The organism is Streptomyces sp. NPDC005820 (assembly GCF_040630255.1).
GTDB lineage: Bacteria > Actinomycetota > Actinomycetes > Streptomycetales > Streptomycetaceae > Streptomyces.
In genome coordinates, this window is sequence record NZ_JBEXXE010000020.1 from 110,574 (window position 1) to 165,925 (window position 55,352).

51 protein-coding genes and 6 pseudogenes (2 of these 57 cut by a window edge) are annotated in these 55,352 nt (G+C 70.4%); 25 read left to right on the forward strand and 32 right to left on the reverse strand.

The window, feature by feature from the left end; all coding sequences use genetic code 11:
- Nucleotides 1-13, forward strand: partial view of a succinic semialdehyde dehydrogenase gene (locus tag ABZ464_RS24950; protein ID WP_359279920.1) — the 3' end only. 1,598 nt of this gene lie to the left of the window's left edge; the window shows 13 of its 1,611 coding nt (coding positions 1,599-1,611); its start codon lies beyond the left edge, outside the window; the stop codon is at nucleotides 11-13.
- A 10-nt stretch (nucleotides 14-23) separates the two neighbouring features.
- On the opposite strand, the gene ABZ464_RS24955 is transcribed toward ABZ464_RS24950, so the two are convergent.
- A complete protein-coding gene (locus tag ABZ464_RS24955; protein ID WP_359279921.1) occupies nucleotides 24-638 on the reverse strand; it encodes a TetR family transcriptional regulator in 615 nt (204 codons plus the stop codon).
- Nucleotides 639-770: 132 nt separating this feature from the next.
- Between ABZ464_RS24955 and ABZ464_RS24960 the strand changes: the two genes are divergently transcribed.
- From ABZ464_RS24960 to ABZ464_RS24975, 4 genes are all read left to right on the forward strand, one after another.
- Nucleotides 771-1,871, forward strand: coding sequence for an alpha/beta hydrolase (locus tag ABZ464_RS24960; RefSeq protein WP_359279923.1), 1,101 nt, complete (start codon nucleotides 771-773; stop codon nucleotides 1,869-1,871).
- Nucleotides 1,868-3,175: a D-arabinono-1,4-lactone oxidase gene (locus ABZ464_RS24965; protein ID WP_359279924.1), complete on the forward strand. Its 1,308-nt coding sequence runs from the start codon at nucleotides 1,868-1,870 to the stop codon at nucleotides 3,173-3,175. Before ABZ464_RS24960 ends, ABZ464_RS24965 begins: the two co-directional genes overlap by 4 nt.
- On the forward strand, nucleotides 3,172-4,410 hold the full coding sequence (locus tag ABZ464_RS24970; RefSeq protein ID WP_359279926.1) for an alanine racemase: 1,239 nt from the start codon (nucleotides 3,172-3,174) through the stop codon (nucleotides 4,408-4,410). Before ABZ464_RS24965 ends, ABZ464_RS24970 begins: the two co-directional genes overlap by 4 nt.
- Before the next feature lie 344 nt (nucleotides 4,411-4,754).
- A complete protein-coding gene (locus ABZ464_RS24975) occupies nucleotides 4,755-4,958 on the forward strand; it encodes a hypothetical protein (protein WP_359279927.1) in 204 nt (67 codons plus the stop codon).
- Nucleotides 4,959-5,101: 143 nt separating this feature from the next.
- Here ABZ464_RS24975 and ABZ464_RS24980 read toward each other — a convergent pair whose 3' ends face one another.
- The 4 genes from ABZ464_RS24980 to ABZ464_RS24995 are packed head-to-tail and all read right to left on the reverse strand — an operon-like array spanning nucleotide 5,102 to nucleotide 9,526.
- Entirely contained in the window at nucleotides 5,102-5,704 is a 603-nt protein-coding gene (locus ABZ464_RS24980; RefSeq protein ID WP_359279929.1) for a hypothetical protein, read from the reverse strand.
- Nucleotides 5,691-7,274, reverse strand: a complete 1,584-nt coding sequence (locus tag ABZ464_RS24985; protein ID WP_359279930.1) for a VWA domain-containing protein — start codon at nucleotides 7,272-7,274, stop codon at nucleotides 5,691-5,693. Before ABZ464_RS24985 ends, ABZ464_RS24980 begins: the two co-directional genes overlap by 14 nt.
- Nucleotides 7,271-8,446: a toxic anion resistance protein gene (locus tag ABZ464_RS24990; protein ID WP_359279931.1), complete on the reverse strand. Its 1,176-nt coding sequence runs from the start codon at nucleotides 8,444-8,446 to the stop codon at nucleotides 7,271-7,273. The genes ABZ464_RS24985 and ABZ464_RS24990 overlap by 4 nt, the downstream gene beginning before the upstream one ends.
- Before the next feature lie 15 nt (nucleotides 8,447-8,461).
- Complete coding sequence (locus tag ABZ464_RS24995; protein ID WP_359279932.1) at nucleotides 8,462-9,526, reverse strand: hypothetical protein; 1,065 nt, start codon at nucleotides 9,524-9,526, stop codon at nucleotides 8,462-8,464.
- A 224-nt stretch (nucleotides 9,527-9,750) separates the two neighbouring features.
- On the opposite strand from ABZ464_RS24995, the gene ABZ464_RS25000 reads away from it, so the two are divergent.
- The 3 genes and pseudogenes from ABZ464_RS25000 to ABZ464_RS25010 all read left to right on the forward strand — a co-directional run.
- Complete coding sequence (locus tag ABZ464_RS25000; protein ID WP_359279934.1) at nucleotides 9,751-10,068, forward strand: hypothetical protein; 318 nt, start codon at nucleotides 9,751-9,753, stop codon at nucleotides 10,066-10,068.
- Nucleotides 10,035-10,199, forward strand: coding sequence for a hypothetical protein (locus ABZ464_RS25005; protein ID WP_359279935.1), 165 nt, complete (start codon nucleotides 10,035-10,037; stop codon nucleotides 10,197-10,199). Before ABZ464_RS25000 ends, ABZ464_RS25005 begins: the two co-directional genes overlap by 34 nt.
- A 109-nt stretch (nucleotides 10,200-10,308) precedes the next feature.
- Nucleotides 10,309-10,959 (forward strand): annotated as a pseudogene (locus ABZ464_RS25010) (transposase family protein); the annotation flags it as partial.
- On the opposite strand, the gene ABZ464_RS25015 reads toward ABZ464_RS25010, so the two are convergent.
- Both ABZ464_RS25015 and ABZ464_RS25020 read right to left on the reverse strand, forming a co-directional pair.
- The gene (locus ABZ464_RS25015; protein WP_359280034.1) at nucleotides 10,957-11,541 is read right to left on the reverse strand and encodes a transposase; all 585 of its coding nucleotides are present in this window, start codon (nucleotides 11,539-11,541) and stop codon (nucleotides 10,957-10,959) included. The pseudogene ABZ464_RS25010 and the gene ABZ464_RS25015 overlap by 3 nt on opposite strands.
- Before the next feature lie 362 nt (nucleotides 11,542-11,903).
- On the reverse strand, nucleotides 11,904-12,068 hold the full coding sequence (locus ABZ464_RS25020; protein ID WP_359279937.1) for a hypothetical protein: 165 nt from the start codon (nucleotides 12,066-12,068) through the stop codon (nucleotides 11,904-11,906).
- A 107-nt stretch (nucleotides 12,069-12,175) separates the two neighbouring features.
- On the opposite strand from ABZ464_RS25020, the pseudogene ABZ464_RS25025 reads away from it, so the two are divergent.
- Nucleotides 12,176-12,547 (forward strand): annotated as a pseudogene (locus tag ABZ464_RS25025) (transposase family protein); the annotation flags it as partial.
- A gap of 680 nt (nucleotides 12,548-13,227) precedes the next feature.
- Here ABZ464_RS25025 and ABZ464_RS25030 read toward each other — a convergent pair.
- Nucleotides 13,228-13,917 (reverse strand): transposase, encoded by a 690-nt coding sequence (locus ABZ464_RS25030; protein ID WP_359279939.1) that lies wholly within the window; start codon nucleotides 13,915-13,917, stop codon nucleotides 13,228-13,230.
- A 239-nt stretch (nucleotides 13,918-14,156) separates the two neighbouring features.
- Nucleotides 14,157-14,635, reverse strand: a pseudogene (locus ABZ464_RS25035) (dihydrofolate reductase family protein).
- Between the two features lie 222 nt (nucleotides 14,636-14,857).
- Here ABZ464_RS25035 and ABZ464_RS25040 point away from each other — a divergent pair.
- Nucleotides 14,858-15,073 carry a hypothetical protein gene (locus ABZ464_RS25040; RefSeq protein ID WP_359279940.1) on the forward strand — a complete coding sequence of 72 codons (216 nt, stop codon included), beginning with the start codon at nucleotides 14,858-14,860 and terminating at the stop codon, nucleotides 15,071-15,073.
- Here the strand turns inward: ABZ464_RS25040 and ABZ464_RS25045 are convergent.
- The 7 genes and pseudogenes from ABZ464_RS25045 to ABZ464_RS25075 form a co-directional block, all read right to left on the reverse strand.
- Nucleotides 15,052-15,360, reverse strand: a complete 309-nt coding sequence (locus tag ABZ464_RS25045) for a hypothetical protein (protein WP_359279942.1) — start codon at nucleotides 15,358-15,360, stop codon at nucleotides 15,052-15,054. The genes ABZ464_RS25040 and ABZ464_RS25045 overlap by 22 nt on opposite strands.
- 295 nt (nucleotides 15,361-15,655) lie before the next feature.
- Nucleotides 15,656-15,925, reverse strand: a pseudogene (locus ABZ464_RS25050) (ABC transporter permease); the annotation flags it as partial.
- Nucleotides 15,926-16,363: 438 nt separating this feature from the next.
- The gene (locus ABZ464_RS25055; RefSeq protein ID WP_359279943.1) at nucleotides 16,364-17,155 is read right to left on the reverse strand and encodes an MBL fold metallo-hydrolase; all 792 of its coding nucleotides are present in this window, start codon (nucleotides 17,153-17,155) and stop codon (nucleotides 16,364-16,366) included.
- A 63-nt stretch (nucleotides 17,156-17,218) separates the two neighbouring features.
- Nucleotides 17,219-18,016 carry an alpha/beta hydrolase gene (locus tag ABZ464_RS25060; protein ID WP_359279945.1) on the reverse strand — a complete coding sequence of 266 codons (798 nt, stop codon included), beginning with the start codon at nucleotides 18,014-18,016 and terminating at the stop codon, nucleotides 17,219-17,221.
- 19 nt (nucleotides 18,017-18,035) lie between these two features.
- Nucleotides 18,036-18,860, reverse strand: a complete 825-nt coding sequence (locus ABZ464_RS25065; RefSeq protein ID WP_359279946.1) for an alpha/beta hydrolase — start codon at nucleotides 18,858-18,860, stop codon at nucleotides 18,036-18,038.
- Nucleotides 18,861-18,880: 20 nt separating this feature from the next.
- Nucleotides 18,881-19,705 (reverse strand): alpha/beta hydrolase, encoded by an 825-nt coding sequence (locus ABZ464_RS25070; protein WP_359279948.1) that lies wholly within the window; start codon nucleotides 19,703-19,705, stop codon nucleotides 18,881-18,883.
- A gap of 98 nt (nucleotides 19,706-19,803) precedes the next feature.
- Complete coding sequence (locus ABZ464_RS25075) at nucleotides 19,804-22,551, reverse strand: AAA family ATPase (RefSeq protein ID WP_359279949.1); 2,748 nt, start codon at nucleotides 22,549-22,551, stop codon at nucleotides 19,804-19,806.
- A gap of 863 nt (nucleotides 22,552-23,414) precedes the next feature.
- Here ABZ464_RS25075 and ABZ464_RS25080 point away from each other — a divergent pair.
- A complete protein-coding gene (locus tag ABZ464_RS25080) occupies nucleotides 23,415-23,891 on the forward strand; it encodes a CocE/NonD family hydrolase (protein WP_359280035.1) in 477 nt (158 codons plus the stop codon).
- 450 nt (nucleotides 23,892-24,341) lie between these two features.
- Here the strand turns inward: ABZ464_RS25080 and ABZ464_RS25085 are convergent, their stop codons facing one another.
- The 3 genes from ABZ464_RS25085 to ABZ464_RS25095 are packed head-to-tail and all read right to left on the reverse strand — an operon-like array spanning nucleotide 24,342 to nucleotide 26,883.
- Nucleotides 24,342-24,989, reverse strand: coding sequence for a 3-oxoacid CoA-transferase subunit B (locus ABZ464_RS25085; protein ID WP_359279950.1), 648 nt, complete (start codon nucleotides 24,987-24,989; stop codon nucleotides 24,342-24,344).
- Nucleotides 24,986-25,681, reverse strand: a complete 696-nt coding sequence (locus ABZ464_RS25090; protein ID WP_359279952.1) for a 3-oxoacid CoA-transferase subunit A — start codon at nucleotides 25,679-25,681, stop codon at nucleotides 24,986-24,988. Before ABZ464_RS25090 ends, ABZ464_RS25085 begins: the two co-directional genes overlap by 4 nt.
- Nucleotides 25,678-26,883: a thiolase family protein gene (locus tag ABZ464_RS25095; protein WP_359279954.1), complete on the reverse strand. Its 1,206-nt coding sequence runs from the start codon at nucleotides 26,881-26,883 to the stop codon at nucleotides 25,678-25,680. Before ABZ464_RS25095 ends, ABZ464_RS25090 begins: the two co-directional genes overlap by 4 nt.
- A 71-nt stretch (nucleotides 26,884-26,954) precedes the next feature.
- On the opposite strand from ABZ464_RS25095, the gene ABZ464_RS25100 reads away from it, so the two are divergent.
- Nucleotides 26,955-27,836, forward strand: a complete 882-nt coding sequence (locus tag ABZ464_RS25100) for a LysR substrate-binding domain-containing protein (protein ID WP_359279955.1) — start codon at nucleotides 26,955-26,957, stop codon at nucleotides 27,834-27,836.
- A gap of 688 nt (nucleotides 27,837-28,524) precedes the next feature.
- Here ABZ464_RS25100 and ABZ464_RS25105 read toward each other — a convergent pair.
- Entirely contained in the window at nucleotides 28,525-29,796 is a 1,272-nt protein-coding gene (locus ABZ464_RS25105) for an aldehyde dehydrogenase family protein (RefSeq protein ID WP_359279956.1), read from the reverse strand.
- 638 nt (nucleotides 29,797-30,434) lie between these two features.
- Entirely contained in the window at nucleotides 30,435-31,370 is a 936-nt protein-coding gene (locus tag ABZ464_RS25110; protein WP_359279958.1) for an AraC family transcriptional regulator, read from the reverse strand.
- 88 nt (nucleotides 31,371-31,458) lie between these two features.
- On the opposite strand from ABZ464_RS25110, the gene ABZ464_RS25115 reads away from it, so the two are divergent.
- Nucleotides 31,459-32,388 carry an NADP-dependent oxidoreductase gene (locus ABZ464_RS25115; RefSeq protein ID WP_359279960.1) on the forward strand — a complete coding sequence of 310 codons (930 nt, stop codon included), beginning with the start codon at nucleotides 31,459-31,461 and terminating at the stop codon, nucleotides 32,386-32,388.
- Between the two features lie 54 nt (nucleotides 32,389-32,442).
- Here the strand turns inward: ABZ464_RS25115 and ABZ464_RS25120 are convergent, their stop codons facing one another.
- Both ABZ464_RS25120 and ABZ464_RS25125 read right to left on the reverse strand, forming a co-directional pair.
- Complete coding sequence (locus ABZ464_RS25120; RefSeq protein ID WP_359280037.1) at nucleotides 32,443-32,598, reverse strand: hypothetical protein; 156 nt, start codon at nucleotides 32,596-32,598, stop codon at nucleotides 32,443-32,445.
- A gap of 34 nt (nucleotides 32,599-32,632) precedes the next feature.
- Nucleotides 32,633-32,833: pseudogene (locus ABZ464_RS25125) on the reverse strand (hypothetical protein); the annotation flags it as partial.
- A gap of 190 nt (nucleotides 32,834-33,023) precedes the next feature.
- Here ABZ464_RS25125 and ABZ464_RS25130 point away from each other — a divergent pair.
- Nucleotides 33,024-33,932 carry a class I SAM-dependent methyltransferase gene (locus ABZ464_RS25130; RefSeq protein ID WP_359279962.1) on the forward strand — a complete coding sequence of 303 codons (909 nt, stop codon included), beginning with the start codon at nucleotides 33,024-33,026 and terminating at the stop codon, nucleotides 33,930-33,932.
- Between the two features lie 679 nt (nucleotides 33,933-34,611).
- On the opposite strand, the gene ABZ464_RS25135 is transcribed toward ABZ464_RS25130, so the two are convergent.
- The 3 genes from ABZ464_RS25135 to ABZ464_RS25145 form a co-directional block, all read right to left on the reverse strand.
- Entirely contained in the window at nucleotides 34,612-35,301 is a 690-nt protein-coding gene (locus tag ABZ464_RS25135; protein WP_359279963.1) for a polysaccharide deacetylase family protein, read from the reverse strand.
- On the reverse strand, nucleotides 35,298-35,972 hold the full coding sequence (locus tag ABZ464_RS25140; protein WP_359279965.1) for a glycoside hydrolase family 11 protein: 675 nt from the start codon (nucleotides 35,970-35,972) through the stop codon (nucleotides 35,298-35,300). Before ABZ464_RS25140 ends, ABZ464_RS25135 begins: the two co-directional genes overlap by 4 nt.
- Before the next feature lie 450 nt (nucleotides 35,973-36,422).
- Nucleotides 36,423-37,280 carry an MBL fold metallo-hydrolase gene (locus ABZ464_RS25145; protein ID WP_359279967.1) on the reverse strand — a complete coding sequence of 286 codons (858 nt, stop codon included), beginning with the start codon at nucleotides 37,278-37,280 and terminating at the stop codon, nucleotides 36,423-36,425.
- Between the two features lie 48 nt (nucleotides 37,281-37,328).
- Between ABZ464_RS25145 and ABZ464_RS25150 the strand changes: the two genes are divergently transcribed.
- Nucleotides 37,329-37,790 (forward strand): MerR family transcriptional regulator, encoded by a 462-nt coding sequence (locus ABZ464_RS25150; protein ID WP_359279969.1) that lies wholly within the window; start codon nucleotides 37,329-37,331, stop codon nucleotides 37,788-37,790.
- Between the two features lie 150 nt (nucleotides 37,791-37,940).
- Here ABZ464_RS25150 and ABZ464_RS25155 read toward each other — a convergent pair whose 3' ends face one another.
- Entirely contained in the window at nucleotides 37,941-38,291 is a 351-nt protein-coding gene (locus ABZ464_RS25155; protein WP_359279971.1) for a VOC family protein, read from the reverse strand.
- 930 nt (nucleotides 38,292-39,221) lie between these two features.
- Between ABZ464_RS25155 and ABZ464_RS25160 the strand changes: the two genes are divergently transcribed.
- Nucleotides 39,222-39,644: an ATP-binding protein gene (locus ABZ464_RS25160; protein WP_359279973.1), complete on the forward strand. Its 423-nt coding sequence runs from the start codon at nucleotides 39,222-39,224 to the stop codon at nucleotides 39,642-39,644.
- Nucleotides 39,641-39,976 (forward strand): STAS domain-containing protein, encoded by a 336-nt coding sequence (locus ABZ464_RS25165; RefSeq protein WP_359279975.1) that lies wholly within the window; start codon nucleotides 39,641-39,643, stop codon nucleotides 39,974-39,976. The genes ABZ464_RS25160 and ABZ464_RS25165 overlap by 4 nt, the downstream gene beginning before the upstream one ends.
- A gap of 165 nt (nucleotides 39,977-40,141) precedes the next feature.
- Here the strand turns inward: ABZ464_RS25165 and ABZ464_RS25170 are convergent.
- Nucleotides 40,142-40,681, reverse strand: a pseudogene (locus tag ABZ464_RS25170) (IS5 family transposase); the annotation flags it as partial.
- A gap of 363 nt (nucleotides 40,682-41,044) precedes the next feature.
- Here ABZ464_RS25170 and ABZ464_RS25175 point away from each other — a divergent pair.
- From ABZ464_RS25175 to ABZ464_RS25185, 3 genes are all read left to right on the forward strand, one after another.
- Complete coding sequence (locus tag ABZ464_RS25175; protein WP_359279977.1) at nucleotides 41,045-41,758, forward strand: GntR family transcriptional regulator; 714 nt, start codon at nucleotides 41,045-41,047, stop codon at nucleotides 41,756-41,758.
- A 38-nt stretch (nucleotides 41,759-41,796) separates the two neighbouring features.
- Nucleotides 41,797-42,966, forward strand: coding sequence for an FAD-dependent oxidoreductase (locus tag ABZ464_RS25180; RefSeq protein ID WP_359279979.1), 1,170 nt, complete (start codon nucleotides 41,797-41,799; stop codon nucleotides 42,964-42,966).
- A gap of 450 nt (nucleotides 42,967-43,416) precedes the next feature.
- Nucleotides 43,417-44,985: a hypothetical protein gene (locus tag ABZ464_RS25185; protein WP_359279981.1), complete on the forward strand. Its 1,569-nt coding sequence runs from the start codon at nucleotides 43,417-43,419 to the stop codon at nucleotides 44,983-44,985.
- 13 nt (nucleotides 44,986-44,998) lie between these two features.
- Here ABZ464_RS25185 and ABZ464_RS25190 read toward each other — a convergent pair whose 3' ends face one another.
- The 4 genes from ABZ464_RS25190 to ABZ464_RS25205 all read right to left on the reverse strand — a co-directional run bounded on the left by ABZ464_RS25190 (nucleotide 44,999) and on the right by ABZ464_RS25205 (nucleotide 49,025).
- Complete coding sequence (locus tag ABZ464_RS25190; protein ID WP_359279982.1) at nucleotides 44,999-45,931, reverse strand: aldo/keto reductase; 933 nt, start codon at nucleotides 45,929-45,931, stop codon at nucleotides 44,999-45,001.
- Nucleotides 45,932-45,975: 44 nt separating this feature from the next.
- A complete protein-coding gene (locus ABZ464_RS25195; RefSeq protein ID WP_359279984.1) occupies nucleotides 45,976-46,566 on the reverse strand; it encodes a carboxymuconolactone decarboxylase family protein in 591 nt (196 codons plus the stop codon).
- Nucleotides 46,567-46,601: 35 nt separating this feature from the next.
- Entirely contained in the window at nucleotides 46,602-48,137 is a 1,536-nt protein-coding gene (locus tag ABZ464_RS25200) for a carboxylesterase family protein (protein WP_359279986.1), read from the reverse strand.
- A gap of 63 nt (nucleotides 48,138-48,200) precedes the next feature.
- A complete protein-coding gene (locus tag ABZ464_RS25205; protein ID WP_359279988.1) occupies nucleotides 48,201-49,025 on the reverse strand; it encodes an alpha/beta hydrolase-fold protein in 825 nt (274 codons plus the stop codon).
- A 200-nt stretch (nucleotides 49,026-49,225) separates the two neighbouring features.
- Between ABZ464_RS25205 and ABZ464_RS25210 the strand changes: the two genes are divergently transcribed.
- From ABZ464_RS25210 to ABZ464_RS25230, 5 genes are all read left to right on the forward strand, one after another.
- On the forward strand, nucleotides 49,226-50,029 hold the full coding sequence (locus tag ABZ464_RS25210; RefSeq protein ID WP_359279990.1) for an IclR family transcriptional regulator: 804 nt from the start codon (nucleotides 49,226-49,228) through the stop codon (nucleotides 50,027-50,029).
- A gap of 430 nt (nucleotides 50,030-50,459) precedes the next feature.
- Nucleotides 50,460-52,061: an ABC transporter substrate-binding protein gene (locus ABZ464_RS25215; protein ID WP_359279992.1), complete on the forward strand. Its 1,602-nt coding sequence runs from the start codon at nucleotides 50,460-50,462 to the stop codon at nucleotides 52,059-52,061.
- 32 nt (nucleotides 52,062-52,093) lie between these two features.
- Entirely contained in the window at nucleotides 52,094-53,032 is a 939-nt protein-coding gene (locus tag ABZ464_RS25220; RefSeq protein ID WP_359279993.1) for an ABC transporter permease, read from the forward strand.
- Nucleotides 53,029-54,924, forward strand: coding sequence for a dipeptide/oligopeptide/nickel ABC transporter permease/ATP-binding protein (locus tag ABZ464_RS25225; RefSeq protein WP_359279994.1), 1,896 nt, complete (start codon nucleotides 53,029-53,031; stop codon nucleotides 54,922-54,924). Before ABZ464_RS25220 ends, ABZ464_RS25225 begins: the two co-directional genes overlap by 4 nt.
- Nucleotides 54,917-55,352: the start of an ABC transporter ATP-binding protein gene (locus ABZ464_RS25230; protein ID WP_359279996.1), read on the forward strand. The gene runs 578 nt beyond the window's last position; 436 of the gene's 1,014 nt are visible here — the first part of the coding sequence; it begins with the start codon at nucleotides 54,917-54,919; its stop codon lies off the right edge, out of view. Before ABZ464_RS25225 ends, ABZ464_RS25230 begins: the two co-directional genes overlap by 8 nt.

The window sequence follows — 55,352 nt, forward strand, 5'->3', positions numbered from 1 at the left end:
CGGCAAGGGGTGAGGGCGCCCCTTCAGGCCGACGCGGACGCCCTGCCAAGGTGGGTCACGGTCAGTCGGCGCAGGGCGTCGCGCAGCACCGCGCGGTCGTCGGGGCGCGGATGCGCGAGCCGTTGCAGGGCGAACCCGTCGACCATGGCGACGAGTTCACGGCCGGCGAGACGCGCGTCCGGGGCTTCCAGGGCTACGAACATGGACTCGGCCGCGTCTTCGAGGGCCTGCACGATGCGCTGGACCGGTTCCACCAGTTCCGGCCGCCGCGAGGTCGCGAGATACGCCTCGAACTGGGCCCTGATCAGCGTCTCCTTGGACGCGATCAGAATGTCGATCAGCTGGTCGACGTACGGGAGGGCGGGGATGCCGCCGTCGACCGCGGGTACGTCGGCCACCAGGTCTCGTGTCGCCTCCAGGATGCCGTCGGCGATCCGGGTGACGGCCGCGCCGATCAGCTCGTCCATGGAGGCGAAGAAGTACGACGTCGTGGACGGCGGCAGTCCGGCCGCCGCGGCCACCGCCCGGTGGGTGACCCCCTCGAGGCCGCGGGCGGCGATGACCTCCGCGGTGGCGTCGAGGAGCCGTTCCCGGCGTGCCTGTCCCCGTGCGTAGTGCGACTGCGGCCTGATCCCCATGCCTCGAAGTTACCCGACGGCGTTCCGGCCGCCCAAGCGCCGGGGGGGGAAGAGGCAGCTCCATGAACTCTGGACAAACGTCCAGAGTTCAGCCTAGCCTGACGCCATTCCAACCCCGAGGAGCGTGACGCGATGACCGACGTACATCCGCTGTCCGAGCGACTGGCGCGCCGCGCGGCACGCGGGCTCGGCCGCCTCCCGACCGCCGTGAAGCGGGCCATCGCCGGCCGGCCCATCTCCGTCGACGGGCAGGTGATGGACCTGGACGCGCAGGTAGGCAAGCGCGTCCTCGGCCTGACGGTCTCGAAGACCTTCGAGTCGCTGCCGCTGGCCGAGGGGCGTGCGCAGATCGCCTCCGAAGCCTGGATCTTCGGCGACGCGCTTCCCGTCGAGGAGATCCGGGACATCACGATCCCGACGCCCGAGGGCGGCATCCCGGCCCGCCTGTACCGGTCGGCGGGTGTTCCGCGTCCTTCGGCCGCGCTCGTCTACTTCCACGGCGGCGGGTGGGTGCTCGGAGACCTGAGCGCCAGTGACTCCGTGGCCCGGTTCCTGGCCCGTCACGCGTCGCTCACCGTCATCGCGGTCGACTACCGGCTGGCACCGGAGAACCCGTTCCCGGCGGCGGTGGACGACGCGCTCGCGGCCTTCACGCACGTCGTGGAACACGCCGAGGAGTACGACGTCGACCCGGCGGCCGTCGCGGTAGGCGGGGAGAGCGCGGGCGGTAACCTCTCGGCCGTGGTGGCCCTGGAGACGGCCCGGCGAGCACGCGGGACGGACTCTCCCGCACCCGCGATGCAGCTCCTGCTGATGCCGGTCACGGACCTCTCGCGCAAGCACCGCTCCTACGAGCTGTTCGGGGAGGGCTTCTTCCTCACCGAGGCCCAGATGGACTGGTACAAGGCCCACTACCTTCCCGATCCCGCGCAGGCCACGGACTCACGGGTCTCGCCCCTGCTGGCCGACGACCTCCACGACGTGGCCCCGGCCTATGTGGCCGTCGCGGGATTCGACGTCCTGCGGGACGAGGGCGAGGCGTATGCGCACAAGCTGCGTGACGCCGGAGTGCCGACCGTCCTGCGACGCCACAGCGGCATCACGCACAGCATGGTCAACGCGACCGGATCGGGCGCCGCCCCCCGGGAGGTGCTGCTCGAAGTCGCGGGCGCCCTCCGCATGGGGCTCACCTCCCGGGCCGGCCTGAAGACTCCCGGGACGGGGGCCCGATGACCTGGACCAACTGGTCGGGCGAGCAGACCGGTCACCCGATGTCCGTCGTACGGCCACACGACGAGGAAGACGTCGTACGCGCCGTACGGACCGCGACCGAGCGGGGGCTCACCGTGCGCGCGGTGGGCAGCGGCCACTCGTTCAGCGACCTGGTCTGCACCGACGGCGTCATGATCGACCTGTCCCGCATGAACCGTGTGCTGTCCGTCGAGGAGCACCGGGTCACCCTGCAGGCCGGCATCACCCTGCGTGAGCTGGGCCCGAGGAACGCCGAGCACGGCCTGTCGCTGGAGAACCAGGGGGACATCGACGCGCAGACGGTGGCCGGGGCCCTCGCGACCGCCACGCACGGCACGGGCCGCACGTTCGGCAACCTGTCGTCGCGGGTGGCGGGCATGCGACTGGTGACCGCGGACGGCACCGTACGGCAGCTGGACCGGACCACCACACCGGAACTGCTGCGCGCGGCCAGAGTGTCGATGGGGGCGCTCGGCATCGTCACCGAGGTGACCGTCGAATGCGTCCCGCTGTTCGCGCTGCGCCGCGTCGACCGGCCCCGGCCGCTCGACGACGTGCTGGCCGAGCTGGACCAACTGGTCGACACCAACGACCACTTCGAGTTCTTCGTCTGGCCGTACACGCGTACGGCCATGACCAGGACGTCGACCCGCACCGACGACACCCCGCGTCCGACACCGCGCTGGAAGCGGCGACTTCGTGAGGAGTTCGCCGAGAACACGGTCCTGGGCGCACTGTGCCGAGTCGGCAGGCGGTTCCCGTCCCTTGTGCCGGCCGTCAACGCCACCGTCGCCCGGTCGATGTCCGAGTCCCTGGTCGAGGACGTGGCCCACCGCGTCTACGCCACCGCCAGGAAGGTGAAGTTCACCGAGAGCGAGTACGCCATCCCGCGAAGCCACTGCGCCGAGGCGCTGACCGCATGCCTGCGACTCGTCGAGCGGCAGCGGCTGCCGATCCTGTTCCCGTTCGAGGTGCGCTTCACCGCCGCGGACGACGCGTATCTGTCCACCGCAGAGGGGCGCGAGACCTGCTACATCGCGGCCCACCAGTACCAGGGCATGGACGCCGACCCCTTCTTCCGGGCGTTCGAGGACGTCATGGCGACATACGGAGGCCGGCCCCACTGGGGCAAACGGCACACCCTGACGGGGCGCACCCTGCGCCCCCTCTACCCGCACTGGGACGACTTCGCCGAGAAGCGGGCCGAGCTCGATCCGACCGGGACGTTCGGCAACGCCCACACCCGCAGGGTCCTCGGCACGCACGGAGAGGTGGTGACCCGATGAAGGCGCACGGTGACGCCGGGGACTACTACGGCAAGGTGTTCGCCCGTACGGAACCGCCCTTCGCGTTCGTCGACCTGGACGCGCTGACCGCCAACGCGCATGACCTCCTGCGCCGGGCGCAGGGCAAGCCCGTGCGTATCGCGTCCAAGTCGCTCCGAGCCCGCAAGATCATCGAATACGTCCTCGGGCTGGACTCCGGCTTCCAGGGCATCATGGCGTTCACTCTCGACGAGGCGCTGTGGCTGCACGGCCTCGGCGCCCGGGGCGTCCTGGTCGCCTATCCGACCACCGATACCGAGCTGCTCGGCGCCCTGGCGGAACGCACCGCCGAGGACCCCGAGGGCGCCCCCGTCGTGATGATCGACTCGCCGGACCATGTGGAGCTGATCGAACACGCCGCCCGCCGTTCCGGTACCGGTACCGGTACCGATACCGGTACCGGTACCGGTGTGAAGACCTGCCTGGACTTCGACGCGTCCTTCTGGCTGGCGGGCGGCCGGATACGGATCGGGGCGAAGCGCACTCCGATCCACACACCGGAGCAGGCCGCCGCGGCGGCCCGACGCGTCGAGCGCAGCGCGTCCGCCCGGCTGGTCGGCGTGATGTCGTACGAGGCGCAGATCGCCGGAACAGGAGACGCGGTGCCGAAGCGGCCGGTCGCCAACCGCGTGATCCGGCTGATGCAGGACCGGTCCCATCGCGAGCTGCGGGAGCGGCGCGCGCTCGCGGTCGAGGCGATCTCGCGCATCACGCCACTGGACTTCGTCAACGCCGGCGGAACGGGTGACCTGGAGCTCGTCGCGAGTGAACCCGTCGTCACGGAGGTCACCGCGGGATCCGGGCTCTACGCACCCGCCCTGTTCGACAGATACTCGCGGTTCGCTCCGCAGGCCGCGGCGTTCTTCGCGCTGCCCGTCGTGCGTCGGCCCGGCCCGCGGACGGTGACCGTGCTCGGCGGTGGCTACGTCGCCTCCGGCGTCCCCCGCTGGGACCGGGCGCCCGTACCGGCCTTCCCGCCGGGACTGCGGTACGACGGCAACGAGGGTGCGGGCGAGGTCCAGACGCCACTGATCGGTCCCGCCGCCGAGCACCTCACCGTCGGATCACCGGTCTTCTTCCGGCACGCCAAGGCGGGCGAGCTGTGCGAGCGCTTCAACGAGCTGCACCTGCTCCAGGACGGGGAGATCGTGGACATCGTCCCGACCTATCGAGGAGAGGGCCGTTGTTTTCTCTGAGGCGTCGTCAGAGAACGCACAGCGTATGGGCCGCTGCCGACGCATTGACAGCCGGTGATCGATCCGGCCCGGTGCAAGCGTGGGGGCCCCGCGCTGCATCCCCCGGGCCGGGCTCGTGCCCTCAACGTGCCCATAAGACCGGTCAACCACGGTTAACAGCGGTGCCATACGCCCCCTCGGAGCCACGCCTCAGACGACGTACCCGCAGGTCAGAAGTCATTCCGCCGTCACGTCCACTACCGCGAGGCGATCCCGCCACAGCACATCGCGTCCATCGCCTTCCCCGGCGATCCCGCTTACGACTGGCTTCCGGGACTCCCCACCACCTGATGGATCACTCCCATGTGAACCCTTTCGACGGGTTCGACGCCCTGCGGGCGGCCCGCAGCGAGGACGTCAAGTGGCTCGACCCGGGCGGCTACAAGCGGTGGCTGGACATAGGGAGTGGGCCAGCGTGGCGCTGCCCGAGCTGCCGCTGTTCGAACGGCACCGCGGCTACTACACCCTGGCCCCGGCGGACGCCTGCGCTGGTGCAGCGGCTGGGCTGACGGGCCCGCACCGTGATCGGCGAGGCCGCGTACAACGGCGTATGCGGCTCTGGGCCTGTCGTCGTGTTCCCCGTCTGCCCCGACGGGGAACACAACGACGGACGCTCGCCCGTGATCGATACGGACCCGCGCCCCCGAGGCGGCTACTGCGAGCGGTCCTCCAGGTAACGCGTGTGGGTTTCCTGGCGTCTGGCCTCTGTTTCGCGCAGCGCGCCCGCCAGTTGCTCCGCCTCCTCCTGGAGCAGGGTCAACTGGCGTTCCAGGTGGCGCTCCGGGGGATCCTGGCCCGGTGCCAGCCGTGTCCACCACCTCGTTCGTACGAAGGTGTCGACCGCCTCGGGAACGTCGTGCCGCACCGCCCTCGACAGGGTGTGGACGCCCTCTGGGTCCTGGGCCAGGATCTCCGCGACCCAGCCGGGTTCGAGGAGGGCGGTCAGCAGGCCGGTGAGTTCGGTGAGGCGGCCCGCGGCGGCCGGGGGCAGGTCGACCTCCGCGAGGTAGGCGCCGAGGCGTTCGAAGTCGCCGCGCACTTCGTCGAGCTGGGCGGACGGGTCGGGGAAGTCGGGCAGCGGGGGCCGCTCCGGCGGGGCGATCAGCGCGCCCGCGCCATAGAGACCGACGACCACGACCGGCCAGTACGGGCCCGCGACGCCCGTGAAGGTCAGGACCAGGCCGGCCAGTCCCGCCGCGCTGCCGGCGATGTTCTTGCGGGACTCCAGGTATCCGACGAACCTACTGGTAGCCACGGATCTCCTCGAAGGCGCCGTCCAGCGAGCCCTTCTGGGCGTCGAAGAGGCGGCCGCCGGTCAGTTCGGCGATGTGCTCCAGCTCCCCCCGGTCGGAGTCGCCGAAGAGGATGGGGAAGACGGGGATGTCCTGCCGTTCGGCGCTGAGGCTCTTGTAGAAGCCGTCGAAGTCGCCGGCCTTCGCGCCCGCCGTGTTCTCGCCGTCCGTCATCAGCACGATCGACGTGAACGCGTCCCGGTCGGCGCCGAGGTGGTCGTACGCCTTCTCCAGCGACGTGTAGAGGGCCGTGTCCCCGTCGGCCGACAGCTCCTTGGTGTCCTTGCGGATCGCGGCGAGCCCGGCGTCGGGGTCGGCGGGGCTGACGACATGCGTCCGCACGCTCTTCACGTCCGACCCGAACGGCATCAGCGTCACCTCCTCGCGGTCCCGGAAGTCGCCGGTCAGGTCGGTGAGGGCGGTCTTGAGGCGGCGCAGCCGGTCGCCCTGCATCGAGCCGGAGGTGTCGAGGACGTACACCGTCCGGGAGGGGCGGCGCAGGTCATTCTCGTAGGCGTCGAGGAGACCGTCGGCGACGGACCGGGTGCTGGGGAAGGGCAGTTCGCGCCGGCGGGCGGTGTCGAGTCCGGCCGCGGGCGGCACCGAGGCGACGACCGGGCGGCGGTGCGTCTTGGCGGTGATCAGCCGCTGGAGGGCCTCCGTCCGCAGCGCGTCGGTCACCCGCTTGACGTTGTCGCGGGTCGTCGCGTCGGTCGCGGCGAGGGAGGAGAGCGGGTAGTCGGCGGTGACGACGCCGTCGGTGGGGCGGATCACGGTCAGCCCGGGGATGCCCTTGAGCACGGACTCGTAGTTGAGGAGCGCGTCGACGTCGCCGCGCCGGGCGTACGCGCTCGCCAGCCAGCCGGACGAACCCGAGGTCAGCTGCTGCCCCTTGAAGAACTCCTTCAGTCTAGGGGTCGCCTTCGCGACATCCGCGTCGGTGAGCGCGGACTGGGCTCCGGAGAGCGCCGAGGCGACCGAGACGAGCGTGGAGAAACCGGAGTTGGAGCGCGCCGGGTCGGTCATGCCGTAGGTGAGTTCGCCGTCCTGGACCGCCTGTTCGATCTGCGACCAGGTGACGTGCTCGGGCTTCCAACCGAGGGAGGCGACGGTCGCCGTCCGCACGCCGATGGCCACCGGGCTGGACATGATCGGAGTCTCCGACACGATCTTCTTCGCCGCGTCGGGGCGCAGCCGCAGATAGTCGTCGGAGGACAGCCAGACGGCGTCGTACCTGCCGTCCGTGCCGGGCTTCGCCAGCAGGTTCACGGCGTCGAGCGTGCCCATGTAGGTGGGTCGGATCGTGATGCCGGTGTCCTCGCGGACCTGCTCCAGCACGGGGGCCATGTCGCTCAGCTCGCTGGAGGCGAGGACGCGGAGGGTGCCGGGCCGGGGCGCGGCGGGGTCCTTCTCGTCCCCGTCGGCCACCGCCGAGCAGGCGGTGAGCAGCACGGCGAGGGCGGTCAGCGCGAGGAGGGGCCGAAGGGGCCGGAGGGGACCAAGGGGCCGAGGGGGCCTGGGGGGTCGTCTCATGAGAGGCCGCCTTCCAGCGCGCTGCGGGAGCGGCTGCGGTCCAGGTAGGTGCCGGCCTGCTGGAGTTCGGCCGTCAGGTTCTCGACGGTTACCGCCATGGCCTCGGTCGCCTGCACCTTGTAGGTGTCGATGGCGTCGAGGGTGCGGTAGATCTGCTGGAAGGCGGAGCGCAGGGTCTCGGCGCCGACGGCCGGGTCGGCGGCGATGCGCTGGATCTCCCCGCTCTGTGTCGCCAGCATCTCCGCGTTGCCCCGGATGAGGTCCTCGGTGGTGCCGCGCAGGGCGTTGACCTGCTCGATGACCTTCTTCTGGGTGTCGAGCGCGGAGGCCAGCATGACCGAGATGCGCAGCGCCGAGACGGTGGTCGTGGCGGCCCGGTCGACGCCCTTGATCAGCTCGTCGTTGTTGCGGCGGACGACGTCCATGGCGAGGTAGCCCTGTGCGCACACCGCGAGCTGGGTGAGCAGGTCCTGGTGCTTCTGCCGGACCGGGAAGAGGACGTCGGCGCGCAGGCTGTCGGCCCGCTCGGGGTCGGCGAGCTCGGTGCCGGAGATCTGCTGCTCGACGGCGGAGTCCAGGGCGTCGGTCAGGACGATGTACTCCTGGAGCTTGCCCATGGTCTCCCAGAGCCGGACCCGCTCGGTCTGCAACGCGGCGTTGTCGCGCCGCAGTTCGTCCTGGCCGCCGCGCAGCGAGCCCACGATCTTGTGCAACGTGCCCTGCGCGGAGGCGTACTTGGCGACGTGGTCGCGGAGCTTGTTGCCGCCGGGGAGCTTGGAGAGGAACTTGCGGCCCTTGCTCGCCGACAGGTCCCGCGGGTCCAGGTCCTCGACCACGCGCCGGAGTTCGACCAGCGAGCCGGCCACCTTCGACTGGGCGTCGCCGCCCTTGTCGGGCAGGCTGCGGACGGTCCGCTCCAGCATGCGGTTGGACTGTGCGGCGGCCGTGCGCATCTCGCCCGCGCCGAGCGCGGTGATCTCGCCGACCTTGCCGACGAACTCGGGCGAGCGGGCATCGAGGGCGGCGAGTCCGTCGACGTAGGCGGCTGCCTTGGCCGCCATGTCGGTGCGGACGCCGTCGTCCACGGGGACGAGTCCGCCGGCCCGCTCGCGCGGAACGGCGGCGACGGCCTCGGGCGGGGTGAGGGTGAAGTCGTTGTCGGTGCTGCTCATCTGCTGCTGTCCCCCTTATCCGCGCGCCCGTCGCGCCAGCTCGTGCAGCACCGCGGAGGTGGGCACGGGCGCCTGGCGGACGCCGGTCAGTTGCTGCTTGAGGTAGGTGCCGGCCGAGGCGAACTCGGCGGCGACGCCCTGCGGGCGGAACCCGTGCCGGATCTCCAGCTTGCGCAACCCCGGGTCGGTGGACAGGAGTTGGGCGAGTCCGGAGCCGTTCTCGGTGAGCGGCACGGCGGTGTGGTCGCTGTTGACGGTGGTGTCCGGGTAGAGGACCACCAGGTCGTCGGGCTGCTGCCCGTCCGCGAGGAGGGAGGCGACCTGCGACTCGTAGACCAGGACGAGCGGGTTGCCGGCGCCGCTGACGAAGTCGCGGAAAGCCGCGTCCGTGCTGGACTGCTGGGCGCCCTGGACGCTGACCAGCTTGTGCAGCAGCGGCGCGGTCCTGTCGACTTCGGCGGTGCTCGCGACGACCTTGCCGCCGTTGGCGACGTAGGAGGCGGCGGCGAGATAGAGCGCACCGGAGTTGGAGGTCTCCGGGTCGGTGCTGGAGAGGTAGAGGGTGCCGGTCAGCTCCCCGTACTTCTCGGCGCCCTTGAGCTGCTGCCAGGTCCGGTCGGCGCGGGCCGCGTCCAGATAGGCGGCCATCTTCAGGGTGCCGCGGTGCGCCGCGTCCAGGGTGGCCAGGCCGTTGGCCGCGAGCACCCCGGCGGCGCTCTTGTGCGCCACGACGACAAGGGGCGAGTAGAAGGGGCGGGGGAGGGTCCCCTGCACCTTGTACGTGGCCGCGAGCTCGACGGCGGGCGCCTGGCTGCTGGGGAACGCGAGGTCGTAGCCCTTGAGGTTCAACCCTTCCATGGCCCAGGACCCGGAGGTCTCGGCCTTGACGGTGTAGCCCTTGGCGGCGAGGGCCTTCACCACGTCCGGATCCGCGAAGAACTCCGCCTTCTCCGACCCGATCACCATCCGCACGGTCTTCGTTGCCGTGCCCTTGTCCTCATCGCTGCGACCCGCGACGACGGCGACCACCACACCCGCCATCAGCAGTACCGCGAGGACGATTCCCATGATTCGTCTCACAGGTGGAGACTGCTCCCGGAACCCCACATTCCGGGGTGTCCCTGGTGAACGGACGGTGACACACCAGCCCCGGCCCTGCAACGCCCCTGCCGGGCGCGAAGCCGACGCGGTGCATGGCGCCCGGTCCGCGCGTCGCTGCGGGTGCACGCGGACCGGGGCCGTTCGGGGGGTCCCCAGGAAGGTCAAGGACCTGGCCACTCTCGCGTTCGTCGAGGCCAGGGCCCATGTTGATGGTGCTCATGGCCGCGGCCCCGCTGGTCACGCATGCCACCACCGTGAGGTCTCTCGCGCTGCCGCTGTGGGCCCAGGTTCCGTGCGGGATGTCGGCCGGGTTCGGCATCGGGGTGGTCGCGGCGATCATGGGAGTGGCCGGCGGTGAGCTGCTGATCCCGACGATCGTGCTGTTGTTCGCGGTGGACATCAAGACTGCGGGGAGCCTGTCTCTGCTGGTGTCGCTGCCAACCATGCTGGTGGCCTTCGCCGCTACAGCCGGGACGGCAGTTTCGCGGTGCTTGGCACGAACCGCCGCTTCACCGCGGTGATGGCCGCGGGCTCGGTCGCCGGCACGGTACTGGGCGGTCTGCTTCTCGGGGTGTTCTCGGACCTGGTCCTCATCCCAGCGCTGGCCGTGATCCTGCTGATCTCCGCCGTCAAGCTCGCCCGGCACGACTGAACCGGCCGCAGTCGGACTTCCTGCGGGTTCGAGGTGGCCCGTCGGTCTCGGCGCCCGTGCCGGCGCGGCCGGTTGAATTCGCGCTCGGCCTCGTGCACCCACCTTGCGGGGCCGGCCGTGGTCGCTGCCGCTGGCCGAGCGGGTGCTGATGGTCGCGGTCAGCTACCGGTCTACTACTGGACGAACCTCACGATGCGGCAGCTCGGCCCGCTGTTCGGTGTCTCCTCCTCCACGGTCTGCCGGGTCATCCAACGGCTGGGTCCCCTGCTCGCGATCGAGCCCGCCGACCGCCCGTCGGAGGCCGCAGACCGGTTGCGGATCGTGGACGGCACGCTGATTCCGCTGCGGGACCGGAGTGTGGCGGCCTCCAGCCGCAACTACCGGTTTTCGGTGAACGCGCAGGTCATCGTGGATGCGGACACCCCGGCTGGTGATCGCGGCCGCGCGGCCGGTGCCGGGCACCACCGCGGACGCCCATGCCTGGCGGGCGTCCGGGCTGAGTCGGCACTGCCAGGGTGTGACGGTGCTGGGCGACGGCGCCTATCTGAATTGCGGGATGGCGGTACCCCACCGCAAACGCCCAGGAAGGGCTCTGCTCCAGGCAGAGGAGGAATACAACGGCGAGCAGCGCAAGGTCGGTGCGCGTGTGGCACACGTCATCGGGCGGATGAAGAACTACAAGATCCTCCGCGACTGCCGCCAGCGGGGCGACGGTCTTCATCACGCGGTCCAGGCCGTTGCCCGCCATGCCGTTGCTTTATGCATTCGTGGGTTGGGGTCGTTGGATGCGGACTGCTCGGGTGCCGGTGTGGGTGGGTTGGGGCCAGGTGTGGTGTTCGGCCCGTTTGAGCCAATAGTTGGACATCTTGCGTTTGACGACGCGGGGCTGGCTGCGCAGGCGTCTGTGCGGCAGGAGGCGTTCGAGCAAGTCGTGCTGGAGCAGGACAAGGGCTCTGACCAGCAGCTCAGGGGAAAGACTGCCCGGTGTGACGGTCACGCTGCGCCGGGCGGAGCGCAGGGTTTCGGTGAAGGAGATCCGGTCGGCATCCAGGCCCCGGGTGGCGGCGGTTCCGATCATCAGCTCACACAGTGCGTGGTGGACGAGCAGATGGGCCCAGACCTGCTGCACGACACCGTCGGGGGTCTTGCTGCTCAGCACAGAGCGGGCTCCGCATTGATAGGTCTTGAGCTCGGCGAAGACGGCTTCCGCCTCCCAGCGCTCTTGGTAGAGCGCGGCCAGCTGGCGGGCGGGACAGCGGCGGGCATCGCTCAGTGTGGTCACCAGCCGGTACTCCTCGGCCGCCCGACCGGTGCCGTGCAGCTGGCAGGCCACCACCCGCATCGTGACCGGATCGGTGTGAGTGCGGTCGCCGACGGCGTGGATGCGCGAGAGCCAGGATCCTGGCCGTCACCGAAGAGCAGATGCTGGCATGATGATGCTCATGACCTTGTACCGAAAGGCCGATGCCGCGTAGACGGCCCGGCGCGCTACGCGCCGAACAGTCTCCTCGTGTCCCTTGGAGCTTGCCCCCAGAGCGGATCCACGGCCTCTCGTCCCGAACGAGCGTTGCGATAGACCGGGTAGAGAGACTCTCGAACGACTACTACCTCTACCCCGGCGCTGCCGACCGCGCGCTGCGGCGATATAGAGCGTTCCTGCAACCACCGGGCAGACGACCTCTTTATCCGCAGGAGACGGGGTGTTCATGCCGTGGCTGTTCCTTCGAGGACGTCCGACACGCCCGCGACGTGCTTGAGGAAGTCTTGCGGCAGTTGCCACCCAGGCCACTGGCCGAGCTCAAGGACCGAGTGCATGCCCTGGACGTCAGGTATGTCGAGCGCCCACTGCCGGATCAGTTCGCGGCTCATCGTCAGTGGCGTTCCGACCGCTGGTGGCGGCGCCGCCTGGCCGACGGTCCGGAAGGCCGGTGAGGAGTTCTGCCCTGGCATTGAAGCAGCAATGGAATGATCAACGCGTGGCTAGGGTGATCACGGCGTTGCAGCCGTCCTGGATAGGGCCGTTCACCGGGCTGAGCCCGCGCTGCTTCAGCAAGCTCGTGACCGCCATGCGCCGCGAGGGAGCGGACGTCGCCCGCCGAGGCCGGCCGTGGAGCCTTCCCCTGGAGGACCGTGTCCTGCTTGTCGCGGCGTACTGGCGCATCAACTTGACGCTGCGCCAGCTCGCCCCGCCATTCGGAACCTCGAAGTCCGCAGTCGGTCGCATCGTTGATCATCTCGGGCCGTCGATGGCGCTGCGACCGCGCAAGCGGTTCCCCAAAGACACCGTGCTGATCGTGGACGGCACTCTGGTCCCCACCCGCGACCACACCATCGCGGAGCAGTCGAAGACATCTCATGTCGCCGGCGGGTCAAGTTGAGCTGGCCGGCCGACTCCGGCTGAGCATTGCTCCCGCCCGGTCACCTGTCCGTGCCGGCTGTAGCGTCCTGAGCATGGTGGATGGCCCTGATGTGTCAGTGGCACTGAGGGGCGGGGTGACCGACCCCTCGCAGGCCTGGGACGTCGTGCGCTGGTTCAGTGGTGAGTGGATCGGCCGTCCTCCGCGGTCCGAGGACGGTTGTGCTGTGGCCGAGCTGGCTGCCGCAGAGAACGATCTCGGCTTCGAACTTCCCGTCACCCTGCGAGAGGGATATGCGCTCTTGGGCCGACGAGACGCCCTGGCCCGGCAGCAGGATCCCTTGGTCCCGCCGGCCGGGCTTTACGTCGCCGAAGCCCTGACGGTGTCCTGGTCTTCCGCCGCGAGAACCAGGACTGTGCGTCGTGGGCGATCCCTCTCACCCATATCGAGCAGGACGACCCTCCGGGAGTGGTGGAGTCGCACCAGGGCTGGATTCCCTTCCTCGACCGGATGTCCCTGGCGTGGGTCGAGCTGGTGCTGAGTGAAACGCTTCTTGCAGCCGGCACCGGTACGACGCCTGCGAGCTGCCAGACGCACTGGTGCCTGACCTCCAGGCTCGCTACTCCCCCATCGACCTGCCTGACCATCCGATGTGGGCGAGCGAAAGGGACTCACCCGTGCGCTGGTACGCGGCTCCTGGCCGATTGCTGCGCCGGGACGGCTTGCAGGATCACTGCTGGATCCATGTACGCGGTCACACAGCCGCCTCTCTTGAGGTCGTCCGCGCAGACCTCCCCGGCTCTTGGGTCGGCTGATCTCTTGACCGTGGCTCCGGCTATGCCGTGGACGGTCATGCGGCCGGCATGACGGGGCTGGCGAAAGGCGCGTCCGGGGTTGCAGAACGTGTCGGTTCGCAGGCAGTGGTAGAGGCAGCCGAGGAGCTTGTTGAACAGGTTCCGAAGAGCGGCGGTATGTCGTTCGCCGCCGTCATGCCGGCGGTCGTAGTGGGCCCTCGGCTCTGCTGATCGGAGAGCGGCAAAGGTCCACATGTGACCGGCTGCGGCCAGGCGTTGATTTTCCACCGTACGGGCCACGACGACGTGGCTGCGGCCGGAAGCTCGTGTCACCGGGGCGGCACCGGCGTATGCCTTCATCGCTCTGGCGTCCGCAAAGCGATCGCGATCGTCACCGATCTCTGCGAGGACGCACGCTCCGGACAGCACCGACAGGCCCGGGAAACTGGTGATGATGTCGGGGTCTGGGTGAGCGAGGAATGCATCCTCCGTTGCCGCCGCGAGTTCGTCGACGCTGTTGCAGGCGGCGTCGAGCTGTTGGATGAGAGCCAGTGTCTGGTGCCCCATGGCCTGCTCGACCTGGGGCGGGTGGTGCAGGTCAGTCGGCGTGGAAGATGTCCCGAAGCCGCTCGACCTCGGCCTCGATGCCGCACCGCGGGCGGGGGGCACGCTTGAGGCAACGAGGGCGGCCGGGTAGTACTCACGAAGGTCAGGGCGCGTTCAAGTTCCTGATGGGTGCGGCATGTCGGACCCAGAACTGCAGGGGCAGGTTCAGCTGCTGGACCTGGTGCAGTGCGTGGTTGTGTTCAGGTATGCAGGGTGGGTCGGTAGATGAGCTCTTGAGTGTGGCCGTCGAACGTCCGGCTCTCGATCAGCTCGAGGTCGAAGTCGGCCGTGCCCTCGAAGATCGGGGCGGTCCCGGTCCGACCGCTGATCACAGGGAAGATCGTCACCTGGATGCGGTCGACGAGCCCTGCGGCCATCAGCGCCCTGTTCAACAACAGGCTGCCGTGTGAGCGCAACGGCACCTCGGACTCCTTCTTGAGCCGGGCGACGACGCCGACGGCGTCGGCGGCCACGACGGTCACGTCCGGCCATGCGAAGGGTCCTGCGAGCGTCGTCGACACCACCGTTGTCGGCAGGCTTCGCATCCGGGAGTTCACCGGGTCGAGGTCGGCATCTCAGGGCCCTGTTTGCCCCAGTAGCCGCCCCAGTCGCCGTCGGGACCGTAGGAGCCGTAGCCGTCGAGGGTGGAAAAGACGTCCCAGGTGTAGATCGCGGTCATGATGCTCTCCTCGAGTGCGGTGGATGGCGTGTTGTGGATACAGACGAGGAACCATGACGAAACTCATCGCACTTGGACTCCTTGATTCGGGTCGCCTTCAGGTCCCCCGTCGTGTGGGCTGCGTAGCTGCGGCTGCTTGGGGCGCATGGCGGGGCGGGCACGGACTTCGTGATCATCGTGGGAAGGACGGCGCTGTCAGTGGTGCGCCGTAGGGTGCCGGGCATGACGACAGACGGCATGTCCGCAGCTCTGGATCCCATCTACAACCGGCTCGTTGCGGAGCGCGGAGATGTCCTTGCGCAGGCCCGTGAGGAGGCGGATCGGGTGGGCCGTGTGCTGGAGCAGCTCTACCACCCCTCCGGCATCGCTGAGGTCCAGGACGTCGAGCCAGGCTTCTTCTCTCGTCCTGCCGTACGTCAGGGCCGCCCCCGCAGGTGAAGCAGGGTCCTTGACCGGCAGACGACCGCCTGCGGGTCGCATGTGCGGCCCCGCGCCGGGCCGGTGTCTCGCACGCGAGACGTCTCGGTGCTGTCGGCGACGGCACCGCTGATCGCGGACAGGGCGCGGGCGCCGTCCAGGAGCCGGTACGCCTGCGCGCGGCTGATGCCGAACTCCACGGCGGCGTGCGCGTCACGGACCCGGGCGGAGAGCACCGCCACGAAGCGCCGGACGTCGTCCATCGCCTGGCGCAGCGGCCCTTGACGGAACCAAACCAGCTCAGCCACCCGGTGTGGGTACGGCTGAGCCGGGCGGGAGCTTCTGCCCCTCTTCAGTCAGGCATCGCGACATGCCGCCGTGGGCGCCGTACTTCGACACCGCCGAGCACGCCGGCACCCGCGCGGAATCCGCCCGCGACCTGCACCAGATCGGCGGCCGGCGCCGCCGCGCGAGTGTGATACGGACGGCTCGGTGCCGGTTCGGGTGGGCTGGGGCCAGGCAAGGTGTTCAGCTCGTTCGAGTAAGTAGTCGGACATCTTGCGTTGCACGACACGGGGGCTGGCTGCGCAAGCAGGGCTGCTGTCAGCCGACCCGCTGCATTGCCTTCCGGCGCCGTTCCGCCACTGCCGAACCGGACTCGCGGCGGGCCGTTCTGCGCAGTACGGACGGGGCCAGCAGCAGCCCTGCGACCGCCCGGACACTCAGCACCCCGGCCGTCTCCAGATGCCGCCAGGGCTCCCCGATCTCGGCGGCGACAGCTTCGGCCGGGCGCAGCGCAGAGCGGAGGCCGAGCCCGAGCCAGTACACGGGGAAGACCTGCCCGACGGTCTGCAACCACTCGGGCAGCTTCGTCGGCGGGACCTCTGAACGTCCCTCAACCGGATGGAACAGTCCCGATTCTGGCGACGTCGCCGCCACACCACGCTCGTCCAGCCCCTCTGCCCCATACAGGTCATCGCCCACCGTCCAAAAGCCACGAGAGCGCGCTCACGGCGACTGATCTCAACTCGCGCGCCCTTTTCGAGCACGTGTACGGCAACGCGGCCGATCATCCGGACCGGGTGCGCCTGTATCCGTCGGACATGACGGACGCGGAATGGGCGGTCCGCTCGGCGGTTGCAGGTATCGGCCAGGCACCGAGGGCGGGGGCGGGGGCGGGCAGCCGAGGGTACCGACACCGCCAGATGCCGAACGCGATCAGTTGCCTCGTCGCGTGCGGAATCTCCCGGCGGGCGACGCCCACGGACCCTTGCCGTCGCGGCCCAGGAGCGTCTGAGTGGACTGGTGTCTTCATACGGTGATGTCAACGCCCGTTCCGGCGGGCAGCCAGCGGAAGCTGCGCCGGATCTCGGCCGGGGCGGAGGCCAGGTGCCGTTCGATGGCTTCACGGTTCTCGCGGAAGTGGTGCCAGCCCTCGTAGTGGACGGGCAGGGCGGTTCGCGGGGTGAGCAGACGGCACAGTTCCACGGCCTGAGCAGTCGTCATGGTGTAGCGGATCGGGCCCGTCAGCGGGAAGCGCACGCCGCCCATGTGCAACAGCGCGGTGCCCACGTTCAGGCGACGGGCCAGGTGTCGTACGCCGTCGTAGAGGACGGTGTCTCCGGAGATCCACAGCACGCCGTGCCGTTGGCCCTTCCAGTGGAGCGCGAAACCTGTGACGTCACCGGTGATCGGCCGGGACAGCGGCGGTCCGTGGCGGGCGGGGGTCGCGGTGACGTCGATCGTCATGCGTCCCGGGGCCTCAAGGCGTGTGGTCGTCCAGGGTGCCAGTCCACGGGTGTCGCCGCTGAGTCGTCGTGCTCCGGACACTGTGGTGAGCACCGCGCCTGCGGTCGGCAGCAGGGCGCGCCCGGCCGTGTCGAGGTTGTCACCGTGGTGGTCGTGGGTGAGTAGGACGGCGTCGACCGGTGGCAGGTCGGCGGCGGCGAGGGCGGGGCCGGACGTCTTGCGGGAGGAGGTGCCCCAGCCGAACGAATAGCGACGCCCTGGGGGATCGAATGTGGGGTCGGTCAGCAGCCGCCAGCCGCCGACCTCGATCAGTGTGGTCGGGCCGCCGATGTGGGTGACGCAGACGTCGGTCATGCGGTGATCCCTTCCGGTGGCCCGGGACGGCGGGCAGGGCGGCCGTCCCGGGCGTGTTGGTGGCTACCTGGCGTGGGACAGGGCCCACGCCAGCGCGTGGTCCGCGACCTCTTCCCAGCCTGGCGAGGCCGGCATCAGGTGCGGCTGCCCCGGATACACCTTGACCTCGGTGACGGTGTTCGACTTGTAGTGCTGGGCGTTGGACTGCTGAACCGCGGGCGGCATGAGGTGGTCCAGCTCGCCGGAGAGGAACAGCAGCGGTGCACGGTCGTCGTTGTGATAGTTCACCCAGATGTCCTGGTGGCCGGGCTGGAAGTTGGCCAGCACGCTGTTCCACAGGATGTGGCCCGACGCGGGGATCGCGTAACGCTCGTAGAGCGCCCGGGACTCCTCCTCGGAGAAGGTGTTGGTGAAGGCGTAGTGCCACTGCTCATGGGTGAGGCCGACCGCCTTGTGCCGGTTGGCAGGGTTCTTCAGCACGGGGAACGTGGACTTCACCTGGCTCAGCGGGACCACCCGCACGCCTTCGGTGGGTGCGGAGTTGATGGCCACTCCTGCCGCGCCGAAGCCGTGGTCGAGCAGTACCTGGGTGAACGCCCCGCCGGCGGAGTGACCGATCAGTACGGGCGGCTTGTCGAGGCCGCGGACCACGTTCGCCAGGTTCTCGATGATCTGCGGTGCGGTCACCTTCTCGATCGGGGTCGGGTCGGCGTTCAGGGACTCGACCTCGACGTCGAAGCCGGGGTAGGCGGGCGCGAGTACGCGGTAGCCCTGTTTCTCGTAGTGGTGGATCCAGTGCTCCCAGCTGCGAGGGGTCACCCAGAAGCCGTGGATCAGGACGATGGTGTCCGGTGCGGTCATCGGTGTTCCTTCCCGGGCGTCAACGGGTGGCTCGGTGGGCGGCCAGGATCTGGCGGACGACGGTGTCGGGATGGGACATCATCACGACATGGGAGGAGCCCTTCACCTCGACGGTCGTGCTCCCGGCGCGCTTGGCCATGAAGCGTTGCGCCGCGGCCGGGATGACGTTGTCCGCGGTGGGGATCACGTACCAGGACGGCAGGCTCTTCCAAGCCGGCACGCCGCTGGCCGACGCCAGTCCGCCCACGCTGCCGGGGCGTTGGGTGGCCGCCATCAGCCGTGTGACGGAGGCCGGCAGGTCTCCTGCGAAGACTTCGTGGAACTTCTCCAGGTCGATGTAGCCATCCGTGCCGGTGGTGCCGTCGGGCAGCGGAAACTGGCGTGTCACCAGCGCGTCAGCCAGTTTGCTGCCCGGGAACATGCCGGCCAGTTGCAGCGCGCTCTCGCCCTCGTCGGGCGCGAACGCGGCGACGTACACCAATGCCTTGATGTTGGAGTGACCGCGCCCGGCGTTGGTGATGACCTCGCCGCCGTAGGAGTGGCCGACCAGGATGACGGGGCCGGGGATGGTGTCGATGACGCTGGAGACGTACGCGGAGTCGCCCGCCAGGTCGCGCAGGGGGTTCGCGGGGGCGAGGACCGGGAATCCGGCCTTGAGCAGGCGCGTGATGACGTCGTTCCAGCCGGATGAGTCGGCGAACACGCCGTGCACGAGCACGACGGTCGGTCTCCCGCCGCGCCCCGAGCGGGCGGAGGCCGAGGCGGGGGCGGCTCCGAGCGTGACCGCCCCAGCCGCGAGCAGGCCGCCGAGGACGCGGCGGCGGGGCTGATCTTCGGGAATCATGCGGTGGTTCCCTTCCGGAGTCAGGAGTTGAGGAAGTCCAGCAGGTCGGCGCCGAGCTGTTCCTTGTGCGTGTCCGTGATGCCGTGCGGCGCTCCCGGATAGATCTTCAGCGTCGCGTTCTTGATGCGGTCCGCCGATGCCTTGCCGCCCACTTCGAAGGGCACGACCTGGTCGTCGTCGCCGTGGATGACCAGCGTGGGTACATCGACAGCGTCCAGGTCGGCGCGGAAGTCGGTGGCCGAGAAGGCCGCGATGCATTCGTAGGCGTTTCGGTGTCCGGCCTGCAGGCTCTGGCGCCAGAACGCGTCCCGGATGCCCTGCGAGACGTCGGCACCGGGTCGGTTGTGGCCGAAGAACGGTCCGTCGGCCAGGTCCCGGTACAGCTGCGAGCGGTCGGCGAGGGACCCGGCGCGAATCGCGTCGAACGCCTCGATCGGTACGCCCCCGGGATTGTCGTCGGTCTTGAGCATGAAGGGCGGTACGGCGGAGACCAGCACGAGCTGCGCGACACGGTCGGTGCCGTGCCGCCCGATGTAGCGGGCGACTTCGCCGCCGCCGGTGGAGAAGCCGACGAGCGTCACGTCGCGCAGGTCGAGCGTGTCGATGAGGGTGGCGAGGTCGTCGGCGTAGGTGTTCATCTCGTTGCCGTGCCAGGTCTGGGCGGACCGGCCGTGGCCACGGCGGTCGTGGGCGATGGCGCGGAAGCCGCTCGATGCGAGGAACAGCTGCTGCGCCTCCCAGCTGTCCGAGTTGAGCGGCCAGCCGTGGCTGAGCACGACCGGCCGGCCCGTGCCCCAGTCCTTGTAGTAGATCTGCGCTCCGTCGCTTGCGGTGACGTATGGCATGGATTGCTCCCGTCTGCGGGACCTGCTGTCCGGTCACCTCAGCGTGTGCCAGGACGGACGATGCTCGAATCCCGTGGAGCACGTAGTCGTGACGGGACTCAGTCGTCCAAGGCCTGGTTGAGCTGACGCCGAGACGTCACGTCGAGCTTCCGGAAGATCTTCCGCAGGTGGTAATCGACTGTGCTGGCGCTGATGTACAGCTGGGCGGCGATCTCGGCGTTGGTCGCACCGCCCTTGGCGAGGCGGGCGATCTTTTGTTCCTGCGAGGTGAGCGTGTTCGTCGGTCCGGCCGTCCCGCGCTGGGGGTGGGCCCCTGTGGCTGCGAGTTCCTGGGCAGCGCGCGCCGCGTATGCCGTGGCCCGCATGGCGTCGAACATCGCGACGGCTGTGTGCAGGTGCTCGCGGGCGTCCTTGCGGCGCTTGCGGCGACGCAGCCACTCGCCGTACAGCAGGTGGGCGAGGGCGAGATCGGAGCGCGCTCTGGTGTCCGACAACAGGGCGATCGCCTCACGGTACAGCGGCTCCGCGTCGCTGACGGCTGCGAGCAACGCGCTTGAGCGAGCCAGCAGGCCCGAGGCCCAGGGCGTGCCGGAGGCCTTCGCCCGGGATGCCAATGCTCTCAGCGCGGCCGTGGCCAGAACCCGGTCGCCGCAGCGTACGGCTGCCTCGACAAGGTGAGGGAGCACTCGGGAATGCACCCCGAGCACGTCGTGCTCGATCAGCTCGTGCCCGATGGTGCGTGCCTCGGCGTAGTCGCCGCGGCTGAGGGCCAGCACCATCATGCCGATGCGGGCGATGGACTCGACCGCGCCGCTGCCCAGCCAGGTACCAGCCTCCATCGATCCACGTAGAACGGCGTCCAGGTCCTCACGCTCACCGTGCCAGGCGAGCAGTTCGGGATGCCGGTATATGGCCCACACGTCGTCATTGGCGCCGATAGCCGCCCGAATCTGATGCCCCTCGGCCAGCAGGTCGTCGGCAGCGGCCAACTCGCCGAGATTGGTCTCGGACATCGTGGCGCAGTACAGGGCGGTGTCCAGCTGCCACAGGGCTCCGGCCCCCCGGGCGACGTCAGCGGCCCGCCCGATGACAGCGGTGTGCGTCTGCTCGTCCCACAGGATCATCGACATGGTGATGGCAGGCAGATAGCCGCGCAGTACCGCTTCCTCGGGGGTGTCCGGGTCCAGCACCACGGCGCAGGCCCGCCGCAGGTGGGGGACGGCGCTTTCGTAGCCGTCGATGGCCAGGGCCGCGAAGCCGCGCAGCACAAGGTCGACGCCGGTCGCCTCGCCGGTGGGCGGCACCAGCGTCTCCACAGCCCGGGCGATCTCAGCCGGCGTCGTGTCCTGCATCAGATGCTCGGCGGTGATGGCGCGGTCGATCGCCCTGAGGAGCGCCTCACGGGCCAGGTCCGGAGCACCGTCGGAGAGGAACTGCGCGGCGCGCACGCACAGCGCCGGCGCCTGCGCGAACGAGTCCGCTCGGCCCAGCGCGATGGCCGTGGTCGCCCGGACCAGCAGCGCCCGGCCTTGGCCGACATCGCCGAGCAGCTCCGCGTCGATGCCGTCCAGCAGCGACTCCGCCTGAAGCGGCGCCCCGGACCGCAACGCCGCCTCGGCGGCTGCCAGCAGCCGCCCCGCTCGCACCTCGCCCTGCGGCGTCAGCTCGGCTGCCCGGGTCAGGAAGGTGGCGCGGGCGGCGTAGCCACCCCGCGCGCCCGCCCGGTCGGCCACCCGTTCCACTTCCGCGGCGACGGCGGCATCTGTCCCGATCGCGGCGGCGGCGAGGTGCCAGGCCCGCCGGTCGGTGTCGGCCGGGCGGTCGGTCACCTCCGCGAGCGCGCGATGTGCGCGCCTTCGCTCGACGCTGGTGGCGCCGCTGTACACAGCCGACCGAACCAGCGGATGGCGGAACTCCGCAGCGGCGCGCAGCACCAGCAGACGCGCGGCTTCCGCCGGTCCTGAAGCCTCCGTACCGATCCCGAGCCGACGCGCCGCGCTCATGAGGTAGCCGAGGTCGCCCCCCGGCTCGGCGGCGGCGAGAAGCAGCCAGGTCTGCGTCGGCTCCGGCAGCTCGCGGACCTGTTGCAGGTAGTGCGCCTCCAACCTTCCGCCCACCGGCAGCGGTTCGGGTAGCACGAGCCCTCCGGAAAGCTGGTCTGCGGACAGCTCCTGCCCCAGGTCGGCCAGCGCCAGCGGGTTCCCGGCCGTGGCGGCCACGATGCGCGCCGCGACACGGGTGTCGAGCTGTCCGGGGACGGTCTCCCGCAGCAGTTCCAGAGCGAACTCGTCCTCCAGACCTACGACCTCGGTGCATGAAAGGCCCGCAGGCGCGTCGAAACCGGTTCGCGCGGCGAACAGCAGGCCGACGCCCTCGGCGTGCACCCGCCGGCTCACGAAGGCGAGCACGCCGAAGGACTCCTCGTCGAGCCACTGAGCGTCATCGACGCAGGCCAGAACAGGCCGCTGCTTCGCGGCCTCCGCCAGCAGCGTGAGTGTCGCGAGCCCCACCAGGAACGGGTCGGCGGGCGGACCGTCGGCCAGCCCGCACGCCACCCGCAGCGCCGCGCGCTGGGTCTCAGGTAACGCGCCGGGCTCCTTGAGACCGTCGAGGAACGACACGAGCAGACGGTGCAGCGCCGCGAAAGGGAACCGGGACTCCGCCTCCACCCCTGCCACCCGCAGCACACGAAGGTCGGCCGCCTCCGCGGTCGCATGATTCAGCAGGACGGTCTTGCCGATGCCTGCGTCACCTCGAAGAAGGACGGCACCACTCAATCCCTCACGCAGATCTGCGACAAACCGGTCGAGGGCTTCACGTTCCCTGACCCGCCCCTTGAGCAGCACACGGACGCCTTTCAGAAGGGTGGGGTGACAAGCTCAACGGCAACGCGGTCCCCCACACACATCCACTGCGTCGCAACCTCCCCTGATGCCGCCCATACTGCATATGCTCGCCGGGACTTGCATGAGCATTGCACAAGTCATATGCCTCCCTCCGCTTTCTCGCTGCTCCTCCATCGACCGGACCCACCAGGCGGCACCGCCCATCGCCCACCACCTCCGGCAAGGCGGCCCCCCATCCTCAGTGAAGGGCCAACGCGCGAATCCGACCGGTATCTGTGGCGTCCCGAGGGGGCTGAACCCACCGTCCCCGGGGCGGTCCTCCCTCCATATACCGCCAACTCGGGCCTGCCAGGACGAGCCAGCAGCAATAACCGCAGCACTTGTGACTGTGCTTCAACGCACCGCAGGTGACCACCCAGCCAACCGACGAGGTGGTACCGAGCGGCCCCGTGCCGGAGCCGGTCACCAGTCAGCCTGTTCGCCCAGACCTCGTCATCCCCGAGGCGGGGCCGGGTGGGGAGCCGGTGGAGCGGCAGGTGCCGCCGGTGGTCCCGGCTTACGAACCTGCAGCTGCCGTGGCGCAGCCGAGCGAGCCCGCTGCGCGACACGGCCTGTCCCACATCACCTCCGCGGTTCCCGATGTGGCCCCTGCCGCCGAGGTGGCGGTTCGTCCGGCAGCTTCTCCGGCCGCCGGCGGTACCGCGTTCCCGGTGAGGACCGATAGTCCGGGGTCTCACCAGGAGCAGTACGGGCGGCCGGAGAGGGAACGCCGTGGGCTCACGGCCCCGGCCGCCTCAAGGACATCCCCGAGCCGGCCGTGATCCTCAACCAGCGCATCATCACGCGCGAGCGGGGCGCTTCTGCTGACGGACGACTTCCGGCCCGGTCCGCTCGACCAGACGGCCGTGGAGGCGCGCGAGGACGTCCTCGTCTTCACCACCGAACCGCTCACCAAGGACGTCGAGGTGACCGGCCGTGTGCGGGCGGTGCTCTTCGCCTCCACCGACGGATCGTCGACCGACTGGGTGGCCCGCCTGTGCGACGTCGACGAGCACGGCGTCTCGCGCAATGTGACCGACGGCATCGTGCGGGTCCGGGAAGCGACACCGGGTGAGTCCGCCGAGCACGTCGTGGACCTGTGGTCGACCAGCATCGTCTTCCGGGCAGGGCACCGCATACGCCTCCAGGTCACCTCCAGCAACTTCCCGCGCGGGGACCGCAACCTCAACACCGGCAAGTCAGAGGAGAGCGCGACTACGGCCCGAGCGGCCCGCCAGCAGATCTTCCACGACCCCGCCCGGCCCTCCCGCATCGTCCTGCCCGTGGTGACTGCGGACTGACAAGAAGCGGACGGCGAGTCAACCGATCCGTTGCACCGGTAGACAATGCGGCCGAAGTCGTGGAGCCGGGCACGGTGGTGTCAGGCGTCGAGGCGATGGCGGGCCACGCGTTCGCCGGCCGCCTCGGTGTGTCCCCGGCGACGACCCGGACGTGGTCGCGGACGCGGACGGTCTTGCATGCGGTGCGGGTCCATTCCCAAAGCGGACTGTCTGCCTGCTCGCCCTCGACCAGAAGACCTTCGAGCGCAATCCGAAGCCGAGCCTCGGCACAGCCGTCGAGCTCGCTCGACCAGGACGTCCCTGAGGCCGACCGGCGGCGCCCCGTCGTCGTCCATGAGGGGGCGGCCGAAGGCGCGTGCCGTGTCGGTGGGTAGCCCGGATCAGTCGGCGGCCTTGGTCCCCCCTGGGGGCGCCAAGGCCGCCGGCATGTACGAGGCTGCGCGGAAAGCACTAGGGCAGCGTGATGCCGAGTCGCTCGGCGAGCTCGTCTGCGCTGCTGCCGTACGTCTCGCGGATGCGGATGCCCTCGGGGCCGACGTCGAAGACGCCGTGATCCGTGTACACGCGGCTGACGCAGCCGAGGCCGGTGAGCGGGTACGTGCAGTGCGGCACGAGCTTGGGCTCGCCGGAGCGGGTGAAGAGGGTCATCATCACGTAGACGTCCTTGGCGCCGATGGCGAGGTCCATGGCGCCGCCGACGGCGGGGATGTCGTCGGGTTTTCCGGTGTGCCAGTTGGCGAGGTCGCCGTTGAAGGCGACCTGGTACGCACCCAGGACGCAGACGTCGAGGTGTCCGCCGCGCATCATGGCGAAGGAGTCGGCGTGATGGAAATAGGCCGCCCCCGGCAGCTCGGTCACCGGGACCTTGCCCGCGTTGGTCAGGTCGGGGTCGACCGCGTCGCCCTCGGCCTTCGGTCCCATGTTGAGCATGCCGTTCTCGGTGTGCAGCACCACTCCGGAATCGGCCGGAAGATGGTCGGCGATCTTGGTGGGCTGCCCGATGCCTAGGTTGACGAAAGAGCCTGCCGGGATGTCGCGTGCGATGACGGCGGCCAGTTCGTCCATCGAGAGCTGGGGGTCGGTGGACGTGGTGGTCATCGTGCCCCCTGCACGGTGTAGTGACGGGCCGTCACCTGGACGATCCGGTCGACGTAGATGGACGGGGTGACGACCGCCTCCGGATCGAGCGTCCCGGGCTCGACGACCTGGTCGACCTGGACGATCGTCGTCGTCGCGGCCGTGGCCATGACCGGGCCGAAATTGCGCGCCGTCTTGCGGTAGACCAGGTTGCCCATGGTGTCCGCGGCATGCGCGGCGATCAGCGCGTAGTCGCCTCTGATCGGGAACTCCAGCAGATAGGTGCGGCCGTCGATCTCCCGCACCTCCTTGCCCTCGGCCAACGGCGTACCGACCGCGGTCGGGCAATAGAAGGCGCCGATCCCGGCCCCGGCCGCGCGCATCCGTTCGGCGAGGTTGCCCTGCGGCACCACCTCCAGTTCGATCTTCCCCGCACGGTAGAGGTCGTCGAACACCCAGGAGTCGGCCTGGCGCGGAAAGGAGCAGACCACCTTGCGCACCTGGCCGGCGGCCAGCAGTGCGGCCAGTCCCACGTCGCCGTTGCCCGCGTTGTTGGACACGATGGTGAGGTCCTTCGCGCCCTGCCGGATGAGCGCCTCGATCAGATCGAACGGCATACCGGCCAGGCCGAAGCCACCGACCAGGACGGTCGCCCCGTCCTCGATACCGGCGATCGCCGCGTCCGTGCTCTGGACGATCTCCGCCCGGCTCACCGGTCCGCCCCCGTTGCGTCGCAGTTCTCCAGGACGACGGCCAGGCCCTGGCCGACCCCGATGCAGATCGCGGCGACGCCGTAGCGCCGGCCGGTCTCCCGCAGCACCTTGGCGAGGGTGGCGAGGATGCGGCCGCCCGAGGCCCCCAGCGGGTGGCCGATCGCGATGGCTCCGCCCTTCTGGTTGACGAGGGCGGGGTCGATCTTCCACGCGTCGACGCAGGCGAGCGACTGCACGGCGAAAGCCTCGTTCAGCTCGACCGCGCCGACCTGGTCCCAGCCGATCCCGGCCCGGGCCAGCGCACGGTTCGCGGCCTCGACCGGGGCGTAGCCGAAGGACTGCGGCTCCAGCGCCATCACCCCGCGGCCGGCGATGCGGGCGAGCGGGTCGGCCCCGATCGTGGCCGCGGCCTTCTCGCTGCCCAGCAGCACCGCGGAGGCGCCGTCGTTGAGCGGGCTGGCGTTGCCCGCGGTGATGGTCCCGCCCTGCTCCGGTGTACGGAAGGAGGGCTTGAGCCCCGCCAGCACCTCGGGTGTGGATCCGGGCCGGATGCCCTCGTCGCGGGTCAGGTCGACGCCGTCGACCGGCACCACCAGGTCGTCGTAGAAGCCCGACTCCCAGGCAGCGTGCGCGAGTTGGTGGGAGCGGGCGGCGAACTCGTCCTGCCGCTCGCGGGAGATCCCGAAGCGTTCGTGGAGTTGCTCGTTGGACTCGCCGAGGCTGACCGTCCACTCCTTCGGCATCCGCGGGTTGACCAGCCGCCAGCCGAGCGTGGTCGACACGGCGGTGACATCACCTGCGGGGAAGGGCTTCGCCGGCTTGGGCAGGACCCACGGCGCACGCGTCATCGATTCCACGCCGCCGGTGAGCACCACCTCGGCGTCGCCGGACTCGATGGTGCGGCTGGCCGTCATCGCCGCGTCGAGGCTGGAGCCGCACAGGCGGTTGACCGTGGTGCCGGGGACGCTCACCGGGAGGCCGGCGAGGAGCGCCGCCATGCGGCCGACGTTGCGGTTCTCCTCACCGGCGCCGTTGGCGTTGCCCCACACCACGTCGTCGATCGCGGCGGGGTCGAGACCCGGCACCCGGGCGAGCGTCGAGGTGATGGCAGCGGCGGCCAGGTCGTCGGGGCGGACAGCGGCCAAGGCGCCGTTGAACCGGCCGAACGGCGTCCGGGTCGCGGAATAGATGAAAGCACTCATGAGACCGAAGTTAGGCTGCTTCGGCGATATTCTGAAGTATGTATATCCGCACTGATTGATATGGATGATATATGGATCTGCGGCACCTTCGGTATTTCGTGGCGGTGGCCGAGGAGCGTCACTTCGGCCGCGCCGCCGAACGGCTCCACATGGCCCAGCCACCGCTCTCCCAGCAGATCCGCCAACTCGAGGCCGAGCTCGGCGTCGAGCTGCTCCACCGCACCACACGCCGCGTCGACCTCACCGAGGCCGGCCGGGCCTACCTCGGCAGGGCGCGGGCGATCCTCGCCGACGTCGACGAGGCCACCCATCACGCACGGCTCGTCGCCGCCGGCTCGGTGGGCCACCTCACGATCGGCTGCGTGGGCTCGGCGACATACAGCCTCCTGCCCGCGCTATCGCGCCGACTCACCGAGGAACTGCCCGGCGTCGACTTCTCCTTCCGCGGCGAGATGCTCGCGCCCGACCAGGCCGAGGCGCTGCGCGTCGGCGCGATCGACGTCGCGCTGCTGCGCCCCGTGGCGGCCGATCTCTCCCTCACCGTGCACACCCTGCGCCGGGACCGGCTCGTCGTCGCCGTACCGGCCGACCACGCCCTGGCCCGCCGGAAACGGCTGCGCGTCACCGACCTCGCCGGCGCCGACCTGATCGTGCACTCCGCCGACCGCCGCTCCGTGATGTACGACGTCGTGCTGAGCCTGCTGCGCGACGCCGGCATCGAGCCGCACATCCGCCACGAAGTCGGCGAGACCTCCACGCTCATCACGTTGGTGGCCGGCGGCCTGGGCATCGCCGTCGTGCCCGACCCCGTGACAGCGTTGACGCTCGACGGGGTCACGTACCTGCCGCTGATCGGGGCCGACGCACGTGTGGAGTTGGCCGTCGCCCACCGGGCCGACCGCTGCGAACCCCACTTGGTGCGTACCGTAGGGATCATCCGGGCGGCATTGTGAGACGTCCCGCCGCCGCATACGGCGCAAGGCCTGTGCCCAACTGGCCCCACGGCTCCCTTTCCAGGGTTGACCGGTCGTCGAGGGAGCGGCCAAATGAATCAGAGGTCACGGATCTCACCGTACCCCCGCAGGCCGCGGCCCGGCGTTCGGCCTGGGCGGTGCGGTGCGGGCGCGTCGCTCTCCTGCGTCGGGGGCAGCCCGCCCGGGCGAGCGCCGAGCAGGTGGCCGAGCACGGCCGGGGCAGGGGTCCTCCGCACCGCCGGGGCCGGGTCTCCGGTCACCGCGCGCCGCCGAGCACTCGCCGGCGGGTTGGACGCATGGCATCACCGTTAGGGTCCTTCTCGGTGACGATCCCGTTCTCCGCCGCGCTGTCGAGGTTCCGCACGCACCTCGAGCCGGGCGCGCCCTCAACCGGCTCGTGAGAAGGAGGCGGTTCCGGCCGCTGCTGGAACTGCCTCCCCCGGCGGGTGACTGTCACCTCTCTCCCTCGCGGAGCGCTTCCGGAACATGGCAGCCACGTTCATGCGCCGGCACGGTCGGCCGTGACATGGTCGCAGGCGGCGGCAGCACCGCTCGGGGCGGTGCAGGCTGCCGGTGCGGCGTCCGGAGTCTCGCGGGACAGCACAGCTGGCGCGCCCGCACATGAAGCAGACCTGGGCCGGTGAGCGCGCCTCGATGCGGCATCGGCTCACCTGTGCAGGGACGTGGCGGGTCGCACGACGTACTGGCGCAGATACAGGTCGCGGTAGGTGACAGGACCACGGGGGCCGGGGACGCGGTCGATGTTGATGCCGGTTTCCGGCAGGCGCAGGAGCTTGAAGCCGTCGAGGAGGCGTGTGGTGGAGTTCCAGAAGACGCCTGAGCCGCCGTAGGCGTCCATGAACCGGGCTGCGGTGTCCGGGTCGTGGGTGGCGATGGCGGCGGCCAGTCCGGAGGTCTCCTCGTTGGCGATCCGTGCGGCTTGGACCGGGCCGTCCGCCTCGTCGATCGTCACCGTCGCCGCATGCTCGGAGTCCAGGGACCACTCGTAACCGCGCGCGTGGGCGTGCGGCGGCAGCGATGCCGTGATGCCGAGGTCTTCGAGGGTCTTCAGGATGCCCGGCAGCAGCCTGTCGTGGACAGCCCGGTCGATGAGGAGCAGGTTGAGCCGGTTGCAGACGCCCAGCCGGTCCAGGCTGCTGGTGATCAGCTCGTGCACCAGCTTCTCGTCGGCGTCCGGGGCTACGTAGAGCACTCCGCCGCCGTCCGCGTGGGCCAGCGTGCGCACACCGTGCCGGGCGGCCTCGCGGCCGAGTTCCCGGGTGCTGTCGCCGCTGCCGCGCAGGATGACCAGAGGGACGGTTCCGGGCAGCGACACCAGCGCGTATGCCGCCGCCCGGTCCTCGCTCGGCACCAGCTGGATGGCGTCCGGGTTCAGTCCCGCGTCGGTGAGGGCGGGTGTGATCACGTGGGTGACCAGGGCCTGGGAGGAGCGCAGGGCCGCCGAACCGGTGCGCAGCACGCCGCCGTTGCGGGACTTGAGGAACTGGGAGGCGACGTCGAGTGTCACATTCGGGCGCGCTTCGAAGTTCGCGCCGATGACCCCCACCGGGCGGCGGCGCTCCAGCAGGACCAGGCCGTCGGGACGCTCCTCGAGGACGGTCTCCCGCGGCTCGTGCGGGACGTCCGCCAGCGTGCGCAACGCCGCGGCCATGTCCTCAAGCCGTGGGCCGGTCAGGCGCAGGCGGTCCTGCAGGGCCGCCGACATCCCGCTCGCGGCGGCCGCTCGCAGGTCCTCCTGGTTCGCCGCCGTCAGCACGCCGCGTGCCGTGTGCAGCCGCCGGGCCATGGCCCGCAGCGCGCTGTCGATCTCCCCGTCCGAGGCCCGGGCCAAGGCCGCCGAGCCCTGCGCCGCCCGGACGGCGCAGGCGTGAACCGCCTCCTGGACGGAGCGGGGCACGCTCATCTCGTTCCTGCTCACATCGGTCCCTTCGCGGTCCAAGCACAATACCGACATACAGACGATGAGAGGATCGTTCAACGATCCCCCTGTACGGCAACTGTAAACCGCTCGGTTTCCTCATGGCAAGAGCGGAAGCGCTGGCGGCGCACCGTCGAAAAATGACCACCGGCTTGAGCGTGACCCCGTTCCCGCTGTCCTCGAAGGCCTGGCTGATCTCCCCGAACACGCAGTGCCTGATGAGCCTGCCGAACGGGAACCCGCCCGCCTCACAGAGGGCGATCAGCTGCGGAACCAGCACCTGCGGCACGACATCACCCTCGAGGACGAAGGTCACACCGGCGCCGGTGAACACGGAGCTGCCGATGTCCACGGCCGACTCGATGCCAGGCTCCGCCACGCCCACAATGGCAGCATGGCCGAGCACGCCCACCGGTCGGCGCCGGCCGCCCAACGGGCCCCGCACTCCGGGCACTCCCGCTCGCCCTCGCCACGGTGCACAGCCCAGGCACCGACGCTCGGCGTCCTCGGACACCACGCCAACGTACGGCGACCAGGCTATGCAGAAACCGGGATCGCAAACAGGCACTCATGCCGGCGTACGCCTGAACGTGCCCCGCTGCGTACAGGTGAACGTGCTCACTGTCCTTGCGGCTGAATCAGCTTCTCCGCCGGTACGCGCCGGGGGCCAGCCCGTGCATGCGTTTGAAGGCGTTGGCGAAGGCGAACTCGGAGGTGTATCCGACCTGGGCGGCGATCGATCTCAAGGGCGCTTCCGTCGCCCGTAGAAGGCGCGCTGCCGTGGTCAGTCGCCACCAGGTCAGGTAGCCGAGGGGCGGTTGACCGATCATCGAGGTGAAGCGCCTGGCGAACGTGGCCCGGGAAAGGCCGGCTTCCGCGGCGAGTCTCGCCACGGTCCAGGGCGCCGCCGGGTCCCGGTGGACGGCGTGGAGGGCGGCGGTGACCGGCGGGTCGTTGAGTGCTGCGGCCCAGCCTGTGGTGCTGTCGCGGGTGGGCTGTTCGGCAAGCCAGATGCGCAGGATGTACATCAGGAGCGTGTCCAGGAGCGCGGGGACGGTTGCGCTGGTGCCCAGGCGCGGATGGCCCACCTCGGCGGCCAGGAGTTGCACCGCCGCGTGCAGCTCGGGGTGGCGGTCGCGATCGGCCGGCAGGTGGATCAGGTCGGGCAGGGTCAGCAGCAGGGGGTGGGTCCGGGACGGATCGAGCCGGTAGGCGCCGCAGAGCACCACGGTGGACGGGCCACCCTGACCGAGGCGGTCGACGCTGTCCGACGCGTAGGATCCGGGCGGCTCGGCGTCGTCGGGGGTACAGGCAGGGGCGGTGACCGCGGTTGCCGGGCCGTCGGCCAGGGTGTGCCCGCTGCCGTGCGGCAGGAAGAGCACATCGCCCGCACCCAGTTGGACCGGTGCGGCGTGCGGGGGCAGGAGCCAGCAGTGGCCCTCCAGGATCACCTGGAAGCCTGCCGAACCCGGTACGGACGCGAACTGCTGTCCCCAGGGCGCATGCCATCGCACGTACGCCGACCGGGGCCGGCCGGTCCGCGCCACCGTGATCACATCGCTGAGCACATCCATGGGGCGAGCGTACGCATGAGACGCACGCGCATGAACAGGTCACCCTGACGCATGGATCGTCTCCGTGTGCGGTTCGTAGGTTCACTGCATGAAGATGAAGACCGCGCGTATCCACGCGTTCGGCGATGCGTCCGTGATCCGCTACGACGACGTTCCGCAGCCTCGACCCGGCGCCGGTGACGTGCTCGTCCGCGTCGCGGCGACGTCGTTCAACCCCACCGAGGCAGCGTTGCGCGCCGGGCTGCTGCAGGTGTTCCTTCCCGTGGATCTCCCCTACACGCTGGGCTGGGACGTCGCCGGCACGGTTGCCGAGATCGGCCCGGGGACCGAGGGGTTCGCCGTCGGCGACCGGGTCGTCGGGCGGCTGGAGGGTGCCGGCGCGGCCGCCGAGTACGTTCGGGCGCCGGGCGAACTGCTGGTCCCGGCACCGGCGTCCGTTCCTCTCACGCACGCCGCGGCCCTGCCGGTGGCGGGCCTGACAGCCTGGCAGGCGGTGTTCGAGCACGGAAAGGTGACCGCCGGCCAGCGGGTCCTGGTCAACGGCGCGGGAGGAGGCGTCGGCGGCTTCGTGACACAGCTCGCCAGGCACACCGGGGCCGAGGTGATCGCCACGGCCAGCGCCCGCAGCGCCCGGGCAGTCCGGCGACACGGGGCGGACCACGTCATCGACTACACCGCCGGGCCGGTCGCCACAGCGCTCGACGGCCCAGTGGACACCCTGCTCAATCTCGTGCCGCTGAGCCCGCACGATGCCGCTGCTCTGGCATCCGCGGTACGGCCGGGCGGGCGGATCGTCTCGATCACAACCCCTGTCGAACCGCCTGCCGACGCCGGGGTAAGGGCGATGCACATGGTTGCCCGCAACGACGTGGTGCAGCTGGCGGCACTCGTGGAACTCGTCGACGCGGGCGAGGTCGCACTCGACATCAGCGCATCACACCCGCTCGCCGACCTCGCGGACGTCCACCGCCTCGGTGAAGCCGGCCGGATCCGCGGCAAGGTCCTCATCATCCCCTGAACCCGACGCCGCACCCTGTAGCCGTCTGCCCACACCACAACACGGTGGGCACGTTCACGTGTACCCAGCTGAGCACGTTGGCGAGGACACCGACACCTCAGGCTTCACGCCCGCGAGGCGGAGGGCGAAGTCGCCGTACTGCCAGACGATCGTGCCCTCGGCGAGTTCGCCGTCCTCGCGGTACACGGAAGCCCGCTTCGTACTGCGCACGCAGAGCCAGCACACGGCCGCGATGCGGCTCGGCGAGAGAGCGGATCTCACGGTTCCCGACAAAAGCCTCGAGCCGGTGCCGGGCGTGGTAGCGCACGTGCGCCTCGGTGGCGCGGCGAAGGAGGGACACCGGTCCGCCGCCGCTGACGAACGGACCAGGTTCGTGGCCATCCCCGGATCGGCCACGCCTCGGGCCTGCCCGCAGCGGCCCGGCGCTCGCGGCCGACCGCGTCACCAATCCCCGGAGATCACCCTCTCCCTTCGCTGTGCGCCTCGGCGCTCTGACCCGCGTCCTTGACCATCGGCGAAAAAGAACCGGTCAACAGCCTTCGTGGTCGCAGGTGATCCGGTCCGCCGATGAGGGACGCTCGAGGCGCCGGAAATCCGGTGGAGCCGAAGGAGGTGGTGTCCGTACCGTCCATGGGATGACTTATCTGAGCCCCCTGGGATACCTGCTGGGCATCGAGGGCGCGGCTTTGCTGCGTGGCTTCAGGGAGGGGAGAGCCGACCGGGCGTTCGTCGAGGCCCGGATCACCGAGATCCGCACCCTGCTGGATGTGTCCGCCCTGGCGCATGTCGAGGGAGTCACGGCGAGTCCGGGCACGATCAGCGCGGCCGACGTCTACCAGGAGTGGGCGCCGCACTATGACGCCCCTGGCAATCAGATGATCGACGTCGAGCAGCCCGTTGTCCGGCGCATCCTGGACAGCCTGCCTGTCGGCGCGGCGTTGGACGCGGCCTGCGGGACCGGCCGCCACACCGCCTACCTGCGTGAACTCGGCCACGATGTGATCGGTGTCGACGCCTCGCCCGACATGCTCGCCCAGGCCCGCAAGAGGTTGCCTGACGTCGACTTTCACGAGGCCGAACTGCACCGGTTGCCGCTTCCCGACAACGCGGTCGACACCGTCGTCTGCGCCCTCGCCCTGACTCACGTTCTCGATCTGGCCGCCGCACTGGCAGAGTTCGCGCGTGTTCTGCGCCCGGGCGGGAACCTTGTGATCTCGGATGCCCACATGCTGGTGTCCTACCTCCGGCCGACCCTGGCCCGCCGTCCCGGCCCGGACGGCCGCCCGTCCCTCCTCACCGAATACCACCGCCCCCTCAGCGCCTACCTCGCCGCAGCCCTCCCCTTGGGCTTCCAGGTCCGGCACTGCGAGGAACCCCGCCACCCGCGCCGCTCCCCCGACACCGAGAGCGCCCCGGACCCACTCCCGACCGCCATGTCCTGGGACCTGCTCCACTGGTGCCCGCAAGCGTCGGCCGCGGCCCTGGACGATTCCCCGCTCGTGGTCATCTGGCACTTCCGACTCGACGGCACCGGAACGGGCTGAGTTGTTCGCCCCGGGATTTCGAGGCACGCCGTCCCTCGTCAGGGCGACGCCGCTGCCGACGCCGCCGGTCGGCAGGGACAAGCACTTTACGGGTTGAGTACTGGGCGGTGACCTCGCGTTCTCTGGTTGGCCCTGGGCTGCGATGTTGCACAGGCGCAACTCACCCGCGGCAAGCCCGGTGCCAACGGCACACTCCCCCGCGACCAGGTCAGATGCCGGGAGGAGCGCGATCGTCGGGTTCCGGTGGCACCCCCAGGATCAGGCGTCCCGCACGACGCCCTCCGTCCGGTGGCCTTCCAGGCGCGCGCGTTCCAGGCGATCAGATGGCGGGCCATCTCCGCACCTTCGGCGCGCGCCTCGGCCCGCGGCTCCGGCGCACACCACCGCGGACGGTCGAGGAGTCACACATCGCGGCGGAGACGGATGTCCGGCGCGAGGGCGCCGGTCGAGTCGTGGAGGTCCGTGAGGAGGCGCGCCCGGTTCCGCTCGACCCGCGCGGCGTGCCGGCGGACGAGCGCGCAGATGACAGGGGCGTCATCAGCGGCGCCCGGGCAGAACGTGCGTCGGCCGTGTAGGGACCCTGGGGGGGAGGGTGGAGGCCAACGGTTCGCCGGCTATGCCGCTACGGGTCGGCCTCCATCCTTTCAGGGCAGCGCGCGCGTGGCGCCTGGTCGGCGGCTCAGGGCGTCACCGCGCGGCCGGTCTGCGGGGAGATCACGCCGGAGCACAGGCCGCGAGCGGCCAGCCCTTGGGCGATGCGTGGGATCGCGGCGAGCGTGTTGGCGGCCCAGTCGTGCATGAGGATGATCTGACCGTTGGTGAGTCGGCCGGCGGCCTGCACGATCGCATCCGTACTGGCGCCGTTCCAATCCTGGGAGTCCACATTCCAGATGATCTCGGTCAGACCGTACTTGGCCTCCACCGCCTTGACCGTCGAGTTGGTCTCGCCGTAGGGCGGCCGCAGCAGCTTCGGCGTGCCGCCGCCCGCCGCCGCGATGGCCTGCTGGGTGCGGAGGATCTCCGAGTCGATCTGCGCCTGAGAGAGCTGGGTGAGATGGGGGTGCGTGTAGCTGTGGTTGCCGACCTGCATGCCGGCCGCCACCTGTGCCCTGACCTGGGCCGGGTAGGCGGCGGCGTAGCGCCCCTCGTTGAACATGGTCGCCCGCAGCCCGTTCCGCTGGAGCGCGCTCAGCAGGGCGGGGGTGTTCTGGGACGGGCCGTCATCGAAGGTGAGTCCGACGTATCCGGCGCAGGCGGCGGCCTGGGCCGGCGCGGTGGTGACGGTGAGGGTGCCGGCGGCGGCCAGCGCCAACGCGGCCAGGGTGGTCGTCAGGGGACGTGCGCCCGGATGCGTCCCGGCCGAGCTCATGCCGCCACCGTGATGGTGGAACTCCCGCTGCTCTGATACCCCTCGGTCGCGAGGATCATGTAGTACCTGAGGGTACCCAGGGGCATCCCCGCGCGGGCCCAGGCGTCGAAGTGGTTGCCCGTGGTGATGGCGCCGCCCGTCCGTTTCGCCTGACGTACGCTCCAGTACTGGTTGAAGGTCCTGGTGCCTTCGACGGACGGCGCGTTGTACCGCGTCGTCTGATAGATGTCGTAGGTGCCGCCGTCGCTGGTCACGGCACCCTTGTACGTGCCGGTCGGCCGGTAGGTGCCCCAGTTGTCGACGATGTAGTACTCGACGAGCGGGTTGGACGACCAGCCATAGAGGGCCAGGTAGCCGTTGCCGGACGGGCTGAAAGTGCCCGAGTACCTCACGGTCCTGCGTGAGCCGGTGCTCCAGCCCTTGCCGGCGACGAAGTTCCCGGTGTTGCGCCAGTTCGTACTGTATGTGCCGCCGGAGTCCAGGGTCATGGAGACCGTGCCCTGCGCGTCGGTCCAGAAGGAGTAGTAGAAGCCGTTGTTGGTGCCGGTCTGGTTCGTGGTGATGACGGTGGCCGCGCGGGCGGTGCCGGGCAGGACCAGCGTCGACGCGGCGCCCAGCAGTAAGGCGCAGGCGGTCCTGCGGGTTGTGGGGTGTGCGGGTACGGCGTGCATTCGAGGGTTCCTCCTCTTCTGAGGCCTGAATGTGGTCCGCAGTGTTGACCCGCCCTCATCCACTGTCAATAGTTTCGGTATCCATAACGAAAGCTTTCGAAGGTTTCTGACGCAGATTAAGCCAGCATTCTCTGCCTGAATCAGAGAAGATCGAGAGGGGAATCCGGCAGTACTTGCTTCGAATGTTTCGAAGACCTTCCGGATCAACCAGCCACTGCCTGTCGCGGCCTGGGTCTTGAGGTCGGCGGCGAAGGCGCGGATGCCGTTGAAGACCCCGTGATGTCGACCTCGAACAGACGCCGGGCGGCGGGGCCGCCGGCCGGCTTGACCCGCTCGCCCATGTACGCGGTCGGCGCCCGGGTCATCACCTGCGTCGTGGTGCCCCTCGCGCAGCGGAGCGACTCCCGCACCCGTTCTCGGGCCGGGTTCGAGTGAGGTGCCGGGGCATGGTCACACCGGTCGGTGCAGGGGCCCGGCCGGGCCGCCGGGCGGTGCCGGCCGGGCGGGTGCCGACTGGTAGCGGGCCAGCTCCCACGGGTCGTGGGCGGAGAACACCTCGACTTCGTCGCCGTGGTCGCGGACGAGCTCCCGCAGCCGGGCCTGTGTCCCCAGCCTCAGGTCGCGATGCACCTGTGAGCGCTCCTGGACGATGTCCAGCAGCGGGTGGGGCTCCTTCGACTGCCCGATCTCGCGGTGGTAGTAGTAGGCGTCGCCGCAGTGCAGGAGCCACCGGTCGTCGTCCTCGACGGCGACTCCGGCGTGGCCTTCGGTGTGGCCTGCGAGGGGGACCAGCCGGATCTGCGCGGGGAGTTGCTTCAGCCGCACGGCGGTGAAGCCGAACCACTGCTCGCCCGGTCCGGGGTCGTAGGCGACCCAGCGGGGAGCGTGCGCCCAGTGGGCCGGGCGGTAGCGGGCGCCGGCCCCCTCGGCGAGCGCCGCGTCCAGCTCGGCGGCGAGCACATGGACCTGGGCGTCGGGGAAGTCCGGAAGGCCGCCGCAGTGGTCCACGTCCAGGTGGGTCAGGACGATGTGCCGCACGTCGGACGGCTCATATCCCAGCCGGGCGACCTGGCGGACGGCAGTCTCGTCCTCGTCCAGCACGGGCTGCGCCATCTCGACCCACTCGGCGCCCAGCGCCCCCTCCGGGTCCCGGACATCGGCCAGGCCCAGCCCCGTCTCGACCAGGACCAGACCGTCCGCGTCGGTCTCCACCAGCAGACAGTGATTCACGGCCGGAGCACTCGGCGGGCCGTCGTAGGTCGCCTCGATCGTGCGCACCGATCCGCAGTTCAAGTGATGGATCTTCATGACGGCTAGGCTGCGACTTCAACCGCGGTTCAAGTCAAGGGGGTTCACGTGGACGGGTCGCTGCTGGACATCGCCGAAGTCGCGCAGCGGTCGGGGCTGGCACCGTCGGCACTGCGGTTCTACGAGAAGAAGGGCCTGATCGCCCCCGCGGGCCGCAACGGCCTGCGCCGCACCTACCACCCCGACGTGCTGGAACGCCTGGCCCTGATCACCTGCGCGCGCAGCGCCGGCTTCTCGGTCGCCGAGATCGCCCGCTTCCTCATAGCCCGGCCGTCCGACCCGGACCTGCGCCTGCGCATGGCCGCCAAGGCGCGCGATCTCGACGAACAGATCGGCAGGCTCACGCGGCTGCGCGACAGCCTCCGGCACGCGGCCGTCTGCACGCACGAACCCATCGTCGACTGCGCCGATTTCAAAAAGGCCGTGGGCAGCGTAGGGAGCGGGTCCCGTGCTGGTGAGCCGCAGGTTGGGCAGGTGCCCTCGGCGCCCGGTGTGGACGGGCGGGCGTGAACCGCCGGCCTCGGCCCGCGGACCGTTCGGCCCTCCTCCCCCGGGCGGTCGCCTTCCGCTTGCCTACACGGGGGGACGACGAGGGCTTCCCGCCTCTCGGCCGCAAGGGCTCCAGCGCCGGCCGACCCGAGTTACGGTCCCGGCTCCCGGCTACAGGGTGTGGGCGCGGGGGTGCAGCGGCTCGTAGAGGGAGAGTTCGCTGCCGCCGGGCAGGCGGAGGCTGGTGACGCGTCCCCAGCGCACATCGCGAACAGGCTGGGTGAATTCGACCCCCTGCTTCCTGAGCTCGCCCACGGTCGCCTCGACGTCGTCGCACATCAGCATCAGCTCGTGCGACGGCGCCCCCTCGGCCGGGTGCATGGCGAGCTCGGCCGGCGGGGTCTTGAAGATGAGCCAGCCGTGGCCCGCGTCGACGTACGGGTAGCCCAGCACATCCCGGAAGAACACCCGGTCGGCGTCTGCGTCCCGGCTGTAGATCACCATGTGTACACCGTTGATCACGCCTTGAGCCTACTTCAGGAACACGGCGATGGCGTCGAAGAGGCGTTGCATGCCGAAGCCGAAAGGGCGTCGAAATCGTGTCCCGTCCCCGTGCCACCGGACGAGCCACGGCAGAAACCCGCCCCGAGCGGGACCACACGGCGACCAGCCTGCAGGGCGACCGGCCTTGCTGTCGCGACTCCCGGTATGGCGCACGTCCACGCGTTTACAGGCCGGCCTGGGCGCCGCTGGGGGAATCCTCGGGCAGTGATCAGCAGGCCGGCCGTCCGATCGGCGGGTCGTGTGCCGCCGAGTCCTGTATTGCGGTGGCCGCCTGCTCCGCGACGTCCCTAGGGTCGGTGCGATGACACACAGCACGGTGGATCCGGCGACGATCACTCCGGACATGGCTGTTCAGGTTCGCAAGTGGCGGGTGGACGAGGACTTCTGGTGGCGTGCTGTGGCCCAGGCCGCGTCCGAAACCTGTGGGGCTCGGAATGGGGCGGAACTGAGGCACACCACCAGGTGGTTGCCGGTGCGGTGCCGGGATCAGCCGGGACGGCCATCGCCGCGGGCCACGTAAACCTGCGGAACACGAGGTCTACGAGACAACACGCTTCCCGAGCGAGATGGTGTACGGCAGCTCCGAGCGGGTCGGACTACGGGTGATCGCCTGCGGCCGCTACGCGACACTCACCTCGGTCGTTCACTCCCCGCACCAGTCCTGCGACGGTCGGTGGCCGGGTGCATCAGACCCACTCGGGGCCTGTTTTGGAAGACGTCGACAGTCCGCGGGTAATCCGTCCGCGAAGCCTCGCGGGGTCGGAGCCGGCTCCGAAGCACCTCCTGCCTTCGCTCGATCGGGTGCGCAGGATCGTGTCGCCTGCGTGCCCCCGCACACCGTCGCCCTAGGCTCGACGTGGCCGTGAATGTGATGGGTGTCGAGGTGACATGGAGCCGGGAAGCCTGGAGCTGCCTTCCGAGGTGGCGAGCATCGAGGTGGCCGCAGCGTGGGCCGAAGCGGTCGGCGCGGCGTGCGGGCTGGGGCAGGACCGGCGCTACCGCCTCGGTATGGCCGTTCGGGAGGCCGCCGCCAACGCGGTCCTGCACGGCAATCTCCGCGACCCCGCCAAGCGCGTACGGCTCAGCTGGCAGCGGGCCCGGCAACGGCTGACGGTGACCGTCGCGGACGAAGGAGACGGCTTCAGGTGGCCCGAGCCGACCGGCAAGGTCAACCTGAGCCCTTCGGGCCGCGGGCTCCTGTTGATCAGGCACTTCACCGACGACTGCACCATCGTGCGCCGCGACAACCCGCCGGGAACCGATCTGGTCCTGGCGTACGACACCAACCAGGAGAAGGACGCAGAGCCATGAAAATCACCACGCGCAAGACCAACGGCGTGACCGTGCTGGACATCACCGGCAAGATCACCATCGGCGAGGGCGACATCGCACTCCGATCCGCTGTCAATGAAGCCCTGAACGGCGGCGCGAAGAACATCCTGCTCAACCTGGCCAAGGTCACCACGATCGACAGCTCCGGCATCGGCGAAATGGTCTCCACCTACACCACCATCAGCAACAGGAGCGGCAGGCTCAAGCTCCTCAACGTGCCCGAGAAGGTCGTGGACCTCCTGACGATCACCCAGCTCATCTCGGTCTTCGAGATCTACGACGACGAGGCCGAGGCTCTGGCCAGCTTCTGACCGCTCCCCTCCCGAGGCTCGGGAACCGCACCACCACGACCGCCTTGACCGCCCGGACGTCGCGGCAAGGCAGGGCCCGCACGCCGCAGCCGTCCACGGCCGCGGCGTGCCGGGGACAGGCAGGCACTCCACACCACTGCCGGCCTGGATCGCCGCATCTCACAGTCACTGGCCGATGACGGCGACGAGGACCGCCGCCTCGAAGCGCACCGCGAGCTTGTCGAACCGGCAGGCCACCGCCCGGTGCTGCTTCAACCGGTTGAGGCCGCACTCGACCGCGTGGCGGGCAGCCTTGTAGTCCTCACGGTCGAAACCGGCAGGGCGCCCTCCCCGCGCACCTCGCCGTTGGCCGTTGCGGATCTGGTCGGCCGGCTCGGGGATGGTGCAGCGGATGCCGCGTCGGCGCAGGTACTCCCGGTTGACCCTGGAGGAGTACGCCGTATCCGCGCGTACTCGAACAGGGCGGGTACGTGGCCGCCCGGGACCGGTGCGGGGAACCCGGATCGCGTCAAGTACGGCCACGAACTGCGGCGAGTCCCCGCGCTGCCCGGCGGTCACGAGCAGGGACAGCGGCCGTTGACGCTGCTCGACCGCCAGATGGATCTTCGTCGTGAAGCCGCCCCGCGACCGGCCCGGCCCGTGGTCGGCAGCCTCCCGGCCCAGACCGCCCGGAGGCTCCTTCTGGCCGGCCCCGTCGGCCCGCGCCCGAACGACCTTCCACAACAGGCCCTGGTGGTTCCCCCGGCTCCGCCTGCCGAGCCGACCAGAATCCCCGGCGCGCAGGTATTGACCGGTCAATTGCTCAATCGTACGGTCATAAGTAGGCCGGTCGTCGAGCAGGTCCGGAGGGAGGCCCGCATGGCGCATCGGGCAAGGGTTCCCTCTCCTGGTGCTCGACCGCTGGCTGAACGCGTTCTCCACCGACGGCACGGTGCCGGCCGTGACAGGGCGCACCCCGCTCTCGGCAAAGTCGCCCGCCGGGTCGGATCACCACCAAGACGCACACACCGCAGACCGGGCTGGTCGGCTCGCTGCTCCCCATCAATTGACGGAATGTACGGTCGCACCATGACGGCGCCCCTTTACGTGCAGATCAGGCGAGAAATCGAAGCGAAGATCCGGGCCGGGGAACTGCTCCCCGGCGCGCGGCTGCCGACCGAGAAGGACCTCTCCACCCAGCACGGCGTCAGCCGCGCCACAGCCCAACGGGTCCTCAACGATCTGGCCGAGGCGGGACTGGCGGTCCGCCGGCGACGCCACGGAACGTTCGTCGCCGACGTGACACGGCAGATCAACCTGCTCAACTTCGTCACCCCCGCGGCGGCCGCGAAGGGCACACCGGGCAGACACGAAGTGATCTCCGCGCGGATCGTGACAGCCGCCGACGCCGTCCTGTCCCTGCCCGGCGCCTCGGCCGACACGGCCGTGGTCGAACTGGTCCGCCGCAAACTCGACGTACGCGAGGAGCCGCAGTCGGTCGAACGGCACGTGCTTCTGTTCGCGGTGGCTCCCCATCTGCTCGAGGAAGACCTCGAAGACCTCGTCACTCTGCGGTATCTCCAGCGCACAGGAGTGGCGATCGACACGATCCGGCTCCACCTCGATCCGGTGATCCTCGGCGAGCACGACGCCGCGCTGCTGCACAGCGAGACCGGCACCCCCGCGCTGATGAGGCGCAGGGAACTGCGCGCCGAAGACGGCACCGCCCTCGAAGTGGTCACCACCCTCGTCCGTCCGGGAACCGCCGAGTTCTTCCTCGAGCTTCCCGTCCCGGACCCGTGAGCGGCCGGCCGCCGCCCGGAAAGGAGACACGAAGAGCAATGAAGGTCATCGTCATCGGCGCCGGCGTACTGGGAGTGAGCGTCGCCAGGCAGCTTGCCGTCGCCGGCGCAAACGTTCTACTGCTCGATCAGCGGGGAGCCGGCACGGGTACGACCGCCACCACGTTCGCCTGGACCAACTCCAGCCGCAAGCCCGACCCGGACTACCACCGCCTGAACCTGGCCGGGATGACCGAACACGCCCGGCTCGCCGGTCAACTGCCGGGTGCTCCCTCGTACTTCACCAGCGGGGCGCTGCAGTGGGCGGACTCCACCAACGAGCAGTGGCTCGCCGACAACGTGGAACGATTGCAGTCCCTTCACTACCCTGCTCACTGGGTCACCCGTGCCGAAGCGACACGGATCGCAGGCAGCAGCGTGCGTGTCCCGGCGACCGTCACGTCCATCGCGCACTTCCCCGGCGAGGGATACGTGCTGCCGGACCTCTTCGTGAACAACCTGCTCGCAGATGCCCGACGACACGGCGCCACGTACGCGACCGGCGAGGCCGTCGGCCTCGACGACAGCCCCCACAGAGCGACCGTCACCCTGGCCGCAGGCCAGGTCCACTCGGGCGACCGAGTCGTCCTGGCGGCAGGGCGCTGGACACAGCGGCTCGCCGCGCAAGCCGGCATCAATGTCCCCATGGTGACCGACACCGGTCGCGGAGCGCCAACCGTCGGGTTGCTCGGATACGCCAGATCCCCCCGACTCGACCTGCGCTGCGTGATCCACAGCCCCGGCCTCAACCTCCGCCCCGCCGGCGGCGGACACACCGTCCTGCAGGCGCTCGATCTGAACGCCGACGTCGACCCGGCAAACCCGCCCTCCCCGGACGGGAACATCGCGGGCACCCTTGCCCGGCGGTTGTCCACACTGCTCACCGACCCCAGCCGGACTCCGCACATCGACCTCCGTGTCGGCTTCCGGTCACTGCCCGCGGACGGCCACACCATCGCCGGCTACGCCAGTGCGCAGTCCCGCGTCTACTGCCTCGTCACCCACAGCGGCATCACCCTGGCGCCGATTCTGGGTCGCCTGGCCGCGGCCGAGATCACAACCGGTCAAGAACAGCACCTGCTCCGGGCGTTCCGGCCCACACGATTCACCGGCGCACACCACTCCCCCGACGAGGCGGACCAACACGCCACCAAACTCGGCGAGCAGTAGCCGACAGCCCGCACACCACACGCCGAGGCCCCCGGGCCACTACGGCAAGCACACCGCACCGTCATCCGACGACGTCCGGGCGTACTGCGGCTTCACGAGAACCAGAACGCCGACGCGTTCGGCCATCGGATCACGGCCGCAGCCGAGGCAGACATCGCTCCTTCCATACGCCCCTCCCCGGATCACGATCGCCGGTCCCCTGACCGGAAGCCTTCCGAGGCGTCATAGCTTCTCCCTTTGTGCGCCGCGCGCCATCCCGCCGAAGATCACCGGAACGGGTGGCTCGGCACCCCTGCGGTGACGCCTGACGGGCGATGCCTGGCGCGTTCTCCGGTCAGCGCCTCTTCTGCCGCGTACGGTGAGGGCCGCGTCTGAGCCCTGTCCCGTTGGGAGGGGGCGGGCGCGGGCAGTGGGACACGGTAGCGCGGAAGGGCGGTTATGGCCGAGGCCATGGCGAGTGAGCTGGATGAGCGGGTGCTGGGGCGCCGGTGGACGGTGCGGCTGGACGCTGTCGGCCGGGGCAGTACGGAAGTACGCGTCTCGTGCAGCCGCCCCTCTTGTGCCGAGCAGCGTCTGCCGTCCGCGGCCGCCGGCCGTGCGGCCGCCGTCGCCCACCTCAAGGCCCATCTGCGGGCGGCCGCGGGGCCTCGGACCGGCGCGTACTGCGCGTGCCGGATCGAGAGCTGTCGTACGCACCTCTCCCCCGACGACCGGCAGATGCGTGGCCAGCCTTGGCGGTGCGGCGGGGCTGTCGTCCTGGCGGTGGTCGCCGACCGGGCCGGTCGCTGGTGGCAGGCGATGGAGTGCTGTGCCCGCTGCGCGGCCGCGACGCCCGGCGCGAAGGTCGTCACCCCCGCGGATTCGCCCGGCCCGGCGGCCCACACCCCCGTCACTGCCGACCGCGCGTCGGCCAACGCTGCGGGCGCGCCGCAGTTCTCCGACCTTTCCCCGCCGACGGCCGGCCCTCGGGAGGTTCCGGCGCCCCGCTCCACGCCGACGCGGCGCCGCCAGCCGCACAGGAAGATCGCACAGCGGGTCATTCCCCACGATCTGCGACCTGTCGTCCTGCGTGACGAACTCGTCGAACTCGGCGACCTGTTCCGCGCCTACCAGCGCCGCGCCGAACCCGACCTGGCGCTGCTCGCCGACCTCCACGAACGAAAGGCCCGCGCCTTCACCACCTGGGCCGACGTCACCGCCGACACCGGCTTGCGGCTGGAGGCACGCCGTGCCGAGCAGGCCGCCGCCGCTGCCCGCTCCCAGCACCTGCACCGGACCGGCTGCACCGTGGACAGCGACGGGCCGGCCGTCGCCCGCCTGCTGACGCCGGGGCAGGGGGAGCACGCGCGCTCCGTCCTCGCGTACGTGGCCGACCACAGCCCTCTGCCGGACCCGGACGCCCGGCTCCTGGTACTGATGCTGACCCTGCGCACCGCGCATGCCGGCACCGGCAACCTCGTCGGCCAGGACGTGACCTCGCTGGGCCTGGCCGACCCGGAGGACCTGGTCGAGAGGCTGACCGGCTGCGGATGGCTGGTCATCCCCGGCACGGCCGGTGACTTGCTCGCTTCCCGGCCGGAGAGCCCCACCGCGGTCAGCGTCCCGTCCCTGGTGCCCGGCGAGGACGGTGGTGGACCGTTCACGTTCGGCAAGAAGCTGCGGCCCAAGCTCAGCGGCTGGGCCCGGAGAGTCGTCTCGGACAGGAAGCTTCGCAAGGCCAAGGCCACCTCCGGCACCTGGCTGCTCGCCCTGGCCCTGGCCAGCCAGTGCAGCGTCTCGGGCCGGCTCGGCCCCGACGGCCAGGGCATCGCTCTGAGCTCCCTTGCTGCCTGGATCCCGGCGGATCACGGCGAGTTGCAGCGCCTGGTGGAGCAGCTGACGGCGGCGGACTGGCTCACCGAAGGCACCCTCGGCGACACCCATCTCACCGGGCAGCTGGCTGAACGCATCCTGCCGCTCACCTGCCCCCTCGCCGGCCAGACCGGACCGGTCGGGCCGGCCGACGACCTGCCCGGGTGAAGCCGCCGCGACTTCAGAGTTCCCGCAGCCATCTCACCCGCTCGTCGGTCAGCGACAGGCTCAACGCGTCCAGCGAGCGGTCCAGTTGCTCGGTCGTCTTCGGGCCGATCGACGGCCAGACGCCCGAGTGGTGCAGGGTCCAGGCGAGGGCGACGGTCTCGGGGCGGGAGCCGAGCCGGTCCGCCAGTTCGCGGCAGCGTCGGCGCCGGAGGCGGTTCTCAGCGGTGTCGAAGGCGTCCGGTCGGCCGTCGTTCTGCCGTGTTCCGGTGCGGGCGAAGAAGCCTCGGGCCTGGGACGACCAGCTCAGCAGCGGCAGGCCGTGGTCGCGGACGACACGGAGTACGTCGGCGCCGGCGTGGACGTTGCCGTTCATCAGGGCCGGGTCTGGTTCGGCGAGGCTGAACTGGTAGCTGGCCACCGGGGTCTGCCCGCGTTCGGCCAGGTGGTGCGCCAGGGCCGACAGACGCTCGGCCGGCCAGTTCGACACCCCGATCCGGCGGGCGTATCCGACCGCCACCAACTCCACGAGCGTGTCGGCGAGTTCGGCGACCGGTCTGGAGGGGTCGTCGCAGTGGAACAGCAGCACGTCGATGACGTCGACGCCGAGGCTCTCCAGGGAGGCGTGAACGTTCTCACGGACGAGGGCCGGGCTCAGCGGGATGTCCTCGCCCGTCAGGTCGTGGCCGACCTTGGTGACCACACCGAGGGCGCCGGGGTTCTTGCGCAGCCACTGGCCGACGGCGCCCTCGGCGCGGCCGCGCGCGTAGCTGCGCGAGGTCTCCACCAGCAGGCCGCCGGCGTCGGCGAAGTGGGTGAGTCGCTGTGCTGAGGTCTCGAACGGCTCGCCGCCGAAGGGGCCGCCGAGGATGAACCGGCGCACCGCGGTGCCGGCCGCTTCCCGGTCCGGGAGTTCGTCGAGGAGGTGGTCCAGGGGGGAGCGCGGCATCCGCGGCATCCTTTCGCTTCGGGGCGGTGGGGGGCGTCGGCGGATCAGGCGTGGCCGTCCGCCGCGACCCGGCGAAAGCCGTCGACCTCCTGGAAGGGCCGGGGTAGATACGTTCTGAGGGGTAGCTGGACCGTGTTGAGCATCAGGGCGGACATGCTGAAGCTGCCGATGCAGCCGATCAGGTCGAGCAGGCCGTCCTCGCCGAAGAGGGCGAGCGCGGCGTCGTAGGTCTCCTGGGAGACGAAGTGGTCCTCCAGCATCTCGCGGGCGAAGGCGTGGAAGAGCCGCTCGTCCTGGGCCTCGAACTTCGGGTCCTCGCCACGTGCCAGCCGGTCCAGGCTCTCGGCCGGCACGCCTTCGGCGACCGCCTGCTCGATGTGGGCGTTCCAGGCCGACTGGCTGTCGAAGTGGCGTGCGACGATCAGCACGCTCAGTTCGCGCAGCCGCTGCGGGTGCTTGGACCGGCTGCGGCAGTACGCGCCCAGTCCCTCGACCCAGTAGGCGAGTTCGGGATGGCGGGCCCAGACGTAGAAGGGCGGGGGCAGCTCGTCCTCGGGGCTCAGGCCCAGGGTGCTGTGCAGGATTTCTATTTGACGGGGGGTCAGGTCGCTCTTGTGCAGGGGTGACAGACGCATGGTCGCGGCTCCGTCCGTTGGGGTTCTGTGTGAGATCACCAGGCGGTGGTCTGCGCTGTGAGGAAGCGCCGGTGGAAGGCGGCCTTCGCCGGCTCGGCCAGGGGGATCGGCGCCCAGCCGTGGCCGGTTTCGAAGACCTCGGGCAGATGGGCCCGAGTGGCGGGCCAGTCGGGCCGGCCCGGTCCGCCGCCCGGAGCGCCGGTGGCGGCGAAGTGGGCGACGTAGTCGGTGAGGAGGTGCGCGGTGTGCCGGTCCTCCTCGGTCCACGGTCGGTCCAGGGCGTGCAGGGAGCCCAGGAAGTAGGGGATCTCCGAGCCGTGGAAGGCGCCGCGTGACTCCCCTTCGGGGCCGGGCGGCGTACGGGTCCAGAAGTAGGTGAAGACGTCGCTGTCGGCGCCTTTGGCCCACTCCGCCGCCCACAGGTGGGTGCTGGTGCGCGCGGAGTCGGCGCGGGCCGTGTTGTGCTGCGCGGTCGCCTCGGCGTCGGTCGTCGCCGGGTACAAGGTGAGGAATTCCGCCGCGTGGCCACCGTATCGGCGTACGGCCGCGCGCTCGTACTCCTCGACGGTCAGCCGTAGTTGCGGGCCCGCGCCGCTCTCGTCCCGGTTGTTGCCGATCAGGAGGGGTACATCGTTCTGGGCGCCGGCGGCCAGTGTCTCGGCGTAGGTGCGGGGCAGGACCCGGCCGTCGACGACCGGCCGGAACAGCGGGGGCGGTGGGGTGCCGGGTATGCGTGGGTCGTCGGCAGTGCTGCCCTTCAGCAGGGTCTCGACGGGGAGGGCGCGCAGTGCGTCGAGTGTGGTGGCGCCGCGTTCGCGGGCGTAGGCCGCGCCGTCGGCTTCGGCCTGCGCGAGGCTCCGGTGGGAGGGGGCGAGGGTGGCGATCGCCGGGTCCTGCGGGTGCAGTACGGCGCTTTCGGCGATCGCCCGATGGAACAGACCGGCGGCGAGCGGCGAGTACACCAGGTCCATCACCGAGGCGGCTCCGGAGGACTGCCCCGCGATGGTCACCCGTCCCGGATCGCCGCCGAACGCGGCGATGTTGCGCCGCACCCAGTGCAGGGCCTCGATCTGGTCGAGCAGGCCGTAGTTGCCGGAGGCCTCCTGGCCGGACTCTGCGCTGAGTTCCGGTGTGGCCAGGAAGCCCAGTGCGCCGAGGCGGCTGTTGACGGTGACCACCACGAGGCCCTTGGCGGCGAGGCCGGAGCCGTCGTACCGGGGGTCGGCTCCGCTGCCGTGGAGGAAGCGACCGCCGTGCAGCCAGACCAGTACGGGGAGGCGCTCGTCCGGCTGCTCTGCGGGGGTCCAGATGTTGAGGTGGAGACAGTCCTCGTCGCGCGGGAGTGACGGGTCGGCGAGTTCGGACGGGGGTTGCGGACAGATCGGGGCGAAGTCCGTCGCGGGCCGTACGCCGTCCCAGGGCTGCGGCGGGCGTGGGGGCCGCCAGCGGTGGGGGCCCCCGGTGCTCGCCGCGTACGGGATGCCCCGGTAGGCGGTGACATCGGGGAGGAGGGCGGGCCTGCCGGAGACCTGGCCGTACTGCGTGCGCGCGAGGGGGCGCGGGGTGGTCATGCGTGTGTTCCTGTCAGTGGTTCCGGTGCGGGTACCAGGAGCGGCAGGCCGGCCGACGGCGGGTCAGGCCGTGCGCCACCAGGCGTAGTACTTGTCGCCGTAGCCGTCGATGATCTCGGGGTACTCGTGGTCGGCGTCCGGGAACTCGAAGAAGTCGTGCGGGACGTCGAGTTCGGTGAAGCGGGTGTCCAGGTCGCGGATGGTGGGCGCGAGGCGGGTGTCGAGGCGGCCGGAGAGCAGCCGGACCTGGCTGGTGCGGCGCAGTTCGGGGGCGTTGGCGAGGACCAGGCTCCAGGGGTGGCAGAGGTCGTAGTACTCCTGGTCGCCGAAGTAGGTGTTGTTGACGCGGTCCTCGGGCTCGTCCTTGAGGTCGCGCAGGATGGCGGGGGCGATGGCCGACACCCTGCCGAAGATCTTCGGGTACTTCAGGCCGAGGTGGAGGGCGCCGAAGCCGCCCATGGAGAAGCCCTCGATCGTGCGGGCGGACGCCTCGGGAATGGTCCGGTACGTCTCGTCGACGTGCTGGACCAGGTCGAAGGCGGTGATCTGGGCGAGCGGGCGGGCGCCGTCCTTGGAGTCGACGTACCAGCCGATCGGCAGGATGTGCGGCAGCACGACGATCGTCGGAGGGATCACCTCAGCACGGACGGCCTTGTCGATGCGCGCAACCATTTCGGAACCCTGGCGGGAGTTGCCGAACCCGCCGTGCAGCCAGTAGATGACGGGGAAGCGCCGTTCCGGCTCGGTCTCGTACTGCGGAGGGAGGTAGAGCTGGTAGTTGCCCTGGGCGTCCGCGCTGCCGCGCGAGGGCTGCGGGTAGAGCCGGAACGTGGTCAGCTCCTGGTCGTCCTGGACCGGGTCGATCCACTGCTGTTCGATCTCTGCCATCTGTTCCGGGGTCGTGCTTACCTGGTGAACCTTCTGCACCACGGTGTGGTTCCTCTCGGTGGGTTCTCACGCGCGGCCCGGGACCTCCGAGGCGGCGCCGGCAGCCCTCCGGCCCAACCCACCCGGGCGTTTCATTACGCGGAATGGTGTATCTTTAGGTGGAACGCTCATCAGTGAAACCGTGCGACAGGAGCCTGTCAATGGCCGGGATCGAAACTTCAGAGGAGTCTCAGACGCGGGGCCGCGGCGGGCGCAGCTCCCTCGCCGGCAACGCGACCGACAAAGCACTGAACCTGCTGGAGGCCGCCGCCGCGCCCGGCTACCCGCACCGCCTCGGCGACATCGCCGCGGCCGCCGGGGTGCCCAAGGCCAGTGCGCACCGCATCCTGCAGAACCTGGTGGGCACGTCGTACCTGGCCTCCGACGGCGCCGGCAGCTACAGCCCGGGGCCGCGCCTGCGCGCGCTCGCCGCGCGGGTCACGCAGGGCTGCGAGGAGGACCAGGTGATGCGCGCCGAGCTGGAGGTACTGGGCCGGCGCGTCGGCCACACGGTGCAGATGGGCGTGCGCACCGGCGACGCGGTCACCCTGCTGGTCAAGGTGGCCGGTCCGAACGCGGTGCAGGACTCCACCCGCGTGGGCATGCAGCTGCCGCTGCACACGACGGCGATCGGCAAGTGCGTGCTGGCCGGTCTGGACGACGGGGAACTCACCGCGCTCATGGACCGGGTGGGCACGCCCGCCCGGACGGAGAACTCCCTCACCGACCTCGCCGCGCTGCGCACGGAACTCGCCCGGGTACGCGATCAGGGTTTCGCCCTCGAGGACGAGGAGAACGAACCCGGTGTGCGCTGCCTCGCCGCACCGGTCCGCAACGCCAAGGGCTCCGTCGTCGGCGCGGTCAACGTCTCGACGATCGCCTTCCTGGAGAGCCGCGACACGCTGCTGGACCTGGCCGACGGCGTGCGGGCCACGGCGGACGCGTTGCACGGCCTGCTGGGCTGAACCCGCCCGTCCGCCGAAGGCGCCGAAGGCCCCGGGAGACCGGGGTCTTCGGCGTTCCCGGCCGCCTTCGGCGCCCTCGCCGGACGGGGAATCCTTGCGTGACGTGCACGCTTATCGTGCGCGTCTGTCGCCCTGTTCGTCTTGTACGGCAGGTAGACAACCCGGGCCTGTTTCCGCAGGGTTACAGCACCGGGCCGCCGGTGTCGCTCGAGACACCCGCCCGGACTCGTCGGCCAGCCCCCGACGAGGCACCACCCGTGCACGATCCTCGCGAGCAGCGGGAGCACCTCCGGTTCGTCGCCGCTCATTGCACACCGCCGCCCCAGCGCGCAGCGGTCCCTCCGCGACGTACGCCGCCCACAGGGGTTCCCTTCCCGTTCATCCCGGTCTCCGCCGCCGTGGCGGACTTCCCGTGGCGCAAGGAGAAGACATGCACACCCTCGTCTCCACATCCCACCGGCCCCTCGCGAGAACACGCCGGGCCGCCCTCGCCGCCCTGTGCGCCGGGCTCTCCCTCACCGTGGCCGCCTGCGGCGGCGGCACGGGCACGGCAGGCGCCGAGAGCACCGGCAGGGCGGTGCCCGGTGACACCCTGACCGTCGCCGAGCAGCAGGCGCCGCCCACCCTGAACCCGGGCAGCCTCGACCTCGGGTTCGTCGACTTCACGATGCTGTCGTACGAGTCGCTCTTCTACCTCTCCCCCGAGGGCAAGGTGGAGCCGGCGCTGGCGAAATCCTGGAAGTACGTCGGCACGGGCAACACCGAGCTGTCCGTGACCCTGCGCTCCGGCGTGAAGTTCGCCGACGGGACGGCGGTGACCGCCGACGCGGTGAAGGCCTCGCTGGAGTACGCGAAGAAGGCGCAGGGCAACCAGGCCCACTACCTGACGGACGCGACGATCACCGTCACCGGCCCGCTCGCGCTGACCATCGAGCTCGCCGAGCCCAACCCGATCCTGCCCACGCTGCTGACCCAGTCCTACGGCATCGGCCAGATCATCAGCCCCAAGGGCCTGGCCGACGCGGCGAGCCTGACGCCGACCACGGCCAGCCAGGGCGCGGGACCGTACATCTACCAGCCCTCCGACAGCGTCGCCGGCGACCACTACACCTACACGGCCAACCCGGACTACTACGACAAGTCCAAGCAGCACTACAAGAAGATCGTGATCCGGATCGTGCAGAACGGCCAGACCGGGGTCAACGCCATGAAGACGGGCCAGGTCGACGTCTACAAGGGCGACTACACCTCCGCGGCCTCCGCCAAGTCGGCGGGCATGTCGACCGTCGGACTCCCGGTGATCCTGCAGGGGTTGAGCCTCATCGACCGGGAAGGTGAGGTGTCCGAGCCGCTCGGCGACGTCCGGGTCCGGCAGGCGATCAACTACGCCATCGACCGGGAGGCCGTGACGAAGGCGCTGCTCGGCTCCAGCGGTACGCCGACGACACAGACCGTCATCAAGGGCGGTGACGGCTACTCGGAGGAGATGGCGGACTACTACACCTACGACCCCGCCAAGGCCAAGCAGCTGCTGAAGGAGGCCGGTTACCCGGACGGCTTCGAACTCCCGGTGCTGGCGGCCACGTTCGTCGGCTTCGATACCATGGCACAGGCCATCGCGGGGCAGTTGGAGAAGGTCGGCATCAAGGTGAAGGTCACCGCCGTCACGAGTATCACCTCCTTCGTGGAGAACCAGACCAACCACAAGTACCCGGCGGTCTCGGGCGGGTTCACCGAGGAGCCGATGTACCTCGAGGGCCTGGACCTGTTCATGCCCGGTTCGAAGGTGTTCAACGGCTTCGGCTCCACCTCCCCCGAGCTCACCAGCCTGTTCGACAAGGCAGCCGCCGCCGAGCCGGCCGAGCGCGCCGGCCTCGACCGGCAGATGCAGGAATACCTGGTCAAGAACGCCTGGTTCGCCCCGGTCGCCTTCACCCCGGTCAACTACTACGTCCGTCCCGGCATCGGCGGCGTGAAGGTCAGCGCCGGAGCGCCGTTCGCCAGCCCGCTGGCCTTCTACGCCACCAAGTAGAACCACGCCACCAAGTAGGAAAAGGAGGGGAGATGCACAGGATCCTCTTCCGCTGGCTGCTCGGCGCCGTCCCCGTGGTGTTCGGCGTCTCGGCCCTGACCTTCGTACTGACCAGCCTGGTTCCCGGCGACCCCGGTCGCACCATCCTGGGAGCGAACGCCAGCCCGGCCCAAGTAGCCGCGATGGACAAGCAGCTGGGGCTCGACCAGTCCCTTCCCGTGCGCTACTGGGACTGGCTGACCTCCGCGCTGCACGGGAACCTCGGCGACTCGATCACCTCCGGCGTGCCGGTGAGCGACCAGCTCACCTCACGCCTGGGGGTGACCCTCTCCCTGATCGGCGGCGCCATCCTGGTCGCCGCCGTGGCGGGCGTCTGCCTCGGCGTCGTCAGCGCGCTGAAGGGCGGCCGGCTGGGGCGCGCCGTGGACGGCGTCTCCCTCGTCGGACTGGCCGTGCCCAACTTCTGGTTCGGGCTCGTGCTCGTCTCGGCGCTGGCCGTGCGGCTGCCGGTCTTCCCCGTCTCGGGCTATGTGCCCTTGACGGAGTCTCCGGTGCAGTGGTTCGAGTCACTGGCGCTGCCGGTGCTGACCCTCGGGGTACCGGCCACCGCACCGGTCGCCAAGCAGACCCGGGACGGTGTGCTGAACCAGCTGAACCGCGAGTACGTCCGGGTCCTGCGGGCCCGGGGCATCCCGGAGCGGTCGGTGCTCTTCCGGCATGTGCTGCGCAACGCGGCCGCGCCGATCGTCACGGTGCTCGGCGTGGTCGTGGTGACGCTGTTCGGCGGCACCGTGCTCGCCGAAACGCTGTTCGTGATGCCGGGGTTGGGCGGGCTGGCCGTGACCGCCGCCTCCACCCAGGACATCCCCATGGTCCAGGGTGTCGCCCTCGTCTTCACCGTCACCGTCATGCTGATCAACCTGCTGATCGAAGTGGTGTACACGATGCTCAACCCGAAGGTGCGGACATGAAGGGCTTCGTCCGCAAACAGGCGGCCTTCGTCTCCGCCTGCTACCTCGCCCTCGTCATCCTCGTCACTCTGCTGGCCGGCTGGCTCGCTCCGTACGACCCCGACGAGCAGGACCTGACCGCCGCACTCCAAGGCCCGAGCGGCTCCCACTGGCTGGGCACCGGCGAGCTGGGCCGGGACGTCCTCAGCCGGCTGATGCACGGCGGGCAGATCACCCTGCTCGGCGTGGTCATCACCCTCGCCGTGTATCTGACGCTCGGTGTCCCGGCCGGCATGGTCGCCGGATACCGGGGCGGCTGGTTCGACCGGCTGGTCCTCAAGAGCGCCGACCTGATCTCCGCCGTCCCCGTCATCATCGTGCTGCTGGTGGTCCTCTCGGTCTTCATGAACGACGAGAGTGCCGCCATGGTGGCCAACGGCCTGCTGGGCGCACCTCTGCTGGCCCGGGTCGTCCGGTCGGCCACCCTCGGCGTGAAGGAGGAGCTCTACGTCCGTGCCGCCGTCGCCAGTGGCATCCGTGACCGGGTGATCATCCGTCGGCACGTCCTGCCGCGCGTCACCGGTGTCGTCCTCGTCCAGGCGTCCGTGTACGGCGCGTACGCCGTGCTGCTCGAGACGGGGCTCGGTTTCCTCGGTGTGGGGACCACCGAGGCGAGCTGGGGCAGCATGGTCGCCGAGGCCTCGAAGAACCTCGGCACCGATCCGTGGCTCCTGGTGCCCTCCGGCTTCATGATCATCAGCTTCATCCTGGCGCTGGGCCTGATCGCCGACGGCCTGCGCGACACGCTGGCCGAACGGTACGCGCCGCCGGCCGACAGGCCTCCGTCCCGCCGCCGCGCCAAGGCGGCCGCGCCGGCGAAGGTCCCCGCCGTCCGCAGGGCCCGGGAGGTCGAAGAGCCCGTCGCCGACGCGCTGTTGTCGGTGCGCGGCCTGACCGTGACGCTGCCCGTCGAGGGCGTTCCGACCGACGTCATCCGCGAGGTCTCCTTCGACCTGCGCTCCGGTGAGGTGCTGGGCATCGTCGGCGAGACCGGCTGCGGCAAGACGATCACCGCGACCTCCGTGCTCGGGATGCTCCCGGCGGGCGGCGAGATCTCGGCGGGCCGTATCGCCTTCGAGGGCACGGACCTCGCCCGCGCCGACGCGGCGACCCTGCGCCGGGTGCGGGGCCGTCGTATCGGATGGATCTCCCAGGACCCCATCGCCGGCCTCGACCCGTCCTTCACCGCCGGAGCCCAGGTCGCGGAAGCCGTCCGCGTCCACACCGGCTGCTCCCGCAAGGAGGCGCGGCAGCGGGTGCTGGAGCTGTTCGAGAGGGTACGGCTGCCGGATCCGGCCCGGGTCGCGGGCAGCTACCCCCACCAGCTGTCCGGTGGCATGGCCCAACGGGTGGGCATCGCGGCCGCGTTGGCCGGTGACCCGGCCCTGGTGATCGCCGACGAGCCGACGACCGCTCTCGACGTCACCGTGCAGGCGGAGATCCTCGATCTGCTGCGGGAGCTCCAGGCCGGCGGCACCGCCGTCATCCTCATCACCCACGACTGGGGCGTCCTGGCCGACCTGTGCGACCGGGCCGTCGTGATGTACGCCGGCGAGGTCGTCGAGGAGGCCGAGGTGACCGACCTGGTCACCGCGCCGGCCCACCCCTACACGGCCGGGCTGCTGAAGTCCGACCCGCACCACGCCGTGCCGGGCGAGCCGCTGCCCGCCGTCGAGGGCGCCGTACCCACGCCGTCGAAGTGGCCGGTCGGCTGTCACTTCCAGAACCGCTGTCCGCGCGTGACCGAGGAGTGCAGGACGAAACCCGTGGTCATCTCCCATCTGACCGAGCTGGAGCGGTCCACGCGGTGCCTACGGCCGCTCGAACCGATCGGAGGAGCAGCCCATGAGTGACTCCCTGTTGGAGGTGCGCGGCCTGACCGTCTCCTACCACCGCTCGCGCCGCCGCGGCGGCGACGTCCACGCCGCCCGGGGCGTCGACCTGACGGTGGGCCGCGGCGAGACCGTCGGCCTGGTGGGCGAGTCCGGATCCGGCAAGTCGACCATCGGCTCGGCGGTGCTCGGGCTCGTGCCCGCGACCGGCGGCACGGTGAAGTTCGACGGAACCGACATCACGCACAGCTCCCGCGCGGACCGCCGTATGCTCGCCCGCCGGATGCAGGTGGTCTTCCAGGACCCGTACGGGTCCATGAACCCGGCCCACACCGTGGGCGACACCCTCGCCGAGGCCCTGCGGTACAACCTCGCCCTGCCCGCGGACGAGATCAAGCAGCGGATCCTGCGCGCCCTCGACGACGTCGGGCTGCCGCCCGGCGCGGCCC

Coding starts and splice junctions, on each gene's coding strand:
- ABZ464_RS24955 (WP_359279921.1), bottom strand. CDS start 638: ATGGGGATCAGGCCGCAGTCGCACTACGCACGGGGACAGGCACGCCGG.
- ABZ464_RS24960 (WP_359279923.1), top strand. CDS start 771: ATGACCGACGTACATCCGCTGTCCGAGCGACTGGCGCGCCGCGCGGCA.
- ABZ464_RS24965 (WP_359279924.1), top strand. CDS start 1,868: ATGACCTGGACCAACTGGTCGGGCGAGCAGACCGGTCACCCGATGTCC.
- ABZ464_RS24970 (WP_359279926.1), top strand. CDS start 3,172: ATGAAGGCGCACGGTGACGCCGGGGACTACTACGGCAAGGTGTTCGCC.
- ABZ464_RS24985 (WP_359279930.1), bottom strand. CDS start 7,274: ATGAGACGACCCCCCAGGCCCCCTCGGCCCCTTGGTCCCCTCCGGCCC.
- ABZ464_RS24990 (WP_359279931.1), bottom strand. CDS start 8,446: ATGAGCAGCACCGACAACGACTTCACCCTCACCCCGCCCGAGGCCGTC.
- ABZ464_RS25000 (WP_359279934.1), top strand. CDS start 9,751: ATGTTGATGGTGCTCATGGCCGCGGCCCCGCTGGTCACGCATGCCACC.
- ABZ464_RS25015 (WP_359280034.1), bottom strand. CDS start 11,541: ATGCGGGTGGTGGCCTGCCAGCTGCACGGCACCGGTCGGGCGGCCGAG.
- ABZ464_RS25020 (WP_359279937.1), bottom strand. CDS start 12,068: ATGAGCCGCGAACTGATCCGGCAGTGGGCGCTCGACATACCTGACGTC.
- ABZ464_RS25030 (WP_359279939.1), bottom strand. CDS start 13,917: ATGGGGCACCAGACACTGGCTCTCATCCAACAGCTCGACGCCGCCTGC.
- ABZ464_RS25040 (WP_359279940.1), top strand. CDS start 14,858: ATGACGACAGACGGCATGTCCGCAGCTCTGGATCCCATCTACAACCGG.
- ABZ464_RS25055 (WP_359279943.1), bottom strand. CDS start 17,155: ATGACCGACGTCTGCGTCACCCACATCGGCGGCCCGACCACACTGATC.
- ABZ464_RS25060 (WP_359279945.1), bottom strand. CDS start 18,016: ATGACCGCACCGGACACCATCGTCCTGATCCACGGCTTCTGGGTGACC.
- ABZ464_RS25065 (WP_359279946.1), bottom strand. CDS start 18,860: ATGATTCCCGAAGATCAGCCCCGCCGCCGCGTCCTCGGCGGCCTGCTC.
- ABZ464_RS25070 (WP_359279948.1), bottom strand. CDS start 19,705: ATGCCATACGTCACCGCAAGCGACGGAGCGCAGATCTACTACAAGGAC.
- ABZ464_RS25085 (WP_359279950.1), bottom strand. CDS start 24,989: ATGACCACCACGTCCACCGACCCCCAGCTCTCGATGGACGAACTGGCC.
- ABZ464_RS25095 (WP_359279954.1), bottom strand. CDS start 26,883: ATGAGTGCTTTCATCTATTCCGCGACCCGGACGCCGTTCGGCCGGTTC.
- ABZ464_RS25100 (WP_359279955.1), top strand. CDS start 26,955: ATGGATCTGCGGCACCTTCGGTATTTCGTGGCGGTGGCCGAGGAGCGT.
- ABZ464_RS25110 (WP_359279958.1), bottom strand. CDS start 31,370: ATGGATGTGCTCAGCGATGTGATCACGGTGGCGCGGACCGGCCGGCCC.
- ABZ464_RS25115 (WP_359279960.1), top strand. CDS start 31,459: ATGAAGATGAAGACCGCGCGTATCCACGCGTTCGGCGATGCGTCCGTG.
- ABZ464_RS25130 (WP_359279962.1), top strand. CDS start 33,024: ATGACTTATCTGAGCCCCCTGGGATACCTGCTGGGCATCGAGGGCGCG.
- ABZ464_RS25135 (WP_359279963.1), bottom strand. CDS start 35,301: ATGAGCTCGGCCGGGACGCATCCGGGCGCACGTCCCCTGACGACCACC.
- ABZ464_RS25140 (WP_359279965.1), bottom strand. CDS start 35,972: ATGCACGCCGTACCCGCACACCCCACAACCCGCAGGACCGCCTGCGCC.
- ABZ464_RS25145 (WP_359279967.1), bottom strand. CDS start 37,280: ATGAAGATCCATCACTTGAACTGCGGATCGGTGCGCACGATCGAGGCG.
- ABZ464_RS25160 (WP_359279973.1), top strand. CDS start 39,222: ATGGAGCCGGGAAGCCTGGAGCTGCCTTCCGAGGTGGCGAGCATCGAG.
- ABZ464_RS25165 (WP_359279975.1), top strand. CDS start 39,641: ATGAAAATCACCACGCGCAAGACCAACGGCGTGACCGTGCTGGACATC.
- ABZ464_RS25175 (WP_359279977.1), top strand. CDS start 41,045: ATGACGGCGCCCCTTTACGTGCAGATCAGGCGAGAAATCGAAGCGAAG.
- ABZ464_RS25180 (WP_359279979.1), top strand. CDS start 41,797: ATGAAGGTCATCGTCATCGGCGCCGGCGTACTGGGAGTGAGCGTCGCC.
- ABZ464_RS25185 (WP_359279981.1), top strand. CDS start 43,417: ATGGCGAGTGAGCTGGATGAGCGGGTGCTGGGGCGCCGGTGGACGGTG.
- ABZ464_RS25190 (WP_359279982.1), bottom strand. CDS start 45,931: ATGCCGCGCTCCCCCCTGGACCACCTCCTCGACGAACTCCCGGACCGG.
- ABZ464_RS25195 (WP_359279984.1), bottom strand. CDS start 46,566: ATGCGTCTGTCACCCCTGCACAAGAGCGACCTGACCCCCCGTCAAATA.
- ABZ464_RS25200 (WP_359279986.1), bottom strand. CDS start 48,137: ATGACCACCCCGCGCCCCCTCGCGCGCACGCAGTACGGCCAGGTCTCC.
- ABZ464_RS25205 (WP_359279988.1), bottom strand. CDS start 49,025: ATGGCAGAGATCGAACAGCAGTGGATCGACCCGGTCCAGGACGACCAG.
- ABZ464_RS25210 (WP_359279990.1), top strand. CDS start 49,226: ATGGCCGGGATCGAAACTTCAGAGGAGTCTCAGACGCGGGGCCGCGGC.
- ABZ464_RS25215 (WP_359279992.1), top strand. CDS start 50,460: ATGCACACCCTCGTCTCCACATCCCACCGGCCCCTCGCGAGAACACGC.
- ABZ464_RS25220 (WP_359279993.1), top strand. CDS start 52,094: ATGCACAGGATCCTCTTCCGCTGGCTGCTCGGCGCCGTCCCCGTGGTG.
- ABZ464_RS25225 (WP_359279994.1), top strand. CDS start 53,029: ATGAAGGGCTTCGTCCGCAAACAGGCGGCCTTCGTCTCCGCCTGCTAC.